The sequence below is a fragment of the Streptomyces sp. NPDC045695 genome, from assembly GCF_056432025.1.
Genome location: NZ_JBWKJU010000002.1, coordinates 312,679 through 367,405, shown reverse-complemented (window position 1 = coordinate 367,405; position 54,727 = coordinate 312,679). Strand labels below are relative to the sequence as shown.

58 protein-coding genes and 1 pseudogene (2 of these 59 running past the window's edge) are annotated in these 54,727 nt (G+C 71.3%); 29 read left to right on the top strand and 30 right to left on the bottom strand.

The genetic code is table 11. The features are described from left to right. Together AC07DU_RS04805 and AC07DU_RS04800 are read left to right on the top strand one after the other, a co-directional pair. Positions 1-1,177, top strand: the 3' portion of a protein-coding gene (locus tag AC07DU_RS04805; RefSeq protein WP_479109617.1) for a metallophosphoesterase. 137 nt of this gene lie to the left of the window's left edge; the window shows 1,177 of its 1,314 coding nt (coding positions 138-1,314); its start codon lies off the left edge, out of view; the stop codon is at positions 1,175-1,177. A 143-nt stretch (positions 1,178-1,320) separates the two neighbouring features. Next, positions 1,321-1,491: pseudogene (locus AC07DU_RS04800) on the top strand (ABC transporter substrate-binding protein); the annotation flags it as partial. A 62-nt stretch (positions 1,492-1,553) separates the two neighbouring features. Here AC07DU_RS04800 and AC07DU_RS04795 read toward each other — a convergent pair. The 11 genes from AC07DU_RS04795 to AC07DU_RS04745 form a co-directional block, all read right to left on the bottom strand. Continuing rightward, positions 1,554-2,321, bottom strand: coding sequence for a TetR/AcrR family transcriptional regulator (locus AC07DU_RS04795; RefSeq protein ID WP_360897341.1), 768 nt, complete (start codon positions 2,319-2,321; stop codon positions 1,554-1,556). An 11-nt stretch (positions 2,322-2,332) separates the two neighbouring features. Further along, a complete protein-coding gene (locus AC07DU_RS04790; RefSeq protein WP_479109615.1) occupies positions 2,333-2,779 on the bottom strand; it encodes a thiol-disulfide oxidoreductase DCC family protein in 447 nt (148 codons plus the stop codon). A 3-nt stretch (positions 2,780-2,782) separates the two neighbouring features. Next, positions 2,783-3,187, bottom strand: coding sequence for a hypothetical protein (locus tag AC07DU_RS04785; protein ID WP_360897345.1), 405 nt, complete (start codon positions 3,185-3,187; stop codon positions 2,783-2,785). Between the two features lie 100 nt (positions 3,188-3,287). Next, positions 3,288-4,046, bottom strand: coding sequence for an alpha/beta fold hydrolase (locus AC07DU_RS04780; protein ID WP_360897347.1), 759 nt, complete (start codon positions 4,044-4,046; stop codon positions 3,288-3,290). 48 nt (positions 4,047-4,094) lie between these two features. Continuing rightward, positions 4,095-4,643 carry a hypothetical protein gene (locus tag AC07DU_RS04775; protein ID WP_479109612.1) on the bottom strand — a complete coding sequence of 183 codons (549 nt, stop codon included), beginning with the start codon at positions 4,641-4,643 and terminating at the stop codon, positions 4,095-4,097. Between the two features lie 72 nt (positions 4,644-4,715). Continuing rightward, on the bottom strand, positions 4,716-5,063 hold the full coding sequence (locus tag AC07DU_RS04770; RefSeq protein ID WP_360897351.1) for a hypothetical protein: 348 nt from the start codon (positions 5,061-5,063) through the stop codon (positions 4,716-4,718). A gap of 188 nt (positions 5,064-5,251) precedes the next feature. Next, positions 5,252-6,019, bottom strand: a complete 768-nt coding sequence (locus tag AC07DU_RS04765) for a succinate dehydrogenase iron-sulfur subunit (protein WP_030710558.1) — start codon at positions 6,017-6,019, stop codon at positions 5,252-5,254. Further along, on the bottom strand, positions 6,019-7,773 hold the full coding sequence (gene sdhA, locus AC07DU_RS04760; protein ID WP_360897353.1) for a succinate dehydrogenase flavoprotein subunit: 1,755 nt from the start codon (positions 7,771-7,773) through the stop codon (positions 6,019-6,021). Before sdhA ends, AC07DU_RS04765 begins: the two co-directional genes overlap by 1 nt. Positions 7,774-7,797: 24 nt before the next feature. Next, the gene (locus AC07DU_RS04755) at positions 7,798-8,298 is read right to left on the bottom strand and encodes a succinate dehydrogenase hydrophobic membrane anchor subunit (protein WP_360897355.1); all 501 of its coding nucleotides are present in this window, start codon (positions 8,296-8,298) and stop codon (positions 7,798-7,800) included. Between the two features lie 5 nt (positions 8,299-8,303). Beyond that, positions 8,304-8,684, bottom strand: coding sequence for a succinate dehydrogenase, cytochrome b556 subunit (sdhC, locus tag AC07DU_RS04750; protein WP_360897357.1), 381 nt, complete (start codon positions 8,682-8,684; stop codon positions 8,304-8,306). Positions 8,685-8,836: 152 nt separating this feature from the next. Then, positions 8,837-9,442, bottom strand: a complete 606-nt coding sequence (locus AC07DU_RS04745; protein WP_479109610.1) for a 2-oxo-4-hydroxy-4-carboxy-5-ureidoimidazoline decarboxylase — start codon at positions 9,440-9,442, stop codon at positions 8,837-8,839. Positions 9,443-9,799: 357 nt separating this feature from the next. On the opposite strand from AC07DU_RS04745, the gene AC07DU_RS04740 reads away from it, so the two are divergent. Both AC07DU_RS04740 and AC07DU_RS04735 read left to right on the top strand, forming a co-directional pair. Next, positions 9,800-10,552, top strand: coding sequence for an RNA polymerase sigma factor (locus AC07DU_RS04740; RefSeq protein WP_479109899.1), 753 nt, complete (start codon positions 9,800-9,802; stop codon positions 10,550-10,552). Further along, positions 10,552-11,595: a hypothetical protein gene (locus tag AC07DU_RS04735; RefSeq protein WP_479109608.1), complete on the top strand. Its 1,044-nt coding sequence runs from the start codon at positions 10,552-10,554 to the stop codon at positions 11,593-11,595. Before AC07DU_RS04740 ends, AC07DU_RS04735 begins: the two co-directional genes overlap by 1 nt. A 247-nt stretch (positions 11,596-11,842) precedes the next feature. Here AC07DU_RS04735 and AC07DU_RS04730 read toward each other — a convergent pair whose 3' ends face one another. After that, positions 11,843-12,712, bottom strand: coding sequence for a L,D-transpeptidase family protein (locus AC07DU_RS04730; RefSeq protein WP_479109606.1), 870 nt, complete (start codon positions 12,710-12,712; stop codon positions 11,843-11,845). A 179-nt stretch (positions 12,713-12,891) separates the two neighbouring features. Between AC07DU_RS04730 and AC07DU_RS04725 the strand changes: the two genes are divergently transcribed. The 11 genes from AC07DU_RS04725 to AC07DU_RS04675 all read left to right on the top strand — a co-directional run bounded on the left by AC07DU_RS04725 (position 12,892) and on the right by AC07DU_RS04675 (position 24,990). After that, positions 12,892-14,472 carry an acyl-CoA mutase large subunit family protein gene (locus AC07DU_RS04725; RefSeq protein ID WP_479109604.1) on the top strand — a complete coding sequence of 527 codons (1,581 nt, stop codon included), beginning with the start codon at positions 12,892-12,894 and terminating at the stop codon, positions 14,470-14,472. Positions 14,473-14,551: 79 nt separating this feature from the next. Further along, positions 14,552-15,214, top strand: a complete 663-nt coding sequence (gene leuE, locus AC07DU_RS04720) for a leucine efflux protein LeuE (RefSeq protein WP_479026513.1) — start codon at positions 14,552-14,554, stop codon at positions 15,212-15,214. Positions 15,215-15,425: 211 nt separating this feature from the next. Then, positions 15,426-16,670, top strand: coding sequence for an amidohydrolase (locus AC07DU_RS04715; RefSeq protein ID WP_479027128.1), 1,245 nt, complete (start codon positions 15,426-15,428; stop codon positions 16,668-16,670). 229 nt (positions 16,671-16,899) lie between these two features. Further along, positions 16,900-17,961, top strand: coding sequence for a BMP family lipoprotein (locus AC07DU_RS04710; protein WP_360897366.1), 1,062 nt, complete (start codon positions 16,900-16,902; stop codon positions 17,959-17,961). 216 nt (positions 17,962-18,177) lie between these two features. Then, positions 18,178-19,782 carry an ABC transporter ATP-binding protein gene (locus tag AC07DU_RS04705; protein WP_360897451.1) on the top strand — a complete coding sequence of 535 codons (1,605 nt, stop codon included), beginning with the start codon at positions 18,178-18,180 and terminating at the stop codon, positions 19,780-19,782. Next, the gene (locus AC07DU_RS04700) at positions 19,779-20,894 is read left to right on the top strand and encodes an ABC transporter permease (protein ID WP_366868335.1); all 1,116 of its coding nucleotides are present in this window, start codon (positions 19,779-19,781) and stop codon (positions 20,892-20,894) included. The genes AC07DU_RS04705 and AC07DU_RS04700 overlap by 4 nt, the downstream gene beginning before the upstream one ends. Continuing rightward, on the top strand, positions 20,891-22,156 hold the full coding sequence (locus AC07DU_RS04695) for an ABC transporter permease (RefSeq protein WP_360897370.1): 1,266 nt from the start codon (positions 20,891-20,893) through the stop codon (positions 22,154-22,156). Before AC07DU_RS04700 ends, AC07DU_RS04695 begins: the two co-directional genes overlap by 4 nt. Beyond that, positions 22,153-22,551: a cytidine deaminase gene (locus AC07DU_RS04690; protein ID WP_360897372.1), complete on the top strand. Its 399-nt coding sequence runs from the start codon at positions 22,153-22,155 to the stop codon at positions 22,549-22,551. The genes AC07DU_RS04695 and AC07DU_RS04690 overlap by 4 nt, the downstream gene beginning before the upstream one ends. Positions 22,552-22,637: 86 nt before the next feature. Beyond that, on the top strand, positions 22,638-23,915 hold the full coding sequence (locus AC07DU_RS04685; protein WP_479109601.1) for a thymidine phosphorylase: 1,278 nt from the start codon (positions 22,638-22,640) through the stop codon (positions 23,913-23,915). A gap of 94 nt (positions 23,916-24,009) precedes the next feature. Next, entirely contained in the window at positions 24,010-24,600 is a 591-nt protein-coding gene (locus AC07DU_RS04680; protein WP_479026520.1) for a Uma2 family endonuclease, read from the top strand. 51 nt (positions 24,601-24,651) lie between these two features. After that, positions 24,652-24,990: an STAS domain-containing protein gene (locus AC07DU_RS04675; RefSeq protein WP_479026523.1), complete on the top strand. Its 339-nt coding sequence runs from the start codon at positions 24,652-24,654 to the stop codon at positions 24,988-24,990. Here AC07DU_RS04675 and AC07DU_RS04670 read toward each other — a convergent pair. Then, complete coding sequence (locus AC07DU_RS04670) at positions 24,886-25,884, bottom strand: sigma-70 family RNA polymerase sigma factor (protein ID WP_479026526.1); 999 nt, start codon at positions 25,882-25,884, stop codon at positions 24,886-24,888. The two genes, AC07DU_RS04675 and AC07DU_RS04670, sit on opposite strands and share 105 nt — an antisense overlap. 198 nt (positions 25,885-26,082) lie before the next feature. On the opposite strand from AC07DU_RS04670, the gene AC07DU_RS04665 reads away from it, so the two are divergent. Then, positions 26,083-27,438, top strand: coding sequence for an MFS transporter (locus tag AC07DU_RS04665; protein WP_479109599.1), 1,356 nt, complete (start codon positions 26,083-26,085; stop codon positions 27,436-27,438). A gap of 12 nt (positions 27,439-27,450) precedes the next feature. On the opposite strand, the gene AC07DU_RS04660 is transcribed toward AC07DU_RS04665, so the two are convergent. Both AC07DU_RS04660 and AC07DU_RS04655 read right to left on the bottom strand, forming a co-directional pair. After that, positions 27,451-28,173, bottom strand: coding sequence for a L,D-transpeptidase family protein (locus tag AC07DU_RS04660; protein WP_479109597.1), 723 nt, complete (start codon positions 28,171-28,173; stop codon positions 27,451-27,453). Positions 28,174-28,286: 113 nt separating this feature from the next. Beyond that, positions 28,287-29,594, bottom strand: coding sequence for an MFS transporter (locus AC07DU_RS04655; protein WP_479026534.1), 1,308 nt, complete (start codon positions 29,592-29,594; stop codon positions 28,287-28,289). Positions 29,595-29,693: 99 nt separating this feature from the next. On the opposite strand from AC07DU_RS04655, the gene AC07DU_RS04650 reads away from it, so the two are divergent. Beyond that, on the top strand, positions 29,694-30,620 hold the full coding sequence (locus AC07DU_RS04650) for a LysR family transcriptional regulator (RefSeq protein ID WP_479027131.1): 927 nt from the start codon (positions 29,694-29,696) through the stop codon (positions 30,618-30,620). Here the strand turns inward: AC07DU_RS04650 and AC07DU_RS04645 are convergent. The 3 genes from AC07DU_RS04645 to AC07DU_RS04635 all read right to left on the bottom strand — a co-directional run bounded on the left by AC07DU_RS04645 (position 30,617) and on the right by AC07DU_RS04635 (position 33,175). Further along, positions 30,617-31,738 (bottom strand): helix-turn-helix transcriptional regulator, encoded by a 1,122-nt coding sequence (locus tag AC07DU_RS04645; RefSeq protein WP_479109595.1) that lies wholly within the window; start codon positions 31,736-31,738, stop codon positions 30,617-30,619. The genes AC07DU_RS04650 and AC07DU_RS04645 overlap by 4 nt on opposite strands. 275 nt (positions 31,739-32,013) lie before the next feature. Next, positions 32,014-32,385, bottom strand: a complete 372-nt coding sequence (locus AC07DU_RS04640; protein ID WP_479109593.1) for a cupin domain-containing protein — start codon at positions 32,383-32,385, stop codon at positions 32,014-32,016. Between the two features lie 67 nt (positions 32,386-32,452). Then, complete coding sequence (locus AC07DU_RS04635; RefSeq protein WP_479109591.1) at positions 32,453-33,175, bottom strand: alpha/beta hydrolase; 723 nt, start codon at positions 33,173-33,175, stop codon at positions 32,453-32,455. A gap of 113 nt (positions 33,176-33,288) precedes the next feature. Between AC07DU_RS04635 and AC07DU_RS04630 the strand changes: the two genes are divergently transcribed. The 3 genes from AC07DU_RS04630 to AC07DU_RS04620 all read left to right on the top strand — a co-directional run bounded on the left by AC07DU_RS04630 (position 33,289) and on the right by AC07DU_RS04620 (position 35,741). Then, positions 33,289-34,437, top strand: coding sequence for an adenosine deaminase (locus AC07DU_RS04630; protein ID WP_360897394.1), 1,149 nt, complete (start codon positions 33,289-33,291; stop codon positions 34,435-34,437). A gap of 139 nt (positions 34,438-34,576) precedes the next feature. Further along, positions 34,577-34,837: a hypothetical protein gene (locus AC07DU_RS04625; protein WP_360897396.1), complete on the top strand. Its 261-nt coding sequence runs from the start codon at positions 34,577-34,579 to the stop codon at positions 34,835-34,837. A gap of 139 nt (positions 34,838-34,976) precedes the next feature. After that, complete coding sequence (locus AC07DU_RS04620) at positions 34,977-35,741, top strand: hypothetical protein (RefSeq protein ID WP_479026543.1); 765 nt, start codon at positions 34,977-34,979, stop codon at positions 35,739-35,741. A gap of 55 nt (positions 35,742-35,796) precedes the next feature. Here AC07DU_RS04620 and AC07DU_RS04615 read toward each other — a convergent pair whose 3' ends face one another. From AC07DU_RS04615 to AC07DU_RS04595, 5 genes are all read right to left on the bottom strand, one after another. Further along, positions 35,797-35,997 carry a PspC domain-containing protein gene (locus AC07DU_RS04615; protein WP_360897400.1) on the bottom strand — a complete coding sequence of 67 codons (201 nt, stop codon included), beginning with the start codon at positions 35,995-35,997 and terminating at the stop codon, positions 35,797-35,799. Between the two features lie 61 nt (positions 35,998-36,058). Then, positions 36,059-36,637, bottom strand: a complete 579-nt coding sequence (locus tag AC07DU_RS04610; protein WP_453374213.1) for a VanZ family protein — start codon at positions 36,635-36,637, stop codon at positions 36,059-36,061. Between the two features lie 86 nt (positions 36,638-36,723). Then, a complete protein-coding gene (locus tag AC07DU_RS04605; RefSeq protein ID WP_360897404.1) occupies positions 36,724-37,350 on the bottom strand; it encodes a PH domain-containing protein in 627 nt (208 codons plus the stop codon). A 25-nt stretch (positions 37,351-37,375) separates the two neighbouring features. Next, a complete protein-coding gene (locus tag AC07DU_RS04600) occupies positions 37,376-38,011 on the bottom strand; it encodes a class F sortase (RefSeq protein ID WP_479026548.1) in 636 nt (211 codons plus the stop codon). Between the two features lie 113 nt (positions 38,012-38,124). Beyond that, positions 38,125-39,147, bottom strand: coding sequence for a hypothetical protein (locus AC07DU_RS04595; RefSeq protein ID WP_479109588.1), 1,023 nt, complete (start codon positions 39,145-39,147; stop codon positions 38,125-38,127). 244 nt (positions 39,148-39,391) lie between these two features. Between AC07DU_RS04595 and deoC the strand changes: the two genes are divergently transcribed. The 3 genes from deoC to AC07DU_RS04580 are packed head-to-tail and all read left to right on the top strand — an operon-like array spanning position 39,392 to position 42,685. Further along, positions 39,392-40,354, top strand: coding sequence for a deoxyribose-phosphate aldolase (gene deoC, locus AC07DU_RS04590; protein ID WP_479109897.1), 963 nt, complete (start codon positions 39,392-39,394; stop codon positions 40,352-40,354). Between the two features lie 5 nt (positions 40,355-40,359). Further along, positions 40,360-41,796, top strand: coding sequence for an aldehyde dehydrogenase family protein (locus AC07DU_RS04585; RefSeq protein WP_479026554.1), 1,437 nt, complete (start codon positions 40,360-40,362; stop codon positions 41,794-41,796). Continuing rightward, positions 41,789-42,685, top strand: a complete 897-nt coding sequence (locus tag AC07DU_RS04580) for an aldehyde dehydrogenase family protein (protein WP_479026557.1) — start codon at positions 41,789-41,791, stop codon at positions 42,683-42,685. Before AC07DU_RS04585 ends, AC07DU_RS04580 begins: the two co-directional genes overlap by 8 nt. A gap of 87 nt (positions 42,686-42,772) precedes the next feature. Here the strand turns inward: AC07DU_RS04580 and AC07DU_RS04575 are convergent, their stop codons facing one another. Further along, on the bottom strand, positions 42,773-43,120 hold the full coding sequence (locus AC07DU_RS04575) for a hypothetical protein (protein WP_360897414.1): 348 nt from the start codon (positions 43,118-43,120) through the stop codon (positions 42,773-42,775). 54 nt (positions 43,121-43,174) lie between these two features. On the opposite strand from AC07DU_RS04575, the gene AC07DU_RS04570 reads away from it, so the two are divergent. Then, entirely contained in the window at positions 43,175-43,882 is a 708-nt protein-coding gene (locus AC07DU_RS04570; protein WP_479027134.1) for a uridine kinase, read from the top strand. Positions 43,883-44,042: 160 nt separating this feature from the next. Here the strand turns inward: AC07DU_RS04570 and AC07DU_RS04565 are convergent, their stop codons facing one another. Then, positions 44,043-44,768 carry a SigE family RNA polymerase sigma factor gene (locus AC07DU_RS04565; protein ID WP_360897416.1) on the bottom strand — a complete coding sequence of 242 codons (726 nt, stop codon included), beginning with the start codon at positions 44,766-44,768 and terminating at the stop codon, positions 44,043-44,045. Positions 44,769-44,957: 189 nt separating this feature from the next. On the opposite strand from AC07DU_RS04565, the gene afsQ1 reads away from it, so the two are divergent. Genes afsQ1 through AC07DU_RS04550 form a run of 3 tightly spaced genes read left to right on the top strand, consistent with a single transcriptional unit; the run spans position 44,958 to position 47,738 of the window. Further along, on the top strand, positions 44,958-45,635 hold the full coding sequence (gene afsQ1, locus AC07DU_RS04560; RefSeq protein ID WP_063754818.1) for a two-component system response regulator AfsQ1: 678 nt from the start codon (positions 44,958-44,960) through the stop codon (positions 45,633-45,635). Further along, on the top strand, positions 45,632-47,119 hold the full coding sequence (locus AC07DU_RS04555; protein ID WP_360897419.1) for a sensor histidine kinase: 1,488 nt from the start codon (positions 45,632-45,634) through the stop codon (positions 47,117-47,119). The genes afsQ1 and AC07DU_RS04555 overlap by 4 nt, the downstream gene beginning before the upstream one ends. Beyond that, positions 47,112-47,738 (top strand): hypothetical protein, encoded by a 627-nt coding sequence (locus AC07DU_RS04550; protein ID WP_360897461.1) that lies wholly within the window; start codon positions 47,112-47,114, stop codon positions 47,736-47,738. Before AC07DU_RS04555 ends, AC07DU_RS04550 begins: the two co-directional genes overlap by 8 nt. A 222-nt stretch (positions 47,739-47,960) precedes the next feature. Here AC07DU_RS04550 and AC07DU_RS04545 read toward each other — a convergent pair whose 3' ends face one another. The 3 genes from AC07DU_RS04545 to AC07DU_RS04535 form a co-directional block, all read right to left on the bottom strand. After that, positions 47,961-49,607 carry a phospho-sugar mutase gene (locus tag AC07DU_RS04545; protein ID WP_479109586.1) on the bottom strand — a complete coding sequence of 549 codons (1,647 nt, stop codon included), beginning with the start codon at positions 49,605-49,607 and terminating at the stop codon, positions 47,961-47,963. A gap of 35 nt (positions 49,608-49,642) precedes the next feature. Next, positions 49,643-50,449, bottom strand: a complete 807-nt coding sequence (locus AC07DU_RS04540) for a purine-nucleoside phosphorylase (RefSeq protein WP_360897423.1) — start codon at positions 50,447-50,449, stop codon at positions 49,643-49,645. Between the two features lie 141 nt (positions 50,450-50,590). After that, positions 50,591-51,028: a gamma-glutamylcyclotransferase family protein gene (locus AC07DU_RS04535; RefSeq protein ID WP_360897425.1), complete on the bottom strand. Its 438-nt coding sequence runs from the start codon at positions 51,026-51,028 to the stop codon at positions 50,591-50,593. Positions 51,029-51,310: 282 nt separating this feature from the next. On the opposite strand from AC07DU_RS04535, the gene AC07DU_RS04530 reads away from it, so the two are divergent. Next, positions 51,311-52,750, top strand: a complete 1,440-nt coding sequence (locus AC07DU_RS04530) for an NAD(P)H-quinone dehydrogenase (RefSeq protein WP_453373868.1) — start codon at positions 51,311-51,313, stop codon at positions 52,748-52,750. Between the two features lie 201 nt (positions 52,751-52,951). Next, a complete protein-coding gene (locus AC07DU_RS04525) occupies positions 52,952-53,878 on the top strand; it encodes a DeoR/GlpR family DNA-binding transcription regulator (protein WP_453285834.1) in 927 nt (308 codons plus the stop codon). 112 nt (positions 53,879-53,990) lie between these two features. Here the strand turns inward: AC07DU_RS04525 and AC07DU_RS04520 are convergent, their stop codons facing one another. Beyond that, complete coding sequence (locus AC07DU_RS04520; RefSeq protein ID WP_479026567.1) at positions 53,991-54,437, bottom strand: hypothetical protein; 447 nt, start codon at positions 54,435-54,437, stop codon at positions 53,991-53,993. Beyond that, positions 54,434-54,727 carry the final stretch of a polymorphic toxin-type HINT domain-containing protein gene (locus tag AC07DU_RS04515; RefSeq protein ID WP_479109584.1) on the bottom strand. It continues 6,912 nt past the right edge of the window, so the window shows 294 of its 7,206 coding nt (coding positions 6,913-7,206); the start codon falls outside the window, past its right edge; its stop codon occupies positions 54,434-54,436. The genes AC07DU_RS04520 and AC07DU_RS04515 overlap by 4 nt, the downstream gene beginning before the upstream one ends.

Genomic DNA, 54,727 nt, shown 5'->3' with positions numbered 1-54,727 from the left:
GACCATCGCCCTGCCCCTCCTCTCCGCTGCCGCGCTGACCACAGGCCGCGCCGGGGCGCCCTTCCGGCTCCAGCAGACGGTGGCCTGGCCGGGCTTCCTCTGGCTCGCGGTGCTCCTGTACCTCACCCTGACGATGCTGGTCGCGGAGCCGATCCGCGCGCTGTCGCTCCGCCGTCTGGCCCAGGGGTCGCCCTCCCGGTTGATGCAGCCCGCGGGGCGGGTGGGCCACGGCGGGGCGATACCGGCACCTGCGCAGGCCTCGACGCCGCCGGCCTCGGCGCCGGAGCCGGAAGGGGCAGCGGAGCCGGCACCGTCACCGGCGCTGGCGGCCCCCACCGCGGCCCGCCTGGAGCTGAGCCGTCGCCGGTTCGTCGCCCGAGCGGTCGGCGGGACCGCGGCCGCCGTGGCCGTCGCGACCGTCGGCGCCGGTACGTACGGGGTCCTGCGCGGGCCGAGCGTCCGACGGGTGCGGGTGCCCCTGGCCAAGCTGCCGCGCGCGGCGCACGGGTTCCGCATCGCCGTCGTCAGCGACGTCCACCTCGGCCCGGTGCTCGGCCGCGCCCACGCCCAGCGCGTCGTCGACACCGTCAACCGCACGCAGCCCGACCTCATCGCCATCGTCGGTGACCTCGTCGACGGCAGCGTCCCGGACCTCGGGCGGGCCGCGGAGCCGCTGCGCGGGCTCACCGCCCGCCACGGCTCGTACTTCGTCACCGGAAACCACGAGTACTTCTCCGGCGCCCAGCAGTGGGTCGACCACGTCCGCGAACTGGGGCTGACGCCCCTGGAGAACGCCCGCCGCGCGCTGCCGCACTTCGACCTCGCGGGAGTCAACGACGTCCAGGGGGAGCTGGAGGGGTCCGGGCCCGACTTCGGGGCGGCCCTCGGCGACCGCGACCGGGCCCGCGCCGCCGTGTTCCTCGCCCACCAGCCCGTCGTCATCCACGACGCCGTCCGGTACGGGGTCGACCTCCAGCTGTCGGGCCACACCCACGGCGGCCAGCTCTGGCCCGGCAACTACCTCGCCGAGCTCGCCAACCCGACGGTCGCCGGGCTGGAGCGCTACGGCGACACCCAGCTGTACGTGTCCCGCGGAGCCGGTGCCTGGGGACCTCCGGTCCGGGTGGGGGCGCCGTCCGACATCACCGTCGTCGAACTCGCCTCATACCAGGCCTGACCCGCCCCAACCGCCGACGGCCCGCCGAGAACCGGCCTTCCGGTGGCTGATATTCCGTGATGCGATGACCGTTAATCGGACAGCCTGTCGCTGTCACCGGGTCAAAAGGCGGGGTTCACGGAACGCGGTCTGGCCGCTCGAAGATCATTGCGGCCGGGCTGGTCCTCGGTACCGCCGCCATCGGCGGCTGGCAGCTGTTGCCCGCGGACGGCAACGGCCGCGGCGCCGTCCGGGTGGGGACGAGCGACGTGGTCTCCTCCCTCGACCCCGCCGGGGCGTACGACGCCGGTTCCTGGGCCCTCTTCAGCAACGTCTCGGAACTCAACTGGCTGTAGCGCTCGGCGCGACGGCTACGCGGGATCGGGCCCGGCTACGGCTACGGCTGCGGGTCCGTGCCCGGTTCCGGCTCGGGCTCCGGCTGCGGGTCCGGGTCCGAGGCCCTGCGGCGGGCCCCCGCCGTCGCCGTCTGGGCCATGCCGGGCAGGAAGTCGGCGAACAGCTCGTGCACTTCGCGCACCAGCGGCCGCAGCACCCGGAAGCGGGCGAGCACGATGCCCCGCGTCGTCAGCTGCGCGCCGCGCTCGGCGAGCCGCCGCGTCTTCTCGCTGTTCGGTGAGCGGTCGAAGACCCAGTACAGGACGAGACCCATCTGCGAGAGCCACATCAGCTCCGGCAGGACGTCGGCCAGTTCGGCCGGCACCTTGGTCTTCGCCCCCGCCAGCACCTCGCGGTGGATGTCGATGGCCGCCTTCCGGGCGGTTTCCGACTCCGGCGAGAAGGGGCTGAGCGGACTTTCCGGGTCCGCCGCGTTCTTGAAGAACTGGGAGGCGAACTCGTGGTAGGGGGCCGCGATGTCCATCCAGCTCGTCAGCACGCCCGCGAGCCGCTTCTGCAGATCGGTCTCACTGTCCAGGATGGGCCGGACCGCCGCCTGGTGGGCGGCGCCGATCCGGTCGTAGAACCCCTGGACCAGGTGTTCCTTCGATTCGAAGTAGTAGTAGGCGTTGCCGACCGAGACACCGGCCTCCTTGGCGATGCCCCGCATGGTCGTCTTGTCGAACCCGCGCTCCTGGAAGAGCCGGAGCGCGGTTTCGAGGATGAGCGTGCGGGTCTGCTCGCTTTTGGGAGCCTTCTGATCAGTCACGGTGGATGAGCCTATCGGGGGACGGGGCACTGGTCGTCACAGGTCGGTCCTTCGACGCCCTCGGGGTTCCCTTCGGCGCCCTCGGGCTGCCCTTCGGTCCGTACCGCCTCCCGCCACCGGGAGGCCGTGTGCATGGCCGCCCGGGCGAAGGGCCGTCCGGCCGGGGTGGCCAGCCAGTTGGCCTTCGGCCGGTGTTCGGCCAGCGCCCACAGGCACACGATGAAGGCGTCGGTGCCGGTCCACACCTGTCCCGAGTCCCCGATGACGGTGATCTCCCGGAGCGTCGACGCGTGGTCGAGCCGGGGGAACCGCCGCCGCGCCTCCCAGGACGCGGCGGGGACCAGTGCGAGCGGGACCAGCTGGCGCTGCGCGAGCAGCCAGTGGCGGATGTGTACGCAGAGCGGACAGCCGGCGTCGTAGAGGACGGTCAGACTCCGCACGGCCCGGGCGGGTGCCATCGGTCAGGCCCCGACCGGCGCGGTCCACCCCTGGGGGGCGACGGGCGGAGTCTGCTGGCGCTCCATGATCCCCCGGCGGCGCATCTTGTTCAGCACCCACACGTTGCCGAGGTGCATGACCCCGAGGACCAGCAGGACGACGCCGAGCTTGACCGAGAGGGCCTCGAAGAGTTCGCGGGCGGTGCCGACTTCCTCGCTCGACCGCAGGTAGAGGGTGACGAAGCCGATGTTCACCAGGTAGAAGCCGACCACGAGGAGCTGGTTGACGGCGTCGGCCAGCTTCTCGTTCCCCTGGAGGACGTCGCCGATGAAGACCCGGCCGTTGCGGCTGAGCGTACGGGCCACCCAGACGGTGAGCCCGATGCTGATGAGCAGGTATATGACGTACGTGACCACGGTGAGGTCCATGCCCCAGCCCCCTTGAACGCGTTCAACTGCTGACGTCCTTGACTCTAGGACGTTTTTTGAACAAGTTCAAGCGAAGGGGCCGGGAGGTCGGGCCGGGGGATCAGCGGCTCAGGAACTCCAGCATCAGAGCGGTGATCTCAGCGGGGCGCTCCAGCGAGGGCAGGTGGCCCGCCCAGGGCAGTTCGCGGTGGACGGCGCCCGGGACGAGGCCGGGGATCTCGGCGGCGGCGGCGCGGAAGTCCGGCAGGTCGTGGGCGCCGCCGACGGACAGGACGGGAGCGGTGATCGCGGCCGGGTCGGCCGGCGGGTCGGCCACCTCGTGGCTCCCGGTGTCGGCCAGGGCGCCCCGCAAATTGCCGAGCTGCATGGCCCGTACGAGGGCGTGCGCGTCGGCGTCCGCGTCCGGGCCCAGCCAGGTGCGGGCGTTGAGCGCGGCGGCGGCGTCCAGGTCCCCCGCCTCGACGAGGGCGTCCTCGGCGGCTCCGAACTTCCGCAGCTCCGGGCCCCGTTCCCGGCCGGGCGCCATCCCCGGGCAGAGCAGCAGCAGTGAGGCCGCCCGCTCGGGGTGCAGCGCGGCGAACTGGAGCGCTATCCGGCCGCCGTAGGAGCTGCCGACCAGGGCGGCCCGGCGGATCCCGAGGTGGTCCAGCAGCTCCCGTACGTCACCCCCGTCGCTGTACGGGGCCTCGGCGGCGGGGGACTGCCCGCAGGTGCGGAAGTCCAGCCGGACCACGCGGTAGCCGGCCTCGGCCAGCGGCCGCCACTGGGGCTCCCACATCCGGCGGTCGCATACGGAGGAGTGCAGCAGGACAACGGCGGGGCCGTCGTGCGGCCCGTCCACATCATGAGAAACGGTCATGAGGTGATCTTCGCCCGAGGCCGCGCCGACTGCTACCGCGTTTCGGGGTCAGAAACTCAGCGACCTGGCGTAGTTGACCTGCGTCATCACCCACGCGTAGGTGTTCGCGTCCACCGCCGGGATCATGGTGGAGTGGTGACGGCCGCCGCTGGTCACCGTGATCTGGATGTAGCCGGTGGTGGTCTTCTCCTTCATCAGGAGGAAGAGCAGACCGAGCAGGCAGAACAGGAAGAAGACGATCGCGAGCACGATCGCGTGCGTCGGGAGCTTCTCCTCGGTGCGCGAGAAGTCGGTCGCGTTCCACATCGCCCCCTTGAGCGGCATGGTGCCCGACGGGGTGATGATCTGGTCCCCGGCGATGGTGATGTCGCCGAGGGACAGCCCGTGGCCGCCGCCCGGGGCGGCGGGATAGCCCGAGGGGGCCGGGATGCCCGCGCCCCCGATGGTCGGCTGGTAGGCCGGGGCCGCCGGGTAGGGCTGCGCGTATCCGTAACTGGCCTCGCCAGGCCCCCACTTGTAGTCGTCCTGGCCGGGTGTACCGGGCTGGGCGCCCTGGTGGGGATCGCCCGCGTAAGGATTCGGCTGCTGCTCACTCATACGGCCGATCCTTCCACAGCCACCCCGCCCTTGGGACCGGTGCTCCGCCGGCGGGAATCCTTCGTACCGGCCTCAGTTGCCGAACGCGACGCCGCCCCGGACGATCCAGGTGCCGGCGTCCGCGTAGGCGGACCACTGCCCGCTGTTCATCGCGCGCCAGGGGCCCCGGCGGATGGCGCAGGCCCGGCCGTCGCAGGTCTCGACCTGCACGGCGTAGTACTTGTACGCGTAGTTGTAGCACCGGGCCTGGGCGAAGTGCTGGTCGCCGGAGACCTCCTGCTGGCAGTACGCCGCCGCTGCCGACGCCGGCATGACCTCCGCCACCCGCACCGGCGAGGACGCGTGAGCGGGCACCACGAGGGCGGCGGACGCGGCGAGCACGCAGGCGCCCATCACGGCGGCCTTCTGTATGAGCGACATGGTCGTTGTCTCTCCCCGTTGTGAACGGCCAGCCGCGAGCCGGCGGCCGTGGCGTCACGGTAGAGCAACTCCCTTGAACTGCCCAGTAGTTGGCCCAACGATGCGCGAATCCGCCGCAGGCTGGCTCAGAAGGAACGACGAAGGCCCCACCCCCAGCGGGGTGGGGCCTCGGCCGAGGCGTCAAGAAATCAGAAGCGGCGCGTGATCAGTGCGCGCTTGACTTCCTGGATGGCCTTCGTGACCTCGATGCCGCGCGGGCAGGCGTCGGTGCAGTTGAAGGTCGTGCGGCAGCGCCACACGCCGTCCTTGTCGTTCAGGATCTCCAGCCGCTGCTCGCCGGCCTCGTCACGCGAGTCGAAGATGAAGCGGTGCGCGTTGACGATCGCCGCCGGGCCGAAGTACTGGCCGTCGTTCCAGAACACCGGGCACGAGGACGTGCACGCGGCGCACAGGATGCACTTGGTGGTGTCGTCGAAGCGCTCGCGGTCCTCGGCGGACTGCAGGCGCTCGCGCGTCGGCTCGTTGCCCTTGGTGACCAGGAACGGCATGACGTCCCGGTACGCCTGGAAGAAGGGCTCCATGTCGACGACGAGGTCCTTCATCACCGTGAGGCCCTTGATGGCCTCGACGGTGATCGGCTTCTCCGGGTTGATGTCCTTGATCAGCGTCTTGCAGGCGAGCCTGTTCTTGCCGTTGATCCGCATCGCGTCGGAGCCGCAGATGCCGTGCGCGCACGAGCGGCGGAAGGTCAGCGTGCCGTCCAGGTCCCACTTGATCTTGTGCAGACCGTCGAGCACGCGCTCCTTCGGGTCGATCTCGACCTGGAAGTCCTGCCAGGTCGACTCCTCCGAGATCTCCGGGTTGAAGCGGCGGATCCGGAAGGTGACCGTGATGAAGGGCGAGGCGGCGGCCGCCGCCTCCATCTCGTCCGTCTTGGACAGGGTCGGGGTGGCCATCAGTACTTACGCTCCATCGGCTGGTAGCGGGTGACGACGACGGGCTTGTAGTCCAGGCGGACGGAGTCCTTGCCGTCGTCGCCGACCTCGCGGTACGCCATGGTGTGGCGCATGAAGTTGACGTCGTCGCGGTTCGGGTAGTCCTCGCGGTAGTGACCGCCGCGGGACTCCTTGCGCGCCAGCGCGGACACGGCCATGACCTCGGCCAGGTCGAGCAGGTTGCCCAGCTCGATGGCCTCCAGCAGGTCCGTGTTGAAGCGCTTGCCCTTGTCCTGGACGGACACGTTCTTGTAGCGCTCGCGCAGCTCCGCGATCTTCTCGACCGCGGTCTTGATGGTCTGCTCCGTACGGAACACCATCACGCACGCGTCCATCGTCTCCTGGAGCTCCAGACGCAGCTCGGCGACGCGCTCGTTGCCCGTGGAGTTGCGCAGCTGCTCGACGAGGTCGACGACCTGCTGCGCCGGGTTCTCCGGCAGCGGGACGTAGTCGTTGGCGTGGGCGTACGCGGCCGCCGCGATGCCCGAGCGCTTGCCGAAGACGTTGATGTCCAGCAGCGAGTTGGTGCCCAGGCGGTTCGCGCCGTGCACCGACACGCACGCGACCTCGCCGGCCGCGTACAGGCCCGGGACGACGGTGGTGTTGTCCGCCAGGACCTCACCCTCGACGTTGGTCGGGATGCCGCCCATGGCGTAGTGCGCGGTGGGCTGGATCGGGATCGGGTCCGTGTACGGCTCGATGCCCAGGTAGGTGCGCGCGAACTCGGTGATGTCCGGGAGCTTCGCGTCGAGCTGCTCCGGCGGCAGGTGCGTGAGGTCCAGGTACACGTGGTCACCGGCGGGACCGCAGCCGCGGCCCTCACGGATCTCGGTGTAGATGGAGCGCGAGACGACGTCACGGGACGCGAGGTCCTTCATGACCGGCGCGTACTTCTCCATGAAGCGCTCGCCGTCCTTGTTGCGCAGGATGCCGCCCTCACCGCGGGCGCCCTCCGTCAGCAGGATGCCCATGCGCCAGATGCCCGTCGGGTGGAACTGGAAGAACTCCATGTCCTCCAGCGGCAGGCCGCGGCGGTAGCAGGCCGCCTGGCCGTCGCCCGTGAGGGTGTGCGCGTTGGAGGTCACCTTGAAGAACTTGCCGGTGCCGCCGGAGGCGTAGATGACGGCCTTGGCCTGGAACACGTGGATCTCGCCGGTGGCGAGCTCGTACGCGACCACACCGGCCGACTTCTTGACGCCGTCCTCCTCGACCAGGAGCTGGTCCAGGACGTAGAACTCGTTGAAGAACTCCACGCCCTCCTTGACGCAGTTCTGGTACAGCGTCTGGAGGATCATGTGGCCGGTGCGGTCCGCGGCGTAGCAGGACCGGCGGACCGGGGCCTCGCCGTGGTTGCGGGAGTGGCCGCCGAAGCGGCGCTGGTCGATGGTGCCGTCCGGGGTGCGGTTGAACGGCAGGCCCATCTTCTCCAGGTCGAGGACCGCGTCGATGGCCTCCTTCGCCAGGATCTCGGCGGCGTCCTGGTCGACCAGGTAGTCACCGCCCTTGACCGTGTCGAAGGTGTGCCACTCCCAGTTGTCCTCTTCCACGTTGGCCAGCGCGGCGGCCATGCCGCCCTGCGCGGCGCCCGTGTGGGAGCGGGTGGGGTAGAGCTTGGTCAGCACGGCGGTGCGGCTGCGCTTCGTCGCCTCGATGGCGGCGCGCATGCCCGCGCCACCGGCGCCGACGATGACGGTGTCGTACTTGTGGATCTTCATGAGTCGATTCGCCTCAGCCCGTGCCTAGCGGATGTTCGGGTCGAAGGTGAAGATCACCAGCGTGCCCAGAAGGATGGTGAACACCGTGGCGGTGTAGAGCAGGCCCTTCAGCCACAGCCGCGTGTTGGCGCGCTCCGCGTAGTCGTTGATGACGGTACGCAGACCGTTGGCCCCGTGCAGCATGGCCAGCCACAGCATCAGCAGGTCCCAGACCTGCCAGAACGGGGACGCCCAGCGGCCGGCCACGAAGGCGAAGCCGATCTTGGAGACGCCGCCGTCGAGCACCAGCTGGATCAGCAGGTGGCCGATGACCAGGACGACGAGCACGATGCCCGAGAGGCGCATGAAGAGCCACGCGACCATCTCGAAGTTGCCGCGGGTCGAGCGCGGGGTCTTGCCCGTGCGCTTGCGCGGGGCCTCGATGTACGGCGCCGGGTTGTCGACGTCGTAGAGGGAGACGCCCGTCACGGAGCCGCCGTCACCGACGGCCTTGGTCATGTCGACGGAAGAAGTGTCAGAGGACATGCGTGTCACTTCCCGAACAGTTCAAGGTAGGCGTGGTTCAGGACGGGGTAAACGGCCCCGGCCATCAGCACGATCCAGACGCCCACGACGCTCCAGAGCATCTGCTTCTGGTAGCGGGGGCCCTTGGACCAGAAGTCCACGGCGATGACACGGAGACCGTTGAGCGCGTGGAACAGGATTGCGGCGACGAGGCCGTACTCCAGCAGCGCGACGATCGGAGTCTTGTAGGTAGCCACGACATCGTCGTACGCCTCGGGGGAGACGCGAACGAGAGCGGTGTCGAGGACGTGTACGAACAGGAAGAAGAAGATGAGGACGCCGGTGACTCGATGAGCCACCCAGGACCACATTCCTTCCCGGCCGCGGTACAACGTTCCAGCCGGCACGGAAAACCCTCCGGAAGCGGGGCGGGGGCCAGCCGGCTTCTTTGTCGGTCGGGCCCGGCCGGGTACGGTCCTCCGGCCCCGGACATCGTAGCGACGCTTTGTCGGTTCCTTCGCCCGGGGGTCATCGGTGTGATCAAACAGCCACGGACGGACTATCCCACAGGGGCGAATAGCCTGAATTCGGAAGCGGACGCCCCCTCCGCGGAGATCAGCCAGCGTGTCATGTCGGCCAGCCGGGCCCGCGCGACGCGGCGCAGCTCGTCGGCGGAGATCGAGCGCTCCTCGTCCACCTCGTGCCCCATCCGCCGGCGGATCGCCGCCAGCAGCTGGTCCGCCTGCTCCTCCGGCGGGTGCTCGTCGAGGCTGATCACGAAGGCGTGGCCGAACTTGCGCTCGTACTCCGCGTGGGCCGCGTCGAGCGCGAGCAGGGCCGCGTACGGGGCCCCGTGTCCCAGTTCCGCCGAGGACTCGGCGGCCAGCGCCTCCGTCAGGTCCGCCTGCGAGAGGTCGTACGAGGCCTCGTCCGCGGCGGCGAGCAGAGCGGCGCAATCGGGGTAGGGGCGGTGCGTGGCCAGCCGGTGCGCCCAGCGCCGGCTTCCGCAGCACTGCAGCAGGACGGCCTGGGCGACTTCGGGGGACAGGGCGTTGAACCGCGCCAGTCCGGAGCCGGGGGAGCAGTCGGAGCTGCCGCGGGCCTGTGCCGGAAGGGGGCTGGACAGCAGGGGGCTCCTCGGGGCGCGGCGCGGGTGTACCGCCACGCTATCGACGCCGGGCGGGCTGTGCCGTATCCGTGCGGTGAATTCACTCGGAAGTGAGGCCGAAAGGATGATGTTGAACGCCACGGACGGACACGTACTCTGGCGCGGACCGCGCGACCCGGGGAAGGGGAGGGCGACCGAGGCCGCCACCCCCCACAGGAGAGGCCCCGGTCGCCGTCCGTCACGGGCTCGTGCGACAAGCCCGTATCCCTCTCAGCGCCCCGAGTGCGTTTTGTGTCACACCCCGCTCCGCACAGGGATGGTTGCTCGTTGTACTAGTCGTGGACGCGGGGTGCCGGAAAGCCGTAACGTGCTGATTTGCGCCACACGTACAGGACAGTGAACGGGTTGGGGACTTTGCTGGGGGACGACGCGGAACTGACCGCCGCGGTGCTCGCGGCGCAGGGCGGCGACGAGAACGGGTTCCGTGCCGTGTACCGCGCCGTGCACCCACGCCTGCTCGGTTACGTACGCACGCTCGTCGGAGACGGCGACGCGGAGGACGTGACCTCCGAGGCCTGGCTGCAGATCGCCCGCGACCTCGACTCCTTCACCGGCGACGCCGACCGCTTCCGCGGCTGGGCCGCCCGCATCGCCCGCAACCGGGCCCTCGACCACATCCGCATGCGCGGCCGCCGCCCCGCCATCGGCGGCGACGACACCGAGCTCACCGCCTGGGCCGCCGACTGCGACACCGCGGGCGCGGCCATGGAGGCCCTCTCCACCGGACGGACCATGGCCCTCATCGCGAAGCTGCCGCAGGACCAGGCCGAGGCCGTCGTCCTGCGGGTCGTGGTCGGGCTGGACGCCAAGAGCGCGGCGGAGACCCTCGGGAAGCGGCCGGGCGCCGTACGGACCGCCGCCCACCGTGGCCTGAAGAAGCTGGCCGAGCTGCTCGCCGCGCAGGGTCTGGAGGGCGGGTTCGAGCCGACCTCGGACACCGGCGCGGATCCCGGCGCGCCGGTCGGTCATAATGCCGATGGCCAGCCGTGGGACGGCGGGGACGGGAGGGATCTCGACGCCGTACCCGCTCAGCGCGGCCGGGGCAGGGGCTTCGTGGAACAAACCGGTGTGACGCATTCACGTTGGCGGACGCAGAAGGACATGTGATGGCCGACGAGCTCAACGGGTGGCTGGACGAAGCCGCGGCGGACAGACTGCTGCGCGGAGAGCCGGTGGAACCTGTGGGTCAGGCCGCCGACCGGCGGGCCCGCATCGAGGCCGCACGGCTGCGCGCCGCCCTCGACGCCCTGGCCCCCTCGGCCGATCTGGCGTCCGCCGGCGCGGAACTGCCCGGCGAGGCCGCGGCGCTGGCCGCCTTCCGCGCGGCACGCGCCACGATGGGCACCCCGGCGGGCACCCCGGCGGCCGTATCCGGGGAACCCCTGATCGATCTCGGCCGCATCGTTCCTGCGGACGCGCACGCGCACGCCCCCGCAGCCGCATCCGTCCGGGCACTCGGGCACCGGCGCCGCCGCACCGTCAGCTTCGGCCTGGCGGCGGCCCTGGCGAGCGTCGCCGTCGGCGGACTGGCCGCCGCGGCGGGCGCCGGGCTGCTGGAACGGTCCCGGCACGACAGCGCGGGACCCGGACCGGCCCTGTCCGTCAGCGCCGAGGAGAACCCGGCCCCGGGCACCGGCACCGGCGCCCCGACCCCCGGACCGAAGCTGCGGTCCACCCCGCTGCCGGACGGCTCCCACGCGACGGCCACGCCGGGCGCGACGCAGCCGCCGGGCGCGGACGGCCGTACGACACAGGGGAGCGGGAACGCCGGGACCTCCTCGGGCACCGCGGCGACCGGCGGCGGCTCGGGCAAGGACGCCCGGGACGGCCAGAGCGGCGCCGGCGGCGCAGGCGGGACCCAGGACACCTTCACCGGGGACCTCGCCAAGGACCGCGAGGCGCAGAACCGCCTCACGGTGGACCTCTGCAAGGACTTCCGGTCGGGCGTCATCAACGACGACCGCCGTGAGCGGCTCTCGCGCCTGGCCGACGGCATCGCGCGGATCCCGAAGTACTGCGAGACGGTGCTGGACGGCGACTCCGGCGCCAAGCGGGGCGACGCCCCGCAGCAGGACGGCAGGCTCAGGGCTCCGAGCCGCCTGACGCCCGCCGTTCCGCAGGGTTCGACGGGACTGCTCACCAGCCGCTGAACATGCGATGACCTGCCTGTAACACTTTTCGAAGCGGTGGCGCAGTACATATCGAGCCGACTGGTCATCGGCCGCGCATGAGCCGGGGTTCCCCCCGTACCCCTGGGCTCTGCGCAACCGGCGCGGGCGGGGCACGTTCCCCCGGCCCTGCCCGCGCCCTTTACTTATCGACCACGTAGCCCAGGTACCGCTCAGGTACCGACCTGGGGGGACCGCAGAGCGGTCCCCCGGTCCGCGGCCCGCCACCTCACCAGTAGACGACGACCTTGTCGCCGACCTGTACCTGGCCGAAGAGCGTCGAGAGCTTGCCCTTGTCCCGGACGTTCACGCAGCCGTGCGAGGCGCCGGCGTAGCCACGGGCCGCGAAGTCGGCCGAGTAGTGCACCGCCTGGCCCCCGCTGAAGAACATCGCGTACGGCATCGGCGTGTGGTAGAGCGTCGACACCCAGTCCTTCTCCTTGCGGTCCACCTTGAACTCGCCCTCGCGGGTCGGCGTGTTCTCCGAACCGAAGCGGACGTCCATCGTGGAGACGACCTTGCCGTCGATCATCCAGGCGAGGGTGCGGCTCTCCTTGCTGATGCACATCACCCGGCCCGTCATGCAGCGCGGATCCGGAGCGTCGACCTCGTTGACGGTCGGCGGGCGCAGCTCGTCGGCGGTGGGCTTCTTGGAAAGGCTCTGGATCTTCTTCCAGCTGGCCTCGTCGACCGCACCGCTCGCGGTCAGGCTGTGCTTCGACTGGAAGGTCTTGACCGCGGCCGTCGTCTTCGAGCCGTAGAAGCCGGTCGGCGCGACCGTCATCAGCTTGAGCTGCTTCAGCCGGGCCTGGAGCTCGCGCACCTGCTCGCTCTCGTCGCCGTTGGCCATGATCGCCTTCACCGTGGGCGAAGGGGAGGCCGACGGGGAGGCCGAAGCGGAGGGCGACGCCGACGGCGAGGCGTCGCCGGGCTTGTCGTCGGAAGGGGAGGCTTCGGGGGAGGCACCCGCCACGGGCGATGACGAAGCCGAGGAAGCGGAGCCCGTGGACTCAGCCTTCTGCGGCCCGCAGGCGGTCGCGGCGAGCGCGACGGCGGTGGCCACCCCGATCGTGCGGATTATGACTCTTTGGCGCTGCATTGCAGTCCCCCGGTTTCTACGTCGTGTATCTAGGTGATGCCTCGCGCGCGTGGAGAGTTGCACTGGGCCCCGGGATGTTGCGCCATTGTGACCGGCAGCCGTCCGCAGCCTTACGAAGCGATGTGCGGGGACGGTTGTATCAGTCCCGGGCCCGATCGTTCTACGGAGGGTTTCGTCACATGGCACGTACCGAGAGCGGTATCCCGATCGAACCCGTCTACGAGTCGGGCGACCTGACGGGGTGGGACCCGGCCGTCCAACTGGGCGAACCGGGCGACTTCCCCTACACCCGGGGGATTTATCCCACGATGTACACCGGCCGTCCCTGGACGATGCGGCAGTACGCCGGGTTCGGCACGGCCGCCGAGTCCAACGCGCGCTACCGCCAGCTCATCGCGGGCGGCGGCACCGGGCTGTCGGTCGCCTTCGACCTGCCCACCCAGATGGGACACGACTCCGACGCCCCGCTCGCGCACGGCGAGGTCGGCAAGGTCGGTGTCGCCGTCGACTCGCTCGACGACATGCGGACGCTGTTCGACGGGATCCCCCTGGACCGGGTCTCCACCTCCATGACCATCAACGCGCCCGCCGCGCTGCTCCTGCTGCTCTACCAACTCGTCGCGGAGGAACAGGGCATCTCGGGCGCGCAGCTGACGGGGACCGTGCAGAACGACGTGCTGAAGGAGTACATCGCGCGCGGGACGTACATCTTCCCGCCCGGGCCCTCGCTCCGGCTGACGGCCGACACCTTCCGCTACTGCCGCACCGAGATCCCCAAGTGGAACACCATCTCCATCTCCGGCTACCACATGGCCGAAGCGGGGGCCTCGCCCGCGCAGGAGGTGGCCTTCACCCTCGCCGACGGGATCGCCTACGTCCGTACGGCGCTGGCGGCCGGGATGGCCGTCGACGAGTTCGCGCCCCGGCTCTCCTTCTTCTTCGTCGCCCGCACCACCTTGCTGGAGGAGGTCGCGAAGTTCCGTGCGGCCCGGCGGATCTGGGCCCGCGTCATGCGGGAGGAGTTCGGGGCGCGCGATCCGAAATCGCTGATGCTGCGCTTCCACACCCAGACGGCCGGGGTCCAGCTGACCGCGCAGCAGCCCGAGCTCAATCTCGTACGGGTGGGCGTGCAGGCACTGGCCGCCGTGCTGGGCGGCACCCAGTCGCTGCACACCAACTCCTTCGACGAGGCGATCGCGCTGCCCACGGAGAAGTCCGCCCGGCTCGCGCTGCGCACCCAGCAGGTCCTCGCGTACGAGACGGACGTGCCGCACACCGTGGACCCCTTCGCCGGGTCGTACGCGGTGGAGCGGATGACGGACGAGATGGAGGAGGCCGTCCTCGGGCTGATGCGGCGGGTCGAGGACCAGGGCGGGGCGGTGGCCGCGATCGAGAACGGTTTCCAGAAGGGCGAGATCGAGCGGAACGCCTACCGCATCGCGCAGGAGACCGAGAGCGGCGAGCGCGTGGTGGTCGGGGTCAACCGCTTCGCGCTGGAGCGGGAGGAACCGTACGAGCCGCTGCGCGTGGACCCGGAGATCGAGGCGCGGCAGCGCGCGGGGCTGGCGCGGCTGCGGGCAGAGCGGGACGGGGCGGCGGTGGCGGCGGCCCTCGCGGCCCTGCGGGACGCGGCGGCGGGGACCGGGAACGTGCTCTACCCGATGAAGGACGCGCTGCGGGCGCGGGCGACGGTGGGGGAGGTGTGCGGGGCGCTGCGGGAGGTCTGGGGGGCGTACGAACCGGTTGAATCCGCCTGGTGACCCCGCTCATCGGCAGAGGGAATCCGCACGGGGGAAAGGACTGGCGCGACAGGTGCGTCCTTATGGGACACTCCTGCGCATGCTGGGTGTGACAGATCTTCCGACTTATCTCGCCGGCCTGGTACTGATCATTCTGCTTCCGGGGCCGAACTCGCTCTACGTGCTGTCCGTCGCGGCCCGCCGCGGGGTCCGCACCGGGTACAAGGCCGCCGCCGGGGTGTTCACCGGCGACGCCGTCCTGATGCTGCTGACCGCCGTGGGCGCCGGGGCGCTGCTCCAGGCGAGCCCCCTGGTGTTCACCGTGGTGAAGGTGCTCGGCGCCGGGTACCTGGCGTGGCTGGCGGTGGGCATGATGCGGGGCGCCCGGGCGCTGTGGCGCACCCGCCGGGAGCGCGAGGAGGAGCCGGCCGTCGTGCCCGCCGGTCCGGGCGAGGGCGACGGCGAGGGCGAGCGGCCCTACCGGCGCGCGCTGCTGATCAGCCTCCTCAACCCGAAGGCCATCCTCTTCCTGATGTCCTTCTTCGTGCAGTTCGTGGATCCGTCCTACGCCTACCCCGCGCTGTCGTTCCTGGTCCTGGGCGGCCTGCTGCAGACCGGCAGCTTCCTGTACCTGACGCTGCTGATATTCGGCGGCACCCGCCTCTCCGCCGCGTTCCGCCGCCGCAAGCGGCTGTCGGCCGGTGCGACGTCGGCGGCGGGCGTGCTGTTCCTCGGCTTCGCGGCCAAGCTCGCGGCCGGCTGATCCCTTCGCCGGGCGGCGACACCGCCCGTGAGGTGCGCAGACTCCCTGGCCAGGCGGCTGCCACGGCCGGATGAGCGCGCGAGTTTACCCCCGCGCGCTTCCGGTCATGCCTCCAGAGGCCGGGTTTCTTTCCCCTAACGGCATGAACTTTTCGTGATCCCTGGCCAGTTGACCCATTCGTACGCCTACCCTTAAACGGGTGAACCAGTTGATGTCCCGCGAGTCCCAGACCGCCCAGCCCGCCGCGTCCGAGCGGCCCGAGCTGCCCGGCACACTTCCGGACCACCTGCGTACCGAACTGATCGCCTTCCGCCGGGACTTGCACATGCACCCGGAGCTCGGACACCAGGAATTCCGCACCACGGCGGCGATCAAAGCCCGGCTGGAGAAAGCCGGCCTGCGACCACGGGTGCTGAAGTCCGGCACGGGCCTGATCTGTGACGTCGGGACCTGGGATGGGCTGCGCCCCATGCTGGCTCTGCGCGCGGACATCGACGCCCTGCCCATCCCGGACACCAAGACGCACGTCTCGTACCGCTCGACCTTCCCGGACCGCGCCCACGCCTGCGGCCACGACGTGCACACCACCGTCGTCCTCGGCGCGGGCCTCGTGCTCGCCGAACTCGACCGCCAGGGGCTGCTGCCCCGCCCCGTACGGCTGCTGTTCCAGCCCGCCGAGGAGGTCCTCCCCGGCGGGGCCACCGACGCCATCGAGTCCGGGGTCCTGGACGGCGTGGGCAGGATCCTCGCCGTGCACTGCGACCCCCGGGTCGACGCCGGCCGGATCGGGCTGCGGCCCGGTCCCATCACCTCGGCCTGCGACCGGCTGGAGGTCACCCTCTCCGGCTCCGGAGGGCACACCGCCCGGCCGCACCTGACCACCGACCTGGTGACGGCCGCCGCCCGGGTGGCCATCGACGCCCCGGCCCTGCTGGCCCGCCGGATGGACGCCCGCTCGGGCATGTCCGTCACCTGGGGCCGGATCGAGGCCGGGCACGCCTGCAACGTCATCCCGATGCACGCCGAGCTGTCCGGAACCGTACGGTGCCTGGACCTCGCCGCCTGGCACGAGGCACCCGACATGATCCACGCGGCGATCGACGAGATCGCGACCATGCACGGGGCCAAGTTCGAGATCAACCACGTGCGGGGGGTGCCGCCGGTGGTCAACGACCCGGTGAGCACCGAGCTGCTGCGCGAGGCGATGACGGCCCGCTGCGGCGCCGGCTCGGTCGAGGACACCGAGCAGAGCCTGGGCGGGGAGGACTTCTCCTGGTACCTGGAGCACGTCCCGGGCGCCATGGCCCGCCTGGGCGTCCGCGCGCCCGGCGACACCGCCAAGCACGACCTGCACCGCGGCGACTTCGACGTGGACGAGTCCGCGATCGGCGTCGGCGTGGAGTTCTTCACGGCCGCCGCGCTGCTCGACGGGCGGCACGCCGGGCCCGCCGGGTAAAGGCCGGGGCAAACTCCTTACAACACGTGCGGGTCTCCTGGCAAACGTGTCCAGCCCTTGGTACACAAGGGCTGGGCGCGTGAGGAGTTACCAATCGGTCACTGTCTGGTTCACGACGATCCGATAACGACTCATGAACGGGCCTTTAACTGACATCTACGCGCGTTACGATCGCGGCGAAACCAGCGCCGGTCGTGGCGCTTCGGTCAGGTTTTGAAGGAGCCTCCCCTTGCGCCGGATCACCAGGATCGCCACCGTGGGCATCGCGTCCGCGGCGCTGGCCCTCTCGGCCACCGCCTGTGGCGGTAAGAAGTCCTCGGACACCCCGTCCACCGACGGCACCAAGGCCGCTGCCAGCGCCGCCATCGCGTACGACATCGGTGGCCGCGGCGACCAGTCGTTCAACGACGCCGCCTACGCGGGCCTGAAGAAGGCCGAAACCGATCTGAAGATCAAGGGCGCCGAGGCGGAGCCCACCGACGGTGAGGGCGAGGCCGACAAGGTCCAGCGCCTCACGGAGCTTGCCCGCAAGGGCAACAACCCGGTCATCGGCGTCGGCTTCTCCTACGCCCCGGCCATCAAGAAGGTCGCGCCGAAGTTCCCGAACACCACGTTCGGCATCATCGACGACACCTCGGTGACCGGCGCGAACATCGCCAACCTCGTCTTCAACGAGGAGCAGGGCTCCTACCTGGCCGGCGTCGCCGCCGCCAAGGTGTCCAAGACCGGCACGGTCGGCTTCATCGGCGGTGTCGAGGTTCCGCTGATCAAGAAGTTCGAGGCCGGCTTCACCCAGGGCGTCAAGGACACCAACCCGAACGCCAAGGTGCTGTCCGCCTACCTGACGCAGCCGCCGAACTTCGACGGTTTCTCCAAGCCCGACCTCGGCAAGGCCGCCGCGCAGGGCCAGCTCGACGCGGGTGGCGCCGACGTGGTCTACGCCGCCGCCGGTCTCGCCGGCTCGGGTGCCATCGAGGCCGCCGCCGCCAAGGGCAAGTGGGCCATCGGTGTCGACTCCGACCAGTACAACCAGGCCGGCCTGGCGAAGTACAAGGACGCCATCCTGACCTCGGTCACCAAGGACGTCTCGGACTCCGTCTTCGACCTGATCAAGTCGGTTCAGGACGGCAAGCCGGCCACCGGTGAGATCCGCTACGGCCTGGACAAGGACGGCGTCGGCCTGGCCGACTCCAACCCGAAGTACAAGGAGATGACCGACGTCGTCGCCGCGGTGGAGAAGGCCAAGGCCGACATCATCGCCAAGAAGATCACCGTCAAGACCGCCCCGTAAGGCCGTTCCTGACATGTAGTCGTGGTCTCCGGGGTCCGGGCAGCGGTCTCATTCGCTCCCGGGCCCCGAGCCGTGTATGAGTGACCTTGAGGTCTGTTGGCCTCAAGATTTCACTTCCGACAGTGCTACGCGCGTAGAAGCATCGTGGACGCGATACTTTCACTCCCCGCCCTGTCCCCCCTGCCTCCGCTCCTTCCGCGCCAAGGAGAGTGCGTCATCAACGCGTCCAGCCCGCCCCCCGCCGTAGAACTGCACGGCATCACCAAGCGCTTCCCCGGCGTCGTCGCCAACAAGGACATCGCGATCACCGTCCGCAAGGGCACGGTCCATGCCTTGATCGGCGAGAACGGCGCCGGCAAGTCGACCCTGATGAAGATCCTCTACGGCATGCAGAAGCCGGACGAGGGCACCATCGCCATCGACGGGGAGCAGGTCTCCTTCAGCAGCCCCGGCGACGCCATCGCCCGCGGCATCGGCATGGTGCACCAGCACTTCATGCTCGCCGACAACCTCACCGTCCTGGAGAACGTGGTCCTCGGCGGCGAGAAGCTGTACGGCATCGGTGCCAAGGCCCGTAAGAAGATCAAGGAGATCTCGGACTCGTACGGCCTCGGCGTGCGTCCCGACGCCCTGGTCGAGGACCTCGGTGTCGCCGACCGCCAGCGCGTGGAGATCCTCAAGGTCCTCTACCGCGGGGCCAAGATCCTCATCCTCGACGAGCCGACCGCCGTGCTCGTGCCGCAGGAGGTGGACGCGCTCTTCGACAACCTGCGCGAGCTCAAGGCCGAGGGCCTGACCGTCATCTTCATCTCGCACAAGCTGGGCGAGGTCCTGAAGGTCGCCGACGACATCACCGTCATCCGGCGCGGCACCACGGTCGGCACCGCGGACCCGAAGACCGCCACCACCAAGCAGCTGGCCGAGCTGATGGTCGGTTCCGAGCTGCCGTCGCCGGAGACCCGCGAGTCCACGGTGACCACCACCCCGATGCTGCGGGTCGACGGCCTGCGGCTGGCCGCGACCGACCCGGACGGCGTCGTCCGCGAGGTGCTGGCCGGCATCGACTTCACCATCCACAAGGGTGAGGTCCTCGGCATCGCCGGCGTCGAGGGCAACGGCCAGACGGAGCTCATCGAGGCCCTGATGGGCATGAGCATCCCCGACGGCGGAACGATCACGCTGGACGGCGCCGACATCTCCACCGCCCCGACGCGCACGCGCCGCGTGGCCGGGATCGGCTACATCCCCGAGGACCGCCACCGCCACGGCCTGCTGCTGGAGTCCTCCCTCTGGGAGAACCGCATCCTCGGCCACGTCACCGAGGCGCCCAACTCCAAGCGCGGCATCCTCGACCCGAAGGCGGCCCGCAAGGACACCGAGCGGATCGTGCGCGAGTACGACGTCCGCACGCCCGGCATCGAGGTCACCGCGGCCTCGCTCTCCGGCGGCAACCAGCAGAAGCTGATCGTCGGCCGCGAGATGAGCCACAACCCGAAGTTCCTGATCGCCGCCCACCCCACCCGCGGTGTGGACGTCGGCGCGCAGGCGCAGATCTGGGACGCGATCCGCGAGGCCCGCCGCGAGGGACTGGCGGTCCTGCTGATCTCCGCGGACCTGGACGAGCTGATCGGTCTGTCCGACACGCTGCGCGTGATCTACCGCGGCCGGCTGGTCGCGGACGCCGACCCGGCGACCGTCACCCCCGAGGAACTCGGCACCGCCATGACGGGCGCCGCCTCCGGGCACCTGGAAGCAACCGACAACCACTCCGCCACCGGCCCCGACGCGGGTGCCGCAACGCCGGAGGACGAGGCCCGATGAAGAAATTCGACAAGGACCGGCTGATCCTCGCTTTCGCCGGGCCCGTACTCGCGCTCGTCAGCGCCTTCGTGCTGACCATGATCGTGCTGGGGGCGACGGGCATCGACCCGATCGAGCCGCTGCGCCTCATGGTGGAGAACGCCGGTTACGAGGACGTCCAGGTCCTCATCGTGAACCAGGCGGGCACCTACTACCTGGCAGCCCTGGCCGTGGCCATCGGCTTCCGGATGAACCTCTTCAACATCGGTGTCGACGGCCAGTACCGCCTCGCCGCGATGATCTCCGCGCTGGTCGGCACCGCCGTCACGCTGCCCGGCCCGCTGCACCTGCTCGTGATCGTGCTCGTCGCCATGCTGACCGGTGCCTTCTGGTCCGGCATCGCGGGTGTCCTCAAGGCCAAGCGCGGGGTGAGCGAGGTCGTTTCGACGATCATGCTCAACGCCATCGCGACCAGCCTCATCGCGTGGCTGATCCTGCCGAAGAACCTCGGTGTCCAGCCGGCGGGCTCCAACGACCTGACCACCGGCGAGATCGCCGAGTCCGGCTGGTTCCCGGCCCTGTCGATCGGTGACGGCCTGGAGATCTACGGCTTCACCTTCGTGGCGTTCGCCCTCGGCGTCGTCTACTGGTTCACGCTCAACCGCACCCGCTTCGGCTTCGACCTGCGCGCCACCGGCGCCAGCGAGTCCGCCGCCCAGGCCTCCGGTGTGGACGCCAAGAAGATGATCATCACCTCGATGCTGATCTCGGGCGCGGTCGCCGGCCTGTCCGGCATGCCGCAGCTGCTGGGCGAGACCCACACGTACAACCTGTCCTTCCCCGTGGGTGTCGGCTTCACCGGCATCACCATCGCGCTGCTCGGCCGCAACAGCCCGGTCGGCATCCTCTTCGCCGCGTTCCTGATGTCCTTCATCGACAAGGCCTCGGCCTCGCTCGACACGGAGGGGTACGCGAAGGAGATCGGCACGATCATGAAGGGCCTGATCGTGATCGCGGTCGTCGTCTCGTACGAGCTCGTCCGCCGTTACGGCATCCGCCGCCAGCAGCAGAAGGTCGGCGAGGAACTGGCCGCAGGCCACGCCATCAAGACCGAGAAGGAGGTCGCGGCGTGAGCACCAGCACCGTTTCCGCGACGGCCGCCGCCCCGAAGAAGTCCGGCGGCCGCAAGAAGCTCACCCTGCCCTGGATCATGCTGATCGTCGCGGGTGGCCTCGCGCTGGTCTCCCTGGTCCGCCTGATCAGCGGGGCCAACGACCTGACCTCGGTCGGCCAGGTCTCGGGCGCCCTCTCGCTGGCCGTGCCGATCGGCCTCGCCGGCCTCGGCGGTCTGTGGGCCGAGCGCGCCGGTGTCGTCAACATCGGTCTCGAAGGCATGATGATCCTCGGCACCTGGTTCGGTGCCTGGGCCGGCTACCAGTGGGGCCCGTGGACGGGTGTCGCGCTCGGCATCCTCGGCGGCGCCGTCGGCGGCCTGCTGCACGCGATCATCACGGTCACCTTCAACGTGAACCACATCGTCTCCGGTGTCGCCATCAACATCCTGGCGCTGGGCTTCACCCAGTACCTGTCGAACTTCACGTTCGCCGACGCGCCGGGCGGCTCCTCCAAGCAGTCCCCGCAGGTCGAGCCGATCACCAAGATCACCGTGCCGGGGCTGTCGGACTGGATGTCCGACCTCCAGGGCAAGCACTGGTTCTTCGTCTCGGACCTCGCCGGCGTCATCGGCGGCCTGGTCACCGACATCTCGCTGCTGACGGTCCTCGCCCTGCTGCTGATCCCGGCCACCTGGTGGGTGCTGTGGCGCACCACCTTCGGCCTGCGGCTGCGCTCCTGCGGTGAGAACCCGGTCGCCGCGGAGTCGCTGGGCGTCAACGTCTACAAGTACAAGTACATCGCCGTGATCGTCTCGGGCGGCCTGGCCGGCCTGGGCGGCGTGTTCCTGTCCATCGTCGCCAGCCCCATCTACCAGGAGGGGCAGACCGGCGGCCGCGGCTACATCGGTCTCGCCGCGATGATCTTCGGTAACTGGATGCCGGGCGGCATGGCCATGGGCGCGGGCCTGTTCGGCTTCATCGACAGCCTCAAGCTGCGCGGTGGCGCCGAGAACGTCCACGCGATGCTGCTGCTGATCGCGATCCTGCTGGTGCTGGTCTGCGCCTGGCAGCTCTACAAGAAGAAGTACGTCCAGGCCGGCGTCTCGGCGGTCTTCGCCGCGCTGCTGTTCGTCTGGTACGCGGCGACGGACTCGGTGCCGAGCCAGTTCGTCGACGCGGCCCCGTACCTGACGACGCTGCTGGTGCTCGCCCTGTCGGCGCAGCGCCTGCGGATGCCGAAGGCGGACGGCCTGCCGTACCGCAAGGGCCAGGGCAAGTGACGCCGGCGCCCACCGTCGACTGGGAGGCCCTGCGCGAGGCCGCCCGGGACGCCATGTCCCGGGCCTACGCCCCGTACTCGGGCTTCCCCGTCGGGGTCGCCGCGCTCGTCGACGACGGCAGGACGGTCGTCGGCTGCAACGTGGAGAACGCGAGCTACGGGCTCGGGCTGTGCGCCGAGTGCGGCCTGGTCTCCTCCCTCCAGGCGACGGGCGGGGGCCGGCTGACGCACTTCACCTGCGTCGACGGCCGGGGTGAGATCCTCGTCCCGTGCGGCCGCTGCCGACAGCTGCTCTTCGAATTCGGCGGAGCGGAACTGCTGGTGGAGACCCCGAAGGGGATCCTTCCGCTGGCGGAGATGCTGCCCCAGGCCTTCGGGCCCGACCACTTGAGATAGCCGTGCCGACGGCCCTCCGCCCCCGGGCGGGGGGCCGTCGTACTTCCGCAAACCCCTCTCTCTATGCGCGTAGAAGGAAGCACCACATGGACGTCATCTCCGTCATCCGGACCAAGCGGGACCGCGGTGAGCTGAGCCCCGAGCAGATCGACTGGGTCATCGACGCGTACACCCGCGGTGTCGTGGCCGACGAGCAGATGTCCGCGCTGGCGATGGCCATCCTGCTGAACGGCATGAACCGCACCGAGATCGCCCGCTGGACCGCGGCGATGATCGCCTCCGGTGAGCGCATGAACTTCGACTCGCTCTCCCGGCCGACCGCCGACAAGCACTCCACGGGCGGCGTCGGCGACAAGATCACCCTGCCGCTGGCCCCCCTCGTCGCCGCGTGCGGCGCGGCCGTCCCGCAGCTGTCGGGCCGCGGGCTCGGCCACACGGGCGGCACCCTCGACAAGCTGGAGTCCATCCCCGGCTGGCGCGCGCTGCTCTCGAACGAGGAGATGATGCACGTCCTGGACACCACCGGCGCGGTCATCTGCGCGGCGGGCGACGGTCTGGCCCCGGCGGACAAGAAGCTCTACGCCCTGCGCGACGTCACCGGCACGGTCGAGGCCATCCCGCTCATCGCCTCCTCGATCATGTCCAAGAAGATCGCCGAGGGTACGGGTTCGCTCGTCCTGGACGTGAAGGTCGGCACCGGCGCCTTCATGAAGAACATCGAGGACGCGCGGGAACTGGCGCGGACCATGGTGGGCCTCGGCACCGACTCGGGCGTCAAGACCGTCGCGCTCCTGACGGACATGTCCACGCCGCTGGGCCTGACCGCCGGAAACGCGCTGGAGGTCCGCGAGTCGGTGGAGGTCCTGGCGGGCGGCGGTCCGGCGGACGTCGTCGAGCTGACCCTCGCGCTGGCCCAGGAGATGCTGGAGGCGGCGGGCATCAAGGACGCCGACCCGGCGAAGGCCCTGGCCGACGGCTCCGCGATGGACCACTGGCGCCGGATGATCGCGGCCCAGGGCGGCGACCCGGACGCGGCCCTGCCGGTGGCCCGCGAGCAGCACGTCGTCACGGCCCCGGCGTCGGGCGTCCTGACGCGCCTGGACGCGTACGGCGTCGGCGTCGGCGCATGGCGCCTGGGCGCCGGCCGCGCCCGCAAGGAGGACCCGGTGCAGGCGGGCGCGGGCATCGAGCTGCACGCGAAGCCGGGCGACACCGTCACGGCGGGCCAGCCGCTGATGACCCTGCACACGGACACCCCGGAGAAGTTCGAGTACGCGCTGGCCGCCCTGGAGGGCGGTTACGACATCGCTCCGGCGGGCACGGCCTTCTCCGCCACGCCGATCGTGCTGGACCGCATCGCCTGACCTGCGGCTTCTCCTTCGGGTGAACGGGACCGGTAGACCCTTGCCGGTCCCGTTCGGCATGCTGGGATCGGTGACGAAGCGATAGGAGCACACCATGAGCGCACTCGCAGTCGAGCACCAGCCACCGCGCGGTGACGACTGGGACTCGGTCGTCCGCCTCTGGGAGGAGATGGACGTGCCGAAGGGCTGCAAGGTGGAGATCATCGAGGGGATCGTCACCGTGGCACCACCACCCGTCAACAACCACAACTTGATCGCGGAATCGGTGCAACGCCGCCTGTACACGGTCATCCCCGAAGACTGGGGCGTCCACCAGACCCTCAACGTAGTTGTCCCGAGCCGCAGCGGTCTCTACATCCCGGACCTCGCGGTCGTGCCGAGGGAGACGGTCCCGGAAGGGGAGAACTTCGTTCCCGCGGCCGCCGCCGAGCTCGTCGTCGAGATCACGTCCAAGTCGAACGCTGTTAACGACCGCGTCTCCAAGCTGAACGGCTACGCTGCGGCGGGCGTACCGCTGTACCTGCTCATCGACCCGCATGCGACGGGCAGTCCCACCATCCACCTTTACGGCGAGCCCAGCGACGGCAAGTACCGCCTCCTGCACGCGGGCAAGTTCGGCGAGACCGTCCATCTCCCCGAGCCGTTCGACCTCGCCCTCGACACCTTCGGCTATCCCCGCCCGTAAACGAAGGTCGCCCCACCGGTGAGTTCCGGGCGCCGGGGGAGTCACCCCCTCGTGGAGATCGAACGATTCGTGCTGCCCGGACCTGCCCTGACGGCCCAGGACGCGGCCCTCCTGTGCTCGCGACTGACGGGGCTCTACGAGGCGGGGGCGCGGGCGGTGGTCTGCGACGCGGCCGCCGTCACCGTGCCCGGCCTCGCCGCCGTCGAGGTCCTCGCCCGGCTACGGGTGACCGCCCGCGGGCGCGGGGGCTTCGCCGTCACCGGGGCCACGCCTGACCTGCGCGTGCTACTGCACCTCGTAGGACTCGTCGAGCTCCTCGGGGAGGCCGAACAGCGGGAACCACCGGGCGGTGTCCAGGAAGGCGTTGAGCCCGGTGATCCTGCCGTCTGAGATCTCCAGGACCTGGAGCGCCCACGGAGTGTGACCCGGCCGCCCGTCCTCGCGCGGCCGGTACTGCCCGAAGGCCGGCATGCCGTTCGCGGTGGTCGGGATCAGGCGCGAGCCCTTGCACCCGATGCCCTGGTTCAGGTGCCAGGCCGCGATGTCCTCGTGGCCCTGGAGCCACAGGTCGAACGGCGGCATGGACAGCACCGCGTCCTCGTGGAGGAGCGTGGTGAGCCGGGTGATGTCGTACGCCTCGAAGGCGGACAGGTACTGCTCCAGCAGCTTCGCCTGCCCTTCGTCCAGCGGATCGGCGGCCTCGCTCTCGCGGATCCGGCTGCCGGCGAGGGTGGCCCGCGCCCGCTGGAGGGCGCTGTTCACCGAGGCCACGGTGGTGTCCAGCAGCTGGGCGACCTCGTCCGCCTTCCAGGCCAGCACCTCGCGCAGGATCAGCACCGCCCGCTGCTTCGCCGGCAGGTGCTGGAGCGCCGCGACGAAGGCCAGCCGGACGGACTCCTTGGCGAGGGCCATCTCCGCCGGGTCGGCGGTCTGCGGCAGCACGCGGCCGTCCGGGACCGGCTCCAGCCAGGTCACCTCGGGCCGCTCGCTCAGCACGGCGGAGGCCTGGTGCTGCGGGGCGGTCAGGTCCATCGGGCGGGCCCGCTTGGTGCCGGCCTTCAGCAGGTCCAGGCAGACGTTGGTGGCGATCCGGTACAGCCAGGACCGCAGCGAGGAGCGGCCCTCGAACTTCTCGTGGCTGCGCCAGGCGCGGATGTACGTGTCCTGCACCGCGTCCTCGGCGTCGAAGGACGAGCCGAGCATCCGGTAGCAGTAGCCGGTGAGCTCGACCCGGTACCGGTCCATCGCCGCATCGAGGTCCGTGGTGGTGGCGAGGTCGCTCATGTCCGTTGATCCCCCTGGTAGTTCCCGATACCCCGGAAACTACCGGAGGGGTCCGACAACGGCAGCCGGAAGCGCCGGGCCGCACCGGCCGCCGCTGATATGTCGACATCGAGTATCTTGACGTCAAGATTGATCTGGGGCAGGCTTCCGCCATGTATCTCGACATCGAGATACATGGCGGCGATGGGGAGGCCTGGAATGCGGCGCGGCGGGGAGATCCGGAAAGCACGGCGGGGGGAGCCCGGCCTGATCGCACAGCTGCGCCGGCCACCGGGGGGCCGCGACGCGCGGATCATGCTGCTCGCGCAGGCCCTGGACCGCGCGGGTACGGGCGTATGGGCCGCGTCCAGCGTCCTCTACTTCACCTTCATCGTCGGACTCGACGCCGGCCGGCTCGGCCTGCTGCTGGGCGCGGCCGGCGTGGCGGGCATCGCCGGATCACCTCTCGCGGGTCACCTCGCCGACCGGTTCCCCGTGCGCGCCCTGCTGATCGGCTGCCACCTGCTCCGCCTGGGCACCCTCTGCGCCCTGCTGGTGGTCACCGAATTCCACCTGCTGCTGCCCGTGTTCGCCCTCACCCACCTGGGAGACCGGGCGGCCAAGACCCTGGAGATGCTCTTCGCCACGAGGGTCGCGGGCGAGCGGCGCGCCACCTACCAGGCGTTGTCGCGCAGTTCGGCGAACGCCGGCTACGCCCTCGGCGCGGGCCTCGCCGCGATCGGCCTCGCCGTCGGGACCCGGGGCGCCTACCACGTCCTGATCCTGGCCAACGCGCTGTCCTTCCTGGCGGCCGCGGCCCTGGTGTGGCGCACCCGCGAGCCGCGCGGCCGCGGGCTCGTGGTCGCGCCGCCCACCGACGAGGAACAGGACCCCACGGCCCCGGGCGACCCGACGTCCGGGGCGGCGCCGGCCGTCCCGGACGGGCCGAGCCCCTGGCGCGACCGCGGCTACCTCCGGTTCGTCCTGCTGGACGTCCCGATGAACCTGGACGACTCGATCCTCAGCGTCGGCCTGCCGCTGTGGCTGGTGAGCCACACCACCGCGCCCCACGCCCTCATCCCCGCCTTCCTGGTCATCAACACCGTGCTCGTCGTCGCCCTCCAACTGCGCGTGTCGGCCAGGGTCCAGGGCGCCCGCCGGGCGACGGGAGCCGTCGCCTGGTACGGGCTGACGACCCTCGCCTGCTGCGTCCTGCTGGCCGCGGCCGCCGGGGGAGGGGTCTGGGCCGCCTCGGCGGCCCTGCTCGCCGCAGCGGTGCTGGGCACCGCCGCGGAGCTGATGCGGTCGGTGAGCTCCTGGGAACTGGCGGTCCGCCTCGCACCCCGCGAGGCGCGCGCCTCGTACCTCGGCGTGGCCGGCATGGCCCAGTCGGTCCAGAAGTCCGCGGGCCCGCTGCTGCTCACCGGCGCCGTGATGACCGCCGGCCCGGCGGGCTGGCTGGTCCTCGGAGCGGCGGTGGCCGGGCTGTCCCTCGTACAACGCCGGGCCAGCCTGCGGAGGTTGGACCGCCTGCACGCGGAGCCCGAGCGGGCTCCCGCCGGCTCGCCCCTCTGAACCCGCCGGCCCTCAGGTCCCGGGCTTGCGCCCGTAGACGTAGACGTCCTCGCCCTTGCCCAGCATGCTCCAGTAGGCCTTGGCGTCGGCGGGCCGCATGTTGACGCAGCCGCCCGAACCGGGCGGGTTCCACATGCTCTTGGCGGTCGAGTGGAAGGCGATGCCGCCGTCGAAGAACTGCGCGTAGGGCATCGGGACGTCGTAGATCGTCGACCAGTGGTCGATGCTGCGGTAGTAGATCTTCTTCAGGCCGGTCCGGGTCGGCGTGCCCTGCTTGCCGGTGCGGACCGGGACCGGGCCGTACGCCAGCGCGGCGCCGTCCTGGATCCAGCTGAGCTGCCGCGTCAGGTCGACGCAGGCGATCCGCCCGCGGTTCGTGGGGCAGTCGCCCCCCTTGTTCGGGGTGGTGCCCGCCGCCCGCTGGGCCAGGATCGTGCTCATCGTCTGCCAGGTCAGCGGCCCGGCGTACCCCTGGGCCGGGGCGATCCCGTGGCTCGACTGGAACGCCCTGACGGCCGCGCAGTCGGCCGCCGACTGCCTGCCGTCCGCGGGCCGCCCCAGGAACTGCTCCACCTGCCGCTGGTAGGGGCCCGTGGTCAGGTTGCAGGAGGCGGCCCGCGCCGGCTCGCCCGCCACGACCACCATCGGCAGGGCCAGCGCCAGCGCCGCCACCCCGCTCCACACCACCGTCGGCCGCTTACTTCGCCCGCGCGTCGTCCGCGCCCGCGTCCTCATCCGCGTCCTCATCGGTGTCCCCATCCGGTCCTCCCCTGTGCGCACGGCGTCTTCCCGGTGTTGCATGCCCGGAAAGCGAGCGGGGTCCGCGTGGACGGCGAGCGTAGATTTCGTCAGCGCGCGACCATCGCCCGCGACGGCATCCGCCGCCGCGCCTCCGGTGCCCGCTCCGCCCGCGCCGCATGAGACCCGTACAGGGTGATCGCCACGACCCCGAGCACCGCCAGCAGCGCGATGGCGACCGTGGCCGCCCAACCCGCCCCGTGGTACGCCAGGGCGCCCAGGGTGCCGCCGGCGCTGGAGCCGAGGTAGTACGCCGACTGGTAGAGCGCCGAGGCCTGCGCCCGGCCCGTCTTCGCCGTCCGGCTCACCGCGGCGGAGGCCACCGCGTGCCCGGCGAAGAAGCCCGCCGTGATCAGGACGAGCCCGGCCAGGACCGCCGCCAGGGACTCGGCCAGTGACAGCAGCAGCCCCAGCGCCGTGGTGGTGACGGCCAGGTACAGCGCGCCGCGCCGCCCCGTGCGGGCCACCAGCCGGCCGGCGGCCGCGGAGGAGACCGTACCGACCAGGTAGATCAGGAAGATCGACCCGACCACGCCCTGCCCGAGCGAGAACGGCTCGTCCACGAGGCGGTAGCCGATGACGGTGTACACCGCCCCGAAGACGGTCATGAACAGGGCGCCGATCCCGTACAGCCGCAGCAGCAGCGGATCGCGCAGGTGACCGCGGACGGTACGTCCCACCGCGCGCGGGTTCAGCGACGCGGGCCGGAAGAACCGCGCCCGGGGCAGCAGCACGAGGAAGGCCGCCGCGCAGGCCAGCGACATCAGCGCGACGGCGCCCAGACCGGCCCGCCAGCCCCCGAGCTGCGCAGCCCAGCCGGTGACGATGCGGCCGCTCATGCCGCCGATGGAGTTCCCCGCCACGAACAGGCCGATCGCACCCACCAGGGCCTTCGGCTTGACCTCCTCCGCCAGGTACGCCATCGCGGAGGCCGGGATACCGGCGATCGCCGCGCCCTGGACGGCGCGCAGCGCGATGAGCCACTCCAGGTTCGGCGCGAGGGGGATCACCAGCGCGACGCCCACGGCCACCACGATCGACCAGGTCATCATCCGGGTACGTCCGAACCGCTCGGACAGGGCGCTGAGCGGCAGGACGAACAGGGCGAGCGCGCCGGTGGCCGCGGACACCGTCCAGCTGGCCTGACCCGCCGTCACCCCGAAGCCGTCGGAGATCGCGGGCAGCAGCGCCTGGGTGGAGTAGAGGAGCGCGAAGGTCGCGAGTCCGGCGGCGAAGAGCGCGAGGCTCATCCGGCGGTAGCCGGGACGGCCGGGCTCCCGGCCCTCGGGGGAGGAGTCCAGGGACGACAAGGGGGAGGCACCCGTGGTGACGGGTGCCCCGGTATGAGCGGGAGGCATGGGTGAAACCCTAGGTGCGCCTTTTTGATGCGTCCAATGCACGGATTCGCGATAATCGATCCACTCACGCATCAGCACAGCTCAGGGCGGCGCATGTCGATGAACCGTTACGAAGAAGACTTGTCCGTGACACGTGTGCTGGCCCCGCGCCTCGCGTACTTCGCGGCCGTCGCCCGGCACGAGCACGTCACCCGCGCCGCGCACGAACTGGGCGTCCCCCAGTCCACCCTGTCGCGGGCCATGGTCCGCCTCGAAGAGGACCTGGGCGTCACGCTGTTCGCCCGCAAGGGCCGCACCGTCGCCCTCACCACGGCGGGCCGCACCTTCCTGGCCTCCACGGAACAGGCCCTCGACCAGATCGCCCGCGCCGCCGAATCCGTCCAGATGGACGCCGATCCCGCCTTGGGGAAGGTCGCCTTCGGCTTCCTGCACACCCTCGGATCCGAGACCGTGCCCGGCCTCATCCGCGCCTTCCGGGCCGACCACCCGCGCGTGCGCTTCTCCCTGGTCCAGAACTACGGCGAGGCCATGCTCGAGAAGCTCCGGGCGGGCGAGCTCGACCTCTGCCTCACCTCACCGCTCCCCGACGCCCCCGACCTCGTCGCCCGCCGCCTCGACGAACAGCGCCTGCGCCTGGTCGTCCCCGAGGACCACCGCCTCGCGGGGCGCAAGCGCATCCGCCTCGCGGAGGCCGCGGAGGAGGCCTTCGTCACCCTGGAGGCCGGCTACGGCCTGCGCCGCATCACCGACGACCTGTGCGCGGAGGCCGGGTTCACCCCCCGCGTCGCCTTCGAGGGCGAGGAGGCCGAAACCCTGCGCGGCCTGGTCGCCGCCGGCCTCGGGGTGGCGCTCCTGCCGCCCCCGGCCGTGGCCCGCCCCGGGGTGGTCGAGCTGACGGTCACGGCTCCGCGCGCCGCCCGCGAGATCGGCGTCGCCTGGCTCGACGGCCATCCCGACACTCCACCGGTGGCGGCGTTCAAACGCTTCCTGCTGTCCCGCAGAGGCTCCCTGATTCCGGAGCTCTAGACGTCCGGCAGGGCGTCCGGGGCGTCCGGTGTGGCCGGCGCGTCCGGTGTGGCCGGCGGCGGCGCCAGCAAGTAGCCCGCCTGGAAACGGGACTTGGCGCCGACCGCGCGCATGATCTCGGCGATGTGCCGCTGACAGGTCCGCTCCGACATGCCCAGGCGCCGCGCGATGACCCGGTCCTCCAGCCCCTCCGACAGCAGCCGGACGATCGTCTGCCGCAGCTCGTCCGAGAGCGACCGCGCCGCCTCCGGGCTCACCGAGGTCGGGAAGGGCTCGGCCCCCAGCCAGGAACGCTCGAAGGCCTCCGTCATGAAGTGCACGACGTTGGGCTCCCGCACCACCAGCGCCGCCCCGCTGTGGTCCGCCGCCGCCATGACCCCCGTGTGGCCGTCGAAGACCAGCATGCGCATCAGCCCGTCGCCCAGCGTCCGTACCTGGGCGCCCAAGGCCGTCACCCGCTCGACGTACGCCGCCGTGGGCCGCGAGTAGCGCGCCGTGTGCTGGTAGATCGTCCGCATCCGGACCCCGCGCGCCAGCAGCGACTCGTCGCGCCCGATCGACTCCTCCAGCGTCTCCAGCGGCCGGCCGCCGCCGGGCTGCGAGGTCAGCATCTCCTTCTCGCACGAGGCGACCAACTCCGCGATCAGTCCCCGTACGACGCCCAGTTCCGTAACCAGCTCCAGCCGCCCCGAGCCCCTCAGGTCCCGGTGCGCGCTCCCCGCCTCGTACGCGGGCACCAGCGCCTCCAGCCGCCCGCGCAGGCGGTCCATCTCGTCATGGGTCTCCCGTACGAGCAGGGCCAGCGGGGCCAGGGCCCGGGCCGCCGCGGCCCGGGGCGCGACGGCGCTCCACCGGTCCGGGCAGCCGTCGGGCGCCCGCTGGAGCAAGTGCGCCGCGGTCAGCTCCGCGATCGCGGCGGCCGCGCACGCCCCCAGGGCGCAGGTCGCCTCGGCCGTGTCGAAGGCGTGCCGCTCGACGGCGTACGCGTAGAGGCGCCGGGCCGCGGCGCTCAGCTCCCCGGCCGCCGCGGCCTTCCCGGCTGCCGCGGCCTTCCCGGCTGCCCCGGCCGTCCCGACTGCCCCCGCCGCCCCCGCGTGATCGACTCCCTCGGCTGGCATGTGCCCATTCGTCCCAATCTGTGGCTGTTCGTAAACCCCTCGTGTTCCCGCAAGGCGGCAAGACGACGCCTCAGATGGCGCTGTGGGCCGCCACCGAACCGGCACAGTGGCTGCACGGGGCGGACCTGGTGGTCGCGCCCGATCCACCGATGCCCTCCGACCGAGCGGGGGCGGAGCGGTGGGCGCGGACGGATCCGGCGCGACCACCGAGACCCAGGATGGACCCGCGACCCGCTACCCGCGCTCTGCGACCCGCCCCGGCCCGGTGGCCCGCGTCAGCCCGCCGGCTTCGCGTAGTCGGCGAATCCGGTCCAGTCCACGATCACGCAGGGCTCGTCGCCCAGCACCCAGGCGTCGTGCCCGGGCGGCACCCGCATGAAGTCGCCGGGCTCCAGTTCGGTGCTCTCCCCGTCGTCCATGACGACCTTCATGCGGCCGCTCACCACGTACCCCGTGTGGTTCGCCCGGCAGCTGTCCGTACCGGCCAGCGGCTTGACGTGCTCCGACCACTTCCAGCCGGGCTCGAATACGGAACGCCCCACGCCCGCGCCGCCGCTCGTCCCCAGCAGGTCCAGCCTGCCCTTGCCGTCCGCGAACGGCCGCGTCTCGTCGGCCTGGTCGAAGCTCCTGGACACCAGTCCGGACATGATGCATCGCCTCCGGGAGTGAAGGGCCCCGAGTCCTCGTTCTCACTGTACGCGCGGGGCCCGGGACTCACCCGCGCAGCGACCTGCCGAACCCCGAGGCCAGGGGCATCCGCAGGCCGAGCGGAGGCGGCGCGGCCAGGGCGTCCGTCACCGGCCGCGAGTACCGGCCCGAGAACACCGCCCCCATGACGAAGTCGACGGACAGCGCCACCACTTCCGCCTGGTGCTCGCGCAGCCCGTGCCCGTCCGAATGCACCTCGAACCGGCAGGTCGAACGATTCGCCTTCTTCGCCCGCGCCGCCAGCCGGAAGGAGGACTCCGGGTCGCTGCGCGCGTCGTTGGTGCCGTGCACGATCAGCACCTGCCGTCCCGACAGCTGTTTCACCGGTTCAGGGGAGTCCGCCGTGCCCCGCTCCTCCAGGCAAGGTGCCAGCGCCAGGACCGAGGTGACGGCGGTATGGCCCGCCGCCCGCAGTGCGGCCAGGCCCCCCGCGCCGAAGCCGGCCAGGCACACCGGCACGTCGCCGTACCGTCGCACCGCCTCGTCCGCCGCCCACCCCGCCTCCTCCTCGCGGGAAGAACCCCCGCCGTGGATGACGTGGTGCGTGACCAGTCCGTCCGTCCCGCCGGCCCGGACCAGCGCCCGCGCGAGCGGGCGCACCGGACCGGGGGACCATCGGGACGCCCCGGGGAGCAGGAGCACCACACCACTGACCGTCGATACCGAGCCGTTCGCGCCGGCCGCCCGCCCCAGGCGGGTCCCGCGCGCCGGCGGCGCATGCTGTGCCATGGCGGAACAGTCTCAGACCCGGAGGTGTACGCCATGGGTCCGTGCGGTCTCTGTTACATATCGGCGCTCGCGGCCGGTGCCCGCTCTACGCGCGTAGGAGTTAGAGTGCGCAGATGACGAGCGAGACCCCCAACCTGCCCACCCCGGATCAGATCCGCCGCTCCCCGAAGGTGCTCCTGCACGACCACCTCGACGGTGGACTGCGCCCCGGGACCATCATCGAGCTGGCGCACAAGGCCGGCTACGAGAACCTTCCCGAGACCGAGGCCGACAAGCTCGGCATCTGGTTCCGCGAAGCCGCCGACTCCGGTTCCCTCCCGCGCTACCTGGAGACGTTCGCGCACACCTGCGCCGTCATGCAGAGCAAGGAGGCCCTCTTCCGCGTGGCCTCCGAGTGCGCCCAGGACCTGGCCGAGGACGGCGTGGTGTACGCCGAGATCCGCTACGCGCCCGAGCAGCACCTCGAAGGCGGCCTGAGCCTCGAAGAGGTCGTCGAGGCGGTCAACGAGGGCTTCCGCGAGGGCGAGCGCCGCGCGCGGACCAACGGCAACCGCATCCGCGTCGGCGCCCTGCTGACCGCGATGCGCCACGCCGCCCGCGCCCTGGAGATCGCGGAGCTGGCCAACCGCTACCGCGACAACGGCGTGGTCGGCTTCGACATCGCCGGCGCCGAGGCCGGTTTCCCTCCCACCCGCCACCTCGACGCCTTCGAGTACCTCAAGCGGGAGAACAACCACTTCACCATCCACGCGGGCGAGGCCTTCGGCCTGCCGTCGATCTGGCAGGCCCTGCAGTGGTGCGGCGCCGACCGCCTCGGCCACGGTGTGAAGATCATTGACGACATCGAGGTCGCGGCCGACGGTTCGGTGAAGCTGGGCCGCCTGGCCTCGTACGTCCGGGACAAGCGCATCCCCCTGGAGATGTGCCCGACCTCGAACCTGCAGACCGCCGCTGCCGCCTCGTACGCCGAGCATCCGATCGGTCTGCTGCGCAAGCTGCACTTCAGGCTCACGGTCAACACCGACAACCGCCTGATGAGCGGCACCAGCATGAGCCGCGAGTTCGAGCACCTGGTGGACACCTTCGGCTACACGCTGGACGACATGCAGTGGTTCACCGTCAATGCGATGAAGTCCGCGTTCATTCCTTTCGATGAACGACTGGCCATGATCAACGAGGTCATCAAGCCCGGTTATGCGGAGCTGAAGTCGGAGTGGCTGTTCCAGCAGACCGCTTCCACCAGCGGTTCTGTTTCGGCGTAGGCCAAAGCATCGCGTACTGAAAGCGTCCGGGAGAGGCAATTCCCGGGCGCTTTCTCGTATTTAATGATGTTTGCGGGCGGGGGTTTGAAGTGACTAGTTTGCGGAGCCGCTCAATTCCCCGTCGCAAGGACACGTTTTCATGAAGCAGTCAGCTGCCAAGACCCTCGGTGTCGCCGTTCTCGGCGCCGCCTTCGCCGCCGTTGCCGCCGGTACCGCTTCGGCCGCCGTCCCCGCCATCGGAGTCACCGACGTGCTGGGCCAGGCCACGGGCGCCCTCCAGGGTGTCACCAGCCAGCAGCAGGTGAGCCAGGACGGCCAGGAGTCGAGCGACCCGGCCGCCGCCCTCGCCCCGGTGACCAGCCTGGTCGGCGGTCTGCCGCTGAGCAACCTCGGCGGCTGATCCGTACGCGACCTCGTACGGGAAAACGTACGCGTGCACACGTGGCGCACACCCCTTCGAACGGGTGGGCGCCACGTCGTGCCGTGTGCCACGATCACGACCAACTGCCGCTACAGCACTGGGTATGAGGTTCTCGGTCATGCGCATGAAGGTACGAGCGACGATGGTCGCACTGGTCCCCGCCCTGCTGTGCGCGGCCGTGGGATGCGGCGGTGCGGACACCCCCGCCAGCGGCAAGGACCCGGACCCCCAGGGCTCCGCGGACCGGGCCTCCGGCGTGCCCGGCGCCCCGGCGGCATCCGGATCACCCGGACCGGCCGCGCCGAAGACCGGCGGTAGCAAGCTGGAGCGGTCCGCGCTGGAACAGGGCGACCTGCCCGGCTACCAGATCTCCGCCCAGGGCAAGAACCCCAACGCCCCCGACGGCCAGCCGCAGGCGGACAAGAAGGCCTGCCAGCCCCTGGCCGACATCATGGGCGACAAGCCGGACCCGGCCGCGCGCGAGACCGTCAACCGGGGCGTCGGCTCCCAGAAGCAGGTGGGACTCGCCGTCTCCGCCTCCGTCAGCTCCTACGCCGAAAGTGACGCCAAGGCGCTGATGTCCCGGCTCAAGAAGGCCGTCGCCGCCTGCGGTTCGGGCTTCTCGGCCACCGTCGAGAAGCAGACCGGCAGCTACCGCGAGGTGCGGGCCACCGACTACCGCACGGCCGGCGACGAGAGCGTCAGCTGGACCACGACGGCGGTCGCCGAGGGCGTCTCGGCCCACGTCCACCTGGTCGTCGTGCGCGAGGGCGACACCGTCGTGCGGCTGATGGCCCTCAATGTGGCGGCGGCCGAGCAGAAGACCCGGGTGCCGCAGGAGGTCACCGACAAGCAGCTGGACAAGGTCCGCAAGGCCGGCTGACCGGGTCCGACGGGTGGCTGACCGGTCCCGCCGCCCTCCACGGGGCGGCCGCCGCTCACCAGGCCGTGGAGACGGGCTTCTCGTTCGGCAGCAGCACCCACAGGGCTATGTAGATCAGGAACTGCGGGCCGGGCAGCAGGCACGAGACGACGAAAATGGCGCGCATCGTGTTCGCGGAGATACCGAACCGCTTGGCCAGTGCGGCGCAGACTCCACCGATCCAGCGGCCGTCACGGGGGCGGACAATGGCGCTCATGAGGTTCTCCTTCATCGGGAATCGGGAATCGCCGGTAAGACCTGCACGGCCTCGCGATATCTCAATACTCCCGCTGGACCGCTGAGAGGACGTCGGTCCACGGGCCGAGCCCGACCCTGGAAATCCTCGGGGTGCTCCCCTGATAAGCCGCACGTGAACGCCGCAGCCGGGCCCGCAGGGCGGGGACGACGGCCGCGTGCGCGAGGAGCACGCCGAGCGTGTTCAGCAGCACCGAGTCCACGTCCACGACCTGGCCGGGGACGCCGGTCTGGAGCATCGCGATGCTCAGCGAGACCAGCGCGCCCGCGGCGGCGGTCCGGGCCAGCGAGGCCCACGCGGACAGCGTCGACAGGGCGAGCCGCCCGCTGACCATCGGCAGCAGCACCCCGAGCGGGGCCAGCAGCGCCAGACCCTCGCTGATGCGCCGGACGGCCTCCAGCGGCCCCTGGGCCAGGTCGGTCCGGATCCCCTCCAGGGGAGTCAGATTGGCCGCCGCGGCCCAGGGCACGTCGAGCGGCCGCAGAGTCAGCCACCCGACGACCAGGAGATGGGCGACCAGCACGGCCCCGGCCATGAGTCGCAGACGAAGGTGGACGGCGGTGGCGGTGGCGGCGCTTCCGCCGGCCTCATTGCGCTGCACACCTGCGAGGACGCACCACCCGGTAGCGCTGGTTCCGCCCTCGCGGGCGGTGTGGCGGGGCGCACTCGACGCGAAGACGGCCCAGGTCAGCGGGTGGAGAGCAGCACGATCAGGAGCAGCGCGCCGATCAGGGCGGGCGCGATGATCTCGTACGACCAGCTCACGCGGACGCTGCCCTGGGCGCCGGCCCGCGAGGCGCCGCGCTCGGCCAGTTCCTGGAGCTGGTCCACGATCCGGTCCGCGCTGGCCCGCTGCGGCTCCGGCGGGGCGACCCGCCTCTCGCCCGGGACGCTCTGGCTCCGGTTGGCCTTCAGCCGCTGCCGGTTCGCCTTCTTGCGCTCCCGCAGTGAGACGGGCACCGACCACAGCTGGTACTTCGAGCCCTCGGCCAGCACCTCCGCCGAGTACCCGGCGCGGACCGCGTCCACGGCCGCCCAGGGCAGCTCGATGATCCGGAAGGGGTTGCGCACGCGCATGCGGTCGTCATTGGCGAACACGGCGGGCCGGATGGTGAAGGCCACGATCAGCGGTACGGCGAGCAGCGCCGTCGACAGCGCGATCCACGGTGTGCCACCGGAGCCCCGCAGCACGGCGTCACCGCAGAGCCAGGCGGTCAGCGCGAGCAGCAGTACCCCCGAGACGACGCCCATGGAGGAGCGGTAGACGCGGTCGTCGTAGACCGGCTCATCGGTCGGCTGCTGCTGGCTGCTCATGGGGTCGATTCTGCCCCACGCCGTCTCAGCCCACGAGATCGGCGTACAAGATGATGTTGTCCGGCCGGTGGCCGTCCCTGATCTCGCCGCCGCAGGTGATGACGCGCAGCTCGGGGCGGGCGGTGTCCCCGTACACCTTGGCGGTGGGGAAGTCCTTCTTCGCCACCTGCTCCAGCTCGCGGACGCGGAAGACGGCCGTGGTGCCGTCCGCCCGGGAGACCGAGATCTCCGCGCCGGTGCGCACGCGCGACACGTCCTTGAGCACGGCCGGGCCGCGGGCGGTGTCGAAGTGGCCGATCAGCACGGCGGGACCGGTCTCACCGGGCGTCACGCCCTTGGTGTACCAGCCGATCTTGTCCCCGTCGGCCACGGAGGGCACCTCGACGGCGCCGTCGCCGGTCAGCCCCAGCCGCAGCACCGGGGAGGTGTCCACCCCGGCCGCCGGGATCCGTACGCGCACGGGCGCGGAGGCGGGCAGCGGCGCGGCCGGTACGGGGGCCGGCGCGGTCGTGGGCGTGACGGCGGGCGGGGCCGCGGGCGGGGTGGGGGCCGTGGCGGTGGCCGGGTCCGCGGGCGGGACGGGGGCCGCGGCCCCGCCGCAGCCGGTCAGGGCGGCCGAGAGCAGGGCGGCGGCGAGCAGGGGGCGTACGCGGGGGGCCATGGGATGCTCCGGGAACGGGCCCCGGCGGGCCACCGCGAAGGTGGCCCGCCGGGGGTGGGACGGGAAGGCGCGGGCGGCTTCGGCTCGGCGTCGGCGCCGGCGCCGGGGCCGACTCAGCGCTGGGCGCCGGGGCGGCGGCGCAGCAGCAGGGCCGCTCCGAGGCCCGCGAAGATCGCGACGAGGCCGGTGCCGGCGAGGGCCGTCATGGTGTCGTCGCGGTCCTCGGCGGGGAGCTCGGCGCCCGCGGCGACCCCGCCCCGGGGGACGACGGTGGTCTGACCGGCCGTCTGCGCCTTCGGGGCGCTGGGGACGGTGGAGGCGGAGGGCTCGGCGGTCGGCCCGGCGGTCGGCTGCGCGACCGGGGCCTCGTCCTTGAAGGCGTAGGTGAACCTGCAGCCCTCGGGCAGCTCCGGGAAGCGCGCGGTCTCCACGGGGGACTGCCCGCCGGGGGTGTCGTAGCGCAGCTGCGGCTCGGCCGAGCCGGGGTTCACGATGCGGGCCCCGGTGCGGTCGCCCTTCTCCAGCGCGGGGCTGGTGCGGGTCAGCTTCTTGTACGCGTTCCCGGTCGCGCCGTCGACCAGCTGCACCTCCGGCCCGTCGGGGGTGGTGCGCAGGTCGCCGAGCAGGCCGCCGCCGAGGGCGAGCCGGACGGTGCCGGAGACGCACGCGGCTCCCTGGTCGCCGCCCCCGCCGGCCACCGGCAGCGGGAAGGACCTGGTGGCGCCGTCCTGGGTGACCGTGAGGACCGGGGCGGTGGTGTTCCCCTTGGTGAGCTCCAGCTCCAGGCCGTTCACCGTCTGCGTGAGGTTCATGCGGCTCAGCGTGGCCAGCACGCGGAACATGTAGTGGTCGCCCGGCTTCCAGTCCGGCCCGACGGCGCGGATCCAGGCCTCCGGACCCTCCGCCTTGTTGCGCAGCACCGCGACCAGGCCCTCACCGATGTAGACCGGCGTCCCGGTGAAGCGGTCGGGGTCGGTCTCCGGGGCGACCGGCACGGACTGCGGGCCGGCGGTGGCGGCAGTGGCTGAGGTGGCTGAGGTGGTGGCTGTGGCGGCGTACGCGGCGCCCGCGGCGGGGGCGAGGAGCGCACCGGCGAGGACGGCGGCGGCGAGGGATGCACGGAGGGCGGTACGCATAACGACTCCTGGACAGCAGGTCTCGGAAGGGGAGGAGAGCCGCATGCCGCGTTTTTCTCTGTCGGGATTTCGTCCGGATGAGCTTCCGGCGGGCTGCTGGGAAGAAATCTATTGATCTTGTACCTGTGGATGATCGCCCTCCTGTCATGGACGTGTAACGGCCATCGGAGGTGTCGATTCCGCACCGGAACGAACGAGGGGGGTGACAGGTCGCTACGCGCGTAGATATGCTCATCTGGTGACCATGCCCACCACCCTCACCGCATTCGCTGACGTGACGACGTCCGACAGTGCGCTGCGCCGCTTCCTGCACGGGCTGCCCGGCGTAGACGCAGTCGGCCTGGAGGCCCGCGCGGCCTCCCTCGGCACCCGTTCGATCAAGACGACGGCCAAGGCGTACGCCATCGACCTGGCCATCTCGATGATCGACCTGACGACGCTGGAAGGCGCGGACACCCCGGGCAAGGTCCGGGCGCTGTCCGCCAAGGCCGTCCACCCCGATCCGACCGACCGCACGACCCCGATGACGGCCGCCGTCTGTGTCTATCCCGACATGGTGGCCACCGCGAAGGCCGCGCTGAACGGCGCCGACGTCAAGGTCGCCTCCGTCGCCACCGCCTTCCCGGCCGGCCGCGCCGCCCTGCCCGTGAAGCTCGCGGACACCCGTGACGCCGTCGCCGCCGGAGCCGACGAGATCGACATGGTCATCGACCGTGGAGCCTTCCTCGCCGGCCGCTACCTGGAGACCTACGAGCTGATCAAGGCGATCAAGGAGGCCTGCGTCCGCGAGGACGGCAGCGCCGCCCGCCTGAAGGTCATCTTCGAGACCGGCGAGCTGTCGACCTACGACAACATCCGCCGCGCCTCCTGGATCGGCATGCTCGCGGGCGCCGACTTCATCAAGACGTCGACCGGCAAGGTGGGCGTCAACGCCACCCCGGCGAACACGCTGCTCATGCTCGAAGCCGTCCGCGACTTCAAGGCGCAGACTGGAATCCAGATCGGCGTGAAGCCGGCCGGCGGCATCCGCACCACCAAGGACGCGATCAAGTTCCTGGTCGTGGTCAACGAGACCGTGGGCGAGGACTGGCTGAGCAACCACTGGTTCCGCTTCGGAGCCTCCAGCCTGCTCAACGACCTGTTGATGCAGCGCCAGAAGCTGAGCACCGGCCGTTACTCCGGTCCCGACTACGTGACGGTGGACTGATCACCATGGCATCCCTCTTCGAGTACGCACCGGCTCCCGAGTCCCGCTCGGTCGTCGACATCGCCCCCTCCTACGGGCTCTTCATCGACGGCGAGTTCACCGACGCCGCCGACGGCAAGGTCTTCAAGACCGTCTCCCCGTCGTCCGAGGAAGTCCTGGCCGAGGTCGCCCAGGCGGGCGCCGCCGACGTGGACCGGGCCGTCAGGGCCGCCCGCAAGGCCTTCGAGAAGTGGTCCGCGCTGCCGGGCTCCGAGCGCGCCAAGTACCTCTTCCGCATCGCCCGGATCATCCAGGAGCGCAGCCGCGAGCTGGCCGTCCTGGAGACCCTGGACAACGGCAAGCCGATCAAGGAGACCCGCGACGCGGACCTCCCGCTGGTCGCCGCGCACTTCTTCTACTACGCGGGCTGGGCCGACAAGCTCGACCACGCGGGCTACGGCCCGAACCCGCGCCCGCTCGGCGTGGCCGGCCAGGTCATCCCCTGGAACTTCCCGCTCCTGATGCTCGCGTGGAAGATCGCCCCGGCGCTCGCCACCGGCAACACGGTCGTGCTCAAGCCCGCCGAGACGACCCCGCTCTCCGCCCTGTTCTTCGCGGACATCTGCCGCCAGGCGGGCCTGCCCAAGGGTGTCGTCAACATCCTCACCGGCTACGGCGACGCGGGCGCGGCCCTCGTCGAGCACCCGGACGTCAACAAGGTCGCCTTCACCGGCTCGACGGCGGTCGGCAAGGCCATCGCCCGCCAGGTCGCCGGCACCGACAAGAAGGTCACGCTGGAGCTGGGCGGCAAGGGCGCCAACATCGTCTTCGACGACGCGCCCATCGACCAGGCCGTCGAGGGCATCGTCACGGGCATCTTCTTCAACCAGGGCCAGGTCTGCTGCGCGGGCTCGCGCCTGCTGGTCCAGGAGTCGATCCACGACGAGCTGCTGGACTCGCTCAAGCGCCGCCTCTCCACGCTGCGCCTGGGCGACCCGCTCGACAAGAACACCGACATCGGCGCGATCAACTCCGCCGAGCAGCTCGCCCGGATCACCGCGCTCGCCGAGACCGGCGAGGCGGAGGGCGCCGAGCGCTGGTCCCCGGCGTGCGAGCTGCCGTCCGCCGGCTACTGGTTCGCCCCGACGCTCTTCACGAACGTCACCCAGGCGCACACCGTCGCCCGCGACGAGATCTTCGGCCCGGTGCTGTCCGTACTGACCTTCCGCACGCCCGACGAGGCCGTGGCCAAGGCCAACAACAGCCAGTACGGCCTGTCCGCCGGCATCTGGACGGAGAAGGGCTCGCGCATCCTCGCGGTCGCGAACCAGCTCCGCGCGGGTGTGGTGTGGGCCAACACGTTCAACAAGTTCGACCCGACCTCGCCCTTCGGCGGATACAAGGAGTCGGGCTTCGGCCGCGAGGGCGGTCGCCACGGCCTGGAGGGCTACCTCGATGTCTGAGACGACCACGCGTCTGAACGTCTTCAAGACCTACAAGCTGTACGTCGGGGGCAAGTTCCCCCGCTCCGAGAGCGGCCGGGTGTACGAGGTGACGGACTCAAAGGGCAACTGGCTGGCCAACGCCCCGCTGTCGTCGCGCAAGGACGCGCGGGACGCGGTCGTCGCGGCCCGCAAGGCCTTCGGCGGCTGGTCGGGCGCGACCGCGTACAACCGCGGGCAGATCCTCTACCGCATCGCCGAGATGCTGGAGGGCCGCCGCGAGCAGTTCGTCCGCGAGGTCGGCGAGGCCGAGGGCCTGTCCAAGTCCAAGGCCGGCGCCGTCGTCGACGCGGCCATCGACCGCTGGGTCTGGTACGCGGGCTGGACCGACAAGATCGGCCAGATCGTGGGCGGGGCCAACCCGGTCGCGGGGCCGTTCTTCAACCTCTCCACCCCCGAGCCGACCGGTGTCGTCACGGTCGTCGCCCCGCAGGGCTCGTCCTTCCTGGGCCTGATCTCGGTGATCGCCCCGGTGATCGCGACCGGCAACACGGCCGTGGTCGTCGCGAGCGAGAAGTCCCCGCTCCCCGCCCTCTCCCTGGGCGAGGTGCTGGCCACCTCCGACCTGCCCGGCGGCGTGGTCAACATCCTGTCCGGCAAGGCCTCCGAGATGGGCCCGCACCTCGCGTCCCACCAGGACGTCAACGCGATCGACCTGGCGGGCGCGGACACCGCGCTGGCCAAGGAGCTGGAGATCGCCGCGGCGGACAACCTCAAGCGCGTCCTGCGTCCACAGCCTGTGGACGACTGGACCGCCGACCCGGGCACGTCCCGGATGACGGCGTTCCTGGAGACGAAGACCGTCTGGCACCCCACGGGTTCGCTGGGCGCGGGCGGGTCCTCCTACTAGGACCCGCCGAGGGGGCGCGGAGCGCCCTCCAGAGACCGGCCCCGACAGCCGTCCCCCCGCGCTGTCGGGGCCTTCTCGTGTCCGCTGCTACTGGGGGAGCACCGGCCCGAGCAGTGAGGTGACCGCGGCGGTGGGCAGCTCGCCGACCGACGGCCCCTGGGTCAGGACGCCCGTGACCATGCCGGTACCGACCGCGGGGAAGTCCGCGACCTTGGTGGCCACGCCGTTGTCGAGCGGGTCCACGCCGGTGTGGGCCAGCGGATTCACCTTCAGGTTCGCGATCGGGTCCGTGACGCCCGCGAGGGCCGCCGGGACATCGAGTTCAGCGGCCTGCGCACCGCCGGCGGCGAGCGCCAGGGCCGCGCCGGCCATCGAGACCGTCAGGCCCGCGCTGCGGAGCCGGTTCGGTACGGAAGGGGCTGCGTGACGTGCCATGGGGTTCCCGCCTGAGGTCGTAGTCGCGTGCGCACGCAGCGTAGTGGAGGTGTGATCCTGGATACCAACCGGTCACCGGGAGGATCCCCTACCCGGGGGAATGGTTCAGACTGGTGTCCCGTGAGCTGTTCTTCTCCTTCGCCGACCCGCGTCGTCCTGCTGACCGGTCCGTCGGGATCCGGAAAATCCTCGCTGGCCGCCCGTTCCGGGCTGCCCGTGCTGCGCCTCGACGACTTCTACAAGGAAGGCGACGACCCCACCCTCCCGACGGTCGCGGGCAGTTCCGACATCGACTGGGACTCGCCGGGGTCGTGGGACGCGGACGTCGCCGTCGCGGCCATCGCCGAGCTGTGCCGCACGGGCCGCACCGAGGTCCCGGTCTACGACATCGCGACCAGCTCCCGCACGGGCACGGAGGCGCTGGACATCGCCCGCACCCCCCGCACGCCGCTGTTCATCGCGGAGGGGATCTTCGCCGCGGACATCGTGGCCCGGTGCCGGGAGCTGGGGCTGCTCGCCGACGCCATCTGCCTGCGCGGGCGGCCGTCGACCACCTTCCGGCGGCGCCTGGCCCGTGATCTGCGCGAGGGCCGCAAGTCGGTGCCGTTCCTGCTGCGCAGGGGCTGGCGGCTGATGCGCGCCGAACGGGGCATCGTGGCCCGCCACGTCGCGCTCGGCGCGCACGCCTGCGGCCGCGACGAGGCGCTGGGCCGCCTGGCCGCCGCTGCGGCGGGCCGCCACCGCACGGCCGCGGCGGCTTAGGGGGTCCGGCGGCGGCGCGCCGGACCCGCGCACCCGAAAGCGCGGCACCCGTACACGCCGAAGCGCGGGACCAGTCGGACCCCCGGCCGACCGATCCCGCGCTTCTCCCCCCATGGCCACCGTCCCACCCCCGCGGGACGGCCCCCCGGCCATTGGTCCGTCAGGCGACGAGCTCCTCGAAGGACTCCGCCTCGTCGGCGCCGAAGCTCAGCGCCTCGTCGTCCCGCAGGCGCCGCAGCGAGCGCCAGATGCTCGACTTCACCGTGCCGACGCTGATCCCGAGGATCTCCGCGATCTCCGGGTCGGTGCGGCCCTCGTAGTAACGCAACACCAGCATCGTGCGCTGCGGCTCCGGGATGCGGGCCAGCGCCTGCCACAGCACCGCGCGCAGTTCCGTACCGCGCATCGCGTCCGTGTCGGAGACCGTCTCCGGCAGCTCCTCCGTCGGGTACTCGTTCAGCTTGCGCCGCCGCCACGCGCTGATGTGCAGGTTGGTCATGGTGCGACGCAGGTAGCCGCCGACGGCCGCCTTGTCGCTGATCCTGTCCCAGGCGCGGTACGTGGAGAACAGCGCGCTCTGCAGCAGGTCCTCGGCTTCGTAACGGTCGCCGGTGAGGTGGAAGGCCGTGGCGTACAGGGCGGCCCGGCGCTCCTGGACGTACGCCGTGAACTCCGCCTCGGACGTGGCCGACGGGGTGGTGGACGGCGCGGACTGTCCGGACTGCGCGGACTGTGCGGGAACCGCCTGGTACTGGTTTGCGTCAATGGCTACGACGTGGGCCGGCCGGGGACGGGCGACCGCCACCGTACGGACACCCGCCCGGCGGTTCACATCGTGCAGCCGCGTGACAATCGCGCTGGTGGTGGTGCTGTGCAGCGTGTTCATCTCGCGCCCCCCGTCGTGGAGTGTGTCTGCTTCGGTCCGTTGTGCGTTGACAGAAGCCTGCCCGGCGGACTTAACCGGGGTGTCCGTCGACTGTCACAGGCCTGTCACAGCGACCCGTGTGAGATCTCCGTAAAGATCGCGTCCTTCTGACGGTCGAACTCCGGACGGCCGATGGGACAGAATGAGCCCGTGCCCTTCCTGTTGCTGATCGAGGACGACGACGCCATCCGCACGGCCCTCGAACTCTCCCTGTCCCGCCAGGGTCACCGTGTGGCCACTGCGGCGACGGGCGAGGACGGCCTGAAACTGCTCCGCGAGCAGCGGCCGGATCTGATCGTGCTGGACGTGATGCTGCCCGGGATCGACGGCTTCGAGGTGTGCCGGAGGATCCGCCGCACCGACCAGCTGCCGATCATCCTGCTCACCGCGCGCAGCGACGACATCGATGTTGTCGTGGGCCTGGAGTCCGGGGCCGACGACTACGTGGTCAAGCCCGTCCAGGGCCGGGTCCTCGACGCCCGCATCCGGGCCGTGCTGCGCCGCGGCGAGCGCGAGTCGAGCGACTCCGCCAGCTTCGGCTCCCTCGTCATCGACCGGGCCGCCATGACGGTGACCAAGAACGGCGAGGACCTCCAGCTCACCCCGACCGAGCTGCGGCTGCTGCTCGAACTGAGCCGCCGGCCCGGGCAGGCGCTGTCGCGCCAGCAGTTGCTGCGCCTGGTGTGGGAGCACGACTACCTCGGTGACTCGCGGCTCGTCGACGCCTGCGTGCAGCGGCTGCGGGCCAAGGTCGAGGACGTGCCGTCCTCGCCCACCCTGATCCGTACCGTCCGGGGCGTCGGCTACCGCCTGGACTCCCCGCAGTGATCCGCGCGTTGCTCGCGGGCCGGCGCTGGACCAGCCTGCGGCTGCGGCTCCTCTTCGTCTTCGCGCTGGTGGCCCTGACGGCGGCGGTGTCCGCGTCCGGGATCGCGTACTGGCTCAACCGCGAGGCGGTCCTCACCCGTACCCAGGACGCCGCGCTCGGCGACTTCCGGCAGGAGATGCAGAACCGGGCCGCCGCGCTGCCCGGCGACCCCACGCCGGAGGAACTGCAGCGCACCGCCGAGCTGATGGCGGGCAGCAGCCCCGGCTACAGCGTGCTGCTGGTCCACGAGGGCAAGGACAAGCGCCCGCTGTTCGGCGCGGCCGGACCCGACTCCTTCGGGCTGGCCGACGTACCGAAGTCCCTGCAGGACGCGGTGAACGACCGGCAGAAGACGACCTCGGCCAACGACTCCGAGTACCACGTGTACTGGCAGCGGACGAAGCCGCGCGGCAACCCGTACCTGGTCGGCGGGACGCGGATCGTGGGCGGCGGGCCGACCGGCTACATGTACAAGTCGCTCGCCCAGGAGCGGGACGACCTCAACGCGCTCGCCTGGTCGCTGACGATCGCGACCGGCCTCGCGCTGCTCGGCTCCGCGCTGCTCGCGCAGGCGGCGGCCAGGACCGTGCTCAAGCCCGTGCAGCGGCTCGGTGACGCGGCGCGGCGCCTCGGCGAGGGCGAACTGGACCACCGGCTGGACGTCTCGGGGACCGACGAACTCGCCGATCTGTCGCACACCTTCAACAAAACGGCGGAAGCGCTGGAGAAGAAGGTCGCCGACATGAGCGCGCGGGAGGAGGCGAGCCGGCGCTTCGTCGCGGACATGTCGCACGAACTGCGCACGCCGCTGACCGCTCTGACGGCGGTGTCCGAGGTGCTGGAGGAGGAGGTCGACGACCTCGATCCGATGATCGCACCAGCGGTGGCGCTGGTCGTCAGCGAGACCCGGCGCCTCAACGACCTGGTGGAGAACCTGATGGAGGTCACCCGCTTCGACGCGGGAACGGCCCGGCTGGTGCTGGACGACGTGAACGTCGCCGACCAGGTCACGGCCTGCATCGACGCGCGCGCCTGGCTCGACGCGGTCGAACTCGACGCCGAGCGGGGCATCGTGGCCCGGCTCGACCCGCGCCGTCTCGACGTCATCCTCGCGAACCTGATCGGCAACGCGCTCAAGCACGGCGGCTCGCCCGTGCGGGTGTCGGTGGCCGTGGAGGGGGAGTGGCTGGTGATCGCGGTCCAGGACAACGGTCCGGGCATTCCCGAGGAGGTGCTCCCCCACGTCTTCGACCGCTTCTACAAGGCGAGCGCGTCACGGCCGAAGTCGGACGGGAGCGGGCTGGGCCTGTCGATCGCCATGGAGAACGCGCACATCCACGGCGGCGACATCACCGCGGCGAACGTGGCGGGCGGCGGTGCGCTGTTCACGCTGCGGCTGCCGGTGGACGTGGGGAAGGTGATCGCGGGTGACGGCGATGCGTAGGGCTCGGCCGGCCGTCCTGGTCGCGCTCGTCTCGGTCGCGCTGTGCGCGACGTCGGGGTGCGGGATCCGGGCGACGACCGTGCCGGTGGACGTGGGCCCGGCGCCGTCCCGGGTGTCCTGCGACACCCCGGCCCAGCCCGGCGGGCAGGGCGGGGCGCAGGGCCTGCGGGCCACGGTGGAACTGGTCTGCGGCTCGCAGCTGGTGGGTGTGGAGCGAGTGATTCCGCTGCCCGAGAAGAAGGCTCTGCGCGACCCCGTGGCGCTGGTCGCGCAGGCGCTGCTGGAGGCGCTGGAGCGGCCGACGAGCGCGGAGGAACGGGACGCGGGCTTCACGACCGGGGTTCCGGACGGACTGGCGGCGGTCGCGCCCCGGTCCGGCGACCCGGCGGGCACGGTGCGGCTCAGCCGCAAGCCGGAGGACCTGCCGCCGGTGGCGCTGTCGCAGCTGGTGTGCACGCTGGCGGGCAACGAGGCGGTGGCGAAGGGACGCGGCCCGGTGGTCCTGGGCGGCCCGGACGAGGACCCGCCGCGGGCGTGGGAGTGCACGGAGGCGGTGCGCTCACGCCCGGAGTCGGTGGCGACCCTCGGCGAGATCGTCCGCCCGCGGGGCAGCTCCTGACGGGCGGTACCCCCTCGACGCCGCTTCCGCGGTTCGGGGAGCGTCGACATGACGAGAGATGCCCCGCCCGGGTTCATCGGGCGGGGCATCCGTGCGCAGCGGCTGCGCAGCGGCGACGGCCCCCCGGGCCGGACGGGGCTCGGGGGGCCGACGGACCGAGTCCGGCGCGGCCGGCCGAGGCGGGAGGCCGCCAGGGCCGGGCCGTCCGGGGGCGCCGGGGGATCAGATGCCGGCGGCTGCTGCGAGGTCCTTTTTGATCGCGTCCAGGATCTCCTGGCCGCGGGCGCGGCAGGAGGTGAGCTCGGAGGCCTCGGGGACCGGGACCACCACCTCCAGGTAGCACTTCAGCTTCGGCTCCGTGCCCGACGGGCGGACGATCACCCGGGCCTTGTAGTCGCCGTCCAGGTAGTAGCGCAGGCCGTCCGTCGGGGGCAGGGCGGCCGAGCCGACCGACAGGTCCTCCGCGGAAGTGACGCGCAGGCCCGCCAGGGAGGTCGGGGGCTGCGCGCGCAGCGCGGCCATCGCCGAGGCGATGACCGACAGGTCCGAGACGCGGACCGACAGCTGGTCGGTGGCGTGCAGGCCGTGGGCCATCGCCAGGTCGTCCAGCAGGTCGGTCAGCGCGCGGCCCTGCTCCTTGAGCTCCGAGGCCAGTTCTGCCACCAGCAGGGCGGCGGTGACCCCGTCCTTGTCGCGGACGCCCTCGGGGTCCACGCAGTAGCCGAGCGCCTCCTCGTAGCCGTAGCGCAGGCCCTGTACGCGGGAGATCCACTTGAAGCCCGTGAGGGTCTCCTCGTACGGCAGGCCCGCGGCCTCCGCGATCCGGCCCAGGAGGCTGGAGGAGACGATGGACTCCGCGAAGGTGCCCCGCGCGCCCTTGCGGACCAGGTGCGCCGCCAGCAGCGCGCCGACCTCGTCGCCGCGCAGCATCCGCCAGCCGCCGTCGTCGGGAACCGCCACCGCGCAGCGGTCCGCGTCCGGGTCGTTCGCGATCACGATGTCCGGCTGGACCTCGGCGGCCTTCGCGAAGGCCAGGTCCATCGCGCCCGGCTCCTCCGGGTTGGGGAAGGCCACCGTCGGGAAGGCCGGGTCCGGCTCCGCCTGCTCGGCCACCAGGACCGGGGCCGGGAAGCCGGCCCGGGCGAAGGCCGCCATGACGACCTCCTTGCCGACGCCGTGCATGGCCGTGTAGACGGTCCGCACACCCCGGGGGGACCCGGGGGTCAGGACGGCGTCCGTACGGGCCAGGTAGGCCTCCAGGACCTCTTCGTCGAGCTGCAGCCAGCCGTCCGCCGGACGGGGGACGGACGCGAGCGTGCCGACGCGGGCGATGTGCCCGGCGATCTCGGCGTCCGCCGGGGAGACGATCTGCGAGCCGTCGCCGAGGTAGACCTTGTAGCCGTTGTCCCGGGGCGGGTTGTGGCTCGCGGTCACCTCGACGCCGGCGACGGCGCCCAGGTGCCTTATGGCGTACGCGAGGACGGGCGTCGGCAGCGGGCGGGGCAGGACGGCCGCGCGCAGCCCGGCGCCCGTCATGACGGCCGCGGTGTCGCGGGCGAAGTCCAGCGACTTGTAGCGCGCGTCGTAGCCGACGACGACCAGGCCGCCGTCGTGGCCCTGGGCCTTGAGGTAGGCCGCGAGGCCCGCCGCGGCCCGGATGACCACGCTGCGGTTCATCCGCATCGGGCCCGCGCCGATCTCGCCGCGCAGGCCGGCGGTGCCGAACTGCAGGGTGCCGGAGAAACGGTCCGCGAGTTCCGCCGTGTCGCCCGCCTCGATGAGCGCGGCGAGCTCGGCCGCGGTCTGCGGGTCCGGGTCCTCCGCCAGCCAGGCCTGGGCCCGGGTGATCAGGTCGTCCTGTTCCTGCACTACTTCCGCCTTGTCTCTCGTACGGTGCCGATGCCTCAGATGCGGGCGAGGACCTGGGTCAGCAGCGTGCCCATGCGCGCGGCCGAGTCACGGCCGGCCTGGAGCACCTCTTCGTGGTTCAGGGGCTCGCCGGAGATGCCCGCCGCCAGGTTGGTGACCAGGGAGATGCCGAGCACCTCGGCGCCGGCCTCGCGGGCGGCGATGGCCTCCAGCACGGTGGACATGCCGACCAGGTCGGCGCCCATGACGCGGATCATGTTGATCTCGGCCGGGGTCTCGTAGTGCGGGCCGGGGAACTGCACGTAGACGCCCTCTTCGAGGGTCTCGTCGATCTCCTTGCACATCGCGCGCAGGCGCGGCGAGTAGAGGTCGGTGAGGTCCACGAAGTTAGCGCCGACGATCGGCGAGGTGGCCGTGAGGTTGAGGTGGTCGCTGATCAGCACCGGCTGGCCGGGCTTCATGCCCTCGCGCAGACCGCCGCAGCCGTTGGTCAGGACGACGGTCTTGCAGCCGGCGGCGACGGCGGTGCGCACGCCGTGGGCGACGGCGGCGACGCCGCGGCCCTCGTAGTAGTGGGTCCGGCCGAGGAAGAGCAGCGCACGCTTGTCGCCGATCTTGTACGAGCGGATCTTGCCGCCGTGGCCCTCGACGGCGGGGGGCGGGAAGCCGGGCAGCTCGGTGACCGGGAACTCGGCCTCGGGCGCGCCGAGCGCCTCTGCGGCGGGAGCCCAGCCGGAGCCCATGACGAGGGCGACGTCGTGGGTTTCCGCGCCGGTCAGCTCGCGCAGTCGGGCCGCTGCGGCTGCGGCGTCGGCGAAGGGGTCGGTAACAGATGCGTTCACGCGGAAGAGCGTAGCCGCTCTCGGCCTACGCGCGTAGATGGCGCAGCTCACGGTGTTCGGATCGTTGCCTTGTCGTTTCCGCCGAATCGTCCCGGCGGGTGCGAAGGGGCGTACGGGACCCGTGGGGCGGGGCCGGAGCGCTCAGCAGGGGCGCTTGCGCAGCTCCATCACGTAATCGTGCGGGGCGCCGGCGGATTCGGCGGCGTCGGCGATCTCGCCCAGGTAGCGCGCCGAGGGCAGGCCGCCCTCGTAACCGTTGAGTACGTAGCACCAGGCGGCTTCCTCGCCGTCCAGCGTGTGCACGCGCACCCGCATGCGCCGGTAGATGTCGAGCCCGACGCCCTCCCAGCGGTCCATCGAGTCCTCGTCCAGCGGCGCGATGTCGTACAGGGCGACGAAGACCTGGTGGCGCGGGGCTTCGACGATCGTGGCGAGCGCGCCCTCCCAGCCCATCTGCTCGCCGCCGAAGGTCAGCCGCCAGTCGTTGATCCAGCCCGTGCCGCGCAGCGGCGAATGGGGGGCGCGGCGCGTCATCAGCCGCGGGTCGAGGTTGCCGGCGTACGCGGCGTAGAGCGACATGAGGTCGAGAGTACGGGAGGGGTGGCCGATGCGGCGTGCCCGGATGGTGCCCGGATGGCGCGGAGCGGGTGGTGCCCGGACGGCGGGACCGCGTGGCGCACGGATGGCACGAAGCGGGTGGTGCACGGATGGCGGGACCGCGTGGCGCACGGATGGCGGGACCGGGCGCGAAGCACCTCGGAGCGTGCGGGAGAATGGAGCACGGAATGCATCCCCCGGGGAGACCCCCCGGAACACCGGCCGGGGCGGCAGCCGGCCGGGTAGACGTGAGGCGGAGTTTTCGTGACCCGGATCGTGATCATCGGCGGCGGACCCGGCGGGTACGAGGCGGCCCTGGTAGGGGCCCAGCTCGGCGCGGAGGTGACCGTCGTCGACTGCGACGGTCTGGGCGGGGCCTCGGTCCTGACCGACTGCGTACCGTCCAAGACGCTCATCGCGACCGCCGAGGTCATGACGACCTTCGACTCGTCGTACGAGGAGCTCGGCATCGTCGTGGCGGACGACACCCCGCCCCTGGAGCAGGCCGCGCGCGTCGTCGGCGTGGACCTCGGCAAGGTGAACCGGCGCGTCAAGCGCCTCGCGCTCGCCCAGTCGCACGACATCACCGCCTCCGTCACCCGGGCCGGCGCCCGCGTGGTGCGCGGCCGCGGCAAGCTCGGCGGGCCGCAGGGCATCGACGGCACGCGAGACGTCATCGTCACCGCCGCCGACGGGTCCGAGACGATCCTGACCGCTGACGCCGTACTGATCGCGACCGGCGGCACCCCGCGCGAGATCCCCGACGCGATGCCCGACGGCGAGCGGATCCTGAACTGGACCCAGGTCTACGACCTCGACGAGCTCCCGGAGGAGCTCATCGTGGTCGGCTCCGGTGTGACCGGCGCCGAGTTCGCCGGCGCGTACCAGGCCCTCGGCTCCCGGGTGACCCTGGTCTCCTCCCGAGACCGCGTGCTGCCGGGCGAGGACCCCGACGCGGCCGCCGTCCTGGAGGACGTGTTCCGGCGCCGCGGCATGAACGTCGTGGGCCGTTCCCGCGCCGAGTCCGCCAAGCGGGTGGGCGACCGGGTGGAGGTCACCCTCTCCGACGGCCGCGTGCTGACCGGCACGCACTGCCTGATGGCGGTCGGCGCGATCCCCAACACCAAGAACATGAACCTGGAGGAGTCCGGGGTCCGGCTCAAGGACTCCGGCCACATCTGGACGGACAAGGTGTCGCGCACCTCCGCACCGGGCGTGTACGCCGCCGGTGACGTCACGGGCGTCTTCGCGCTCGCGTCGGTCGCGGCGATGCAGGGCCGCATCGCGATGTACCACTTCCTCGGCGACGCGGTGGCCCCGCTGAACCTGAAGACGGTCTCCTCCAACGTCTTCACCGACCCGGAGATCGCCACCGTCGGCTACACCCAGGCCGATGTGGACGCCGGCAAGATCGACGCACGGGTGGTGAAGCTGCCGCTGCTGCGCAACCCGCGGGCCAAGATGCAGGGCATCCGGGACGGCTTCGTGAAGATGTTCTGCCGTCCGGGCACCGGGATCGTGGTGGGCGGTGTGGTCGTCTCCCCGCGCGCGAGCGAGCTCATCCACCCCATCTCGATCGCGGTCGACAACAATCTGACCGTCGAGCAGATCGCAAACGCGTTCACCGTGTACCCCTCGCTGTCGGGCTCGATCGCCGAGGTGGCCCGCCAGCTGCACACGCGCAAGGCCGCCGGGGAGGCGTAACCGCCGCGTGCCGTACGGGGTTTGGGGCGGGGCGTCGCCTCGTGGCCGGTCGTTCGCGCAACCGTCCTGCCGCGTATACCACTAGTCGTCCCGCCGTACGGACAACTTCGGTGTATCGGCGCAAGGAGCTGAAAGTAGACGGTCGTTGGGGTTACTGTCAGTTTCGTGTTCGCTGCAGAACGTCGCCAATTGATCCTCGAAATGGTGCGGGCCAACGGAGCGGTATCGCTCCGGGAGCTCGCCCGCGTCGTCCAGACCTCCGAAGTGACCGTACGGCGTGACGTGCGGGCACTGGAGGCCGAAGGACTCCTCGACCGCCGGCACGGCGGTGCGGTCTTGCCGGGCGGTTTCACGCGGGAGTCCGGCTTTCCGCAAAAGTCCCATCTCGCGACGGCGGAGAAGACCGCCATCGCCGATGTCGCGGCCTCCCTCGTCGAAGAGGGCGAGGCCGTCGTCGTCGGCGCGGGCACCACGACCCAGGAGCTGGCCCGCCGGCTCGCCCGGGTGCCCGGACTGACCGTCGTCACCAACTCGCTGCTCGTCGCCCAGGCGCTGGCCCATGCCAACCGGGTGGAGGTGGTGATGACCGGCGGCACCCTGCGCGGGTCCAACTACGCCCTCGTGGGCAGCGGGGCCGAGCAGTCCCTCCAGGGGCTGCGGGTCTCCCGCGCCTTCCTGTCGGGCAGCGGTCTGACCGCCGAGCGCGGGCTGTCGACGTCCAACATGCTGTCGGCGAGCGTGGACCGGGCCCTGGTCCAGGCGGCAGCGGAGGTGGTGGTCCTGGCCGACCACACGAAGCTGGGCACCGACACGATGTTCCAGACGGTGCCGACGGACGTCATGACCCGCTTGGTCACGGACGAACCGCCGCCGCACGACGACCGCGCGGCCACGGAGCTCCAGGCCCTGGCGGACCAGGGCGTCCAGATCACGGTGGCGGGCTCAGGCATGCCGGGCGCGGCGTCCGGGGACGGAATCCCGCCGGGCCGCAGGCCCCGCCGCGACACCCCCCTCCCGGTCCAGCGCCGCGGCGGCCCGACGGCCCAGCTGCGCAGCACCTCGCCACTGTCGGAGCCGGGGGAGCGGGAACGGGAGCGGGCCCGGGTGGCGGACATGCGGCGGCGGTGACGGATGTCCGTGGAAGGCCACACCATGGGCGGTCCCGACCCATGCAATGGCCGCACACGCAAAACGCTCGGCTGGGGAAACCCCAGCCGAGCGCTTGAGTCAGCTACGAAGGTCAGTCAGAGAATCTGACCACGTTATTCACGGCGGGATTAGCGCTGCGATATTCCGCATCGTCTGAGGCCAGCGGGCTTGTGGCCCCATAGGGAAGATTGAATTCTGCCCAGTACAGTCGCGATGCGATGATGTAGTCCTCTGTCGAGTCGGCCTTTAGGAAGAACACGGCATCGCCCGCTCGGATCCTTCCGATCCTGGCTGCGAGCGCCCGGCGTTCGGATTCGTCGCCTCGGCGAACCTGTACGTGCCCGACGTCCTTGTTGCATGCGATCCGCGCAACGCCCGCGAAGAACATGTCGAGGACCCTCACGGGGGAACCCCCTGGGGCGTCTTCGTCGGTCTCAGGGAAGCCCCGGAGTACCACATACGTGTGACCGTGGCGGTAGTCGATCAGGCTGAACTTCCGATGGTCGGTGATGTCGGGCTCGGTGCGAAGCAGGTTCATTTCACCTTCATATACGACTCATGTCGGCGATTCCAACGATAGAAGTCAACCTTGTCCATGAGGCCGGCCTCATGGATTTGGATCAACTCCCATTGGGTATGCATCGCTCCACCCTTTGAGCCTGCCGCTTCAAGTGCCTTCTTGAGAGCAGCGGCCGGACCCTGCTTACCGCCGTCCAGCCCGTCGAGCAAGAAGGAGATCTTCCCCTCGCCGCTTGCGACATTGGCGATGGCCTTGTGGACCTCGTCCCTCCACTCCGTGGAGAGGGCGGCCATAAGGTGCCTGGCTCC

Excerpts from the sequence above, each read along its gene's own strand:
- AC07DU_RS04790 (WP_479109615.1), bottom strand. The coding sequence starts at position 2,779 with ATGGCACCCGCCCGGGCCGTGCGGAGTCTGACCGTCCTCTACGACGCC.
- AC07DU_RS04785 (WP_360897345.1), bottom strand. The coding sequence starts at position 3,187 with ATGGACCTCACCGTGGTCACGTACGTCATATACCTGCTCATCAGCATC.
- AC07DU_RS04780 (WP_360897347.1), bottom strand. The coding sequence starts at position 4,046 with ATGACCGTTTCTCATGATGTGGACGGGCCGCACGACGGCCCCGCCGTT.
- AC07DU_RS04775 (WP_479109612.1), bottom strand. The coding sequence starts at position 4,643 with ATGAGTGAGCAGCAGCCGAATCCTTACGCGGGCGATCCCCACCAGGGC.
- AC07DU_RS04770 (WP_360897351.1), bottom strand. The coding sequence starts at position 5,063 with ATGTCGCTCATACAGAAGGCCGCCGTGATGGGCGCCTGCGTGCTCGCC.
- AC07DU_RS04765 (WP_030710558.1), bottom strand. The coding sequence starts at position 6,019 with ATGGCCACCCCGACCCTGTCCAAGACGGACGAGATGGAGGCGGCGGCC.
- sdhA (WP_360897353.1), bottom strand. The coding sequence starts at position 7,773 with ATGAAGATCCACAAGTACGACACCGTCATCGTCGGCGCCGGTGGCGCG.
- AC07DU_RS04755 (WP_360897355.1), bottom strand. The coding sequence starts at position 8,298 with ATGTCCTCTGACACTTCTTCCGTCGACATGACCAAGGCCGTCGGTGAC.
- AC07DU_RS04735 (WP_479109608.1), top strand. The coding sequence starts at position 10,552 with ATGGCCGACGAGCTCAACGGGTGGCTGGACGAAGCCGCGGCGGACAGA.
- AC07DU_RS04730 (WP_479109606.1), bottom strand. The coding sequence starts at position 12,712 with ATGCAGCGCCAAAGAGTCATAATCCGCACGATCGGGGTGGCCACCGCC.
- AC07DU_RS04725 (WP_479109604.1), top strand. The coding sequence starts at position 12,892 with ATGGCACGTACCGAGAGCGGTATCCCGATCGAACCCGTCTACGAGTCG.
- leuE (WP_479026513.1), top strand. The coding sequence starts at position 14,552 with ATGCTGGGTGTGACAGATCTTCCGACTTATCTCGCCGGCCTGGTACTG.
- AC07DU_RS04715 (WP_479027128.1), top strand. The coding sequence starts at position 15,426 with ATGTCCCGCGAGTCCCAGACCGCCCAGCCCGCCGCGTCCGAGCGGCCC.
- AC07DU_RS04700 (WP_366868335.1), top strand. The coding sequence starts at position 19,779 with ATGAAGAAATTCGACAAGGACCGGCTGATCCTCGCTTTCGCCGGGCCC.
- AC07DU_RS04685 (WP_479109601.1), top strand. The coding sequence starts at position 22,638 with ATGGACGTCATCTCCGTCATCCGGACCAAGCGGGACCGCGGTGAGCTG.
- AC07DU_RS04680 (WP_479026520.1), top strand. The coding sequence starts at position 24,010 with ATGAGCGCACTCGCAGTCGAGCACCAGCCACCGCGCGGTGACGACTGG.
- AC07DU_RS04670 (WP_479026526.1), bottom strand. The coding sequence starts at position 25,884 with ATGAGCGACCTCGCCACCACCACGGACCTCGATGCGGCGATGGACCGG.
- AC07DU_RS04665 (WP_479109599.1), top strand. The coding sequence starts at position 26,083 with ATGCGGCGCGGCGGGGAGATCCGGAAAGCACGGCGGGGGGAGCCCGGC.
- AC07DU_RS04660 (WP_479109597.1), bottom strand. The coding sequence starts at position 28,173 with ATGAGGACGCGGGCGCGGACGACGCGCGGGCGAAGTAAGCGGCCGACG.
- AC07DU_RS04655 (WP_479026534.1), bottom strand. The coding sequence starts at position 29,594 with ATGCCTCCCGCTCATACCGGGGCACCCGTCACCACGGGTGCCTCCCCC.
- AC07DU_RS04650 (WP_479027131.1), top strand. The coding sequence starts at position 29,694 with ATGAACCGTTACGAAGAAGACTTGTCCGTGACACGTGTGCTGGCCCCG.
- AC07DU_RS04645 (WP_479109595.1), bottom strand. The coding sequence starts at position 31,738 with ATGCCAGCCGAGGGAGTCGATCACGCGGGGGCGGCGGGGGCAGTCGGG.
- AC07DU_RS04640 (WP_479109593.1), bottom strand. The coding sequence starts at position 32,385 with ATGTCCGGACTGGTGTCCAGGAGCTTCGACCAGGCCGACGAGACGCGG.
- AC07DU_RS04635 (WP_479109591.1), bottom strand. The coding sequence starts at position 33,175 with ATGGCACAGCATGCGCCGCCGGCGCGCGGGACCCGCCTGGGGCGGGCG.
- AC07DU_RS04630 (WP_360897394.1), top strand. The coding sequence starts at position 33,289 with ATGACGAGCGAGACCCCCAACCTGCCCACCCCGGATCAGATCCGCCGC.
- AC07DU_RS04625 (WP_360897396.1), top strand. The coding sequence starts at position 34,577 with ATGAAGCAGTCAGCTGCCAAGACCCTCGGTGTCGCCGTTCTCGGCGCC.
- AC07DU_RS04620 (WP_479026543.1), top strand. The coding sequence starts at position 34,977 with ATGCGCATGAAGGTACGAGCGACGATGGTCGCACTGGTCCCCGCCCTG.
- AC07DU_RS04615 (WP_360897400.1), bottom strand. The coding sequence starts at position 35,997 with ATGAGCGCCATTGTCCGCCCCCGTGACGGCCGCTGGATCGGTGGAGTC.
- AC07DU_RS04605 (WP_360897404.1), bottom strand. The coding sequence starts at position 37,350 with ATGAGCAGCCAGCAGCAGCCGACCGATGAGCCGGTCTACGACGACCGC.
- AC07DU_RS04600 (WP_479026548.1), bottom strand. The coding sequence starts at position 38,011 with ATGGCCCCCCGCGTACGCCCCCTGCTCGCCGCCGCCCTGCTCTCGGCC.
- AC07DU_RS04595 (WP_479109588.1), bottom strand. The coding sequence starts at position 39,147 with ATGCGTACCGCCCTCCGTGCATCCCTCGCCGCCGCCGTCCTCGCCGGT.
- deoC (WP_479109897.1), top strand. The coding sequence starts at position 39,392 with ATGCCCACCACCCTCACCGCATTCGCTGACGTGACGACGTCCGACAGT.
- AC07DU_RS04585 (WP_479026554.1), top strand. The coding sequence starts at position 40,360 with ATGGCATCCCTCTTCGAGTACGCACCGGCTCCCGAGTCCCGCTCGGTC.
- AC07DU_RS04580 (WP_479026557.1), top strand. The coding sequence starts at position 41,789 with ATGTCTGAGACGACCACGCGTCTGAACGTCTTCAAGACCTACAAGCTG.
- AC07DU_RS04575 (WP_360897414.1), bottom strand. The coding sequence starts at position 43,120 with ATGGCACGTCACGCAGCCCCTTCCGTACCGAACCGGCTCCGCAGCGCG.
- AC07DU_RS04565 (WP_360897416.1), bottom strand. The coding sequence starts at position 44,768 with ATGAACACGCTGCACAGCACCACCACCAGCGCGATTGTCACGCGGCTG.
- AC07DU_RS04550 (WP_360897461.1), top strand. The coding sequence starts at position 47,112 with ATGCGTAGGGCTCGGCCGGCCGTCCTGGTCGCGCTCGTCTCGGTCGCG.
- AC07DU_RS04535 (WP_360897425.1), bottom strand. The coding sequence starts at position 51,028 with ATGTCGCTCTACGCCGCGTACGCCGGCAACCTCGACCCGCGGCTGATG.
- AC07DU_RS04525 (WP_453285834.1), top strand. The coding sequence starts at position 52,952 with ATGGTGCGGGCCAACGGAGCGGTATCGCTCCGGGAGCTCGCCCGCGTC.
- AC07DU_RS04520 (WP_479026567.1), bottom strand. The coding sequence starts at position 54,437 with ATGAACCTGCTTCGCACCGAGCCCGACATCACCGACCATCGGAAGTTC.